This is a genomic window from Paracoccus sp. Z118 (assembly GCF_019061185.1).
Taxonomy (GTDB): Bacteria; Pseudomonadota; Alphaproteobacteria; order Rhodobacterales; family Rhodobacteraceae; genus Paracoccus.
In genome coordinates, this window is record NZ_JAHQZU010000013.1 from 1 (window position 1) to 55,771 (window position 55,771).

A 55,771-nucleotide genomic window follows, 5' to 3' on the forward strand; every position below is an offset into this window, starting at 1 on the left:
AGACCCGATGATCCCGAACGCATGCTCGATCCCATGCAGCTGCAGAACCTTAACAAAAGCTTCCTCAGTCGTCATCTTCATCGAAATATCTCCTTTTACTGGCGCTCGTCGCGATAGTGATAAAGCTGGTAGAGGCCCCATTGGCCGAGCCGCCGGAACGGCGTCTTCCACCCTTCGTGCTTGAGTTCGGTGCCGAAGATCGGCAGGTCCGGCACCTTCTGTCCGGCGACCAGCTGGGCCATCCGGCGGCCCGCCATCGCGGAATACATGACCCCGTTGCCGCCGTAGCCGAGGGCATAGAACGCGCCCGGCAGGTCCTTCAGCCCGGTGATGCGCGGCATCATGTCGTGGCTGACATCGACCCAGCCCCACCAGGAATAGTCGAGCTCGACCCCCCGCAGGACGGGGAACTTGCGCGCCATGCCTTCGCGCAGCGACGCGAGATGGGCCGGGTTGGCGGCATCGCGGCCGGTGATGGCGGCGCGGCTGCCGATCTGCAGACGGTTGTCGGGCAGCAGGCGGTAATAATGCCGCAGCGTGCGGGTGTCGGTCAGCGGCGATAGCGCCTTGGCCCCCACCTCGGCCAGCTCGGCCTCGGTCAGAACGCGCGTCACGATGCTGTTCGACATGATCGGCATGATCCGGTCGCGCAGCCGGGCATGCAGGCCGCGCGGCGCATAGCCCGCCGTCGCCACCGCCACCTTCTTCGCCCGCACCGTGCCGCCGGGGGTGCGCAGGTGATGCACGCCGTTCTTGTAGGTCCAGCCGTCGACCGGGCTGTCCACGTGAACCTTGGCGCCGTGTTCCCGTGCCACCCGGCAATAGCCGAAGGCCAGCTTCGCGGCATGGACGCCGACCCCGTCGGGCTCATACATCGCGCCCTGGGCTTCCTGGTCGCGGACGACCTGCTCATGCACCTCGGCCCGGCTCATCATCCGCGCGCCGTAGCCGAACTTCTCGCGCAGCAGCGCCGCTTCCTTTTCCAGCGGCGGCATCATCGAGGCCTTGTGGGCGAGGTAGAAATGCCCGCCATCCTGCGGCTCGCAGTCGATCGCGTGGTCGCGGATCTGGCCGCGCCAGTAGTCGAAGCCCTCCAGCATCTCGCCATGCAGCCGCTGCGCCACGTCGAGGCCCCAGCGGTCGATCCACTGGCTGCGCTTGAGACGCCCGGCCGAGAACTGCGCCTGCCCGCCATTGCGGGTCGAGCAGCCATAGGCCGTGCCATGCGCTTCCAGCACGACCGTCTCGACGCCGTGATCGCGAGTCAGCGCCATGGCGCAGTTCAGCCCGGTATAGCCCGAGCCGATCACCGCGCATTCGACGTCGAAGTCGCCTGTCACCGGGCCGTCATCGGCGGGCGGCGCGCCGGCCGTGTCGATCCAGTAGGTCGGGGCGTAGTCGCTGCCGCTGCCGAGGCTGGGCGCGGTCAGCGGGTCATAGAGCGGGTCGTAGCTTGCCGCCCCGCGGTGAAGAACCTTCTGCATGGCATCCTCACTTCGCCGGAACGGCCGGCCGCTGCTTGCGGATCGCCTGCTTCTCGACCAGCTTGCCATCCTTGATGCGGAACAGGTCGGCGCCCTGCACCTCGGTCCGGGTGCCGTCGGGGTTGGTGGCGCGGAAGGTCCACTGGCTGACGCCGCGGGTGCCGTCCTCGCTGATGAAATGCGTGTGGTCGGCCCACTGCACGTCGGGCATCGCGGTCCAGACGCCCTCGAACGCCTTGGCGATGGCGTCCCGGCCGGTGATCTCGGTGCCGTATTCGTTGTCGCCGGCGACGGTGTAGAACACGCAGTCATCGGCGAAATGGGTCATCACGCCGTCGATGTCGTGGCGGTTGAAGGCGTCGAAAGTTGCCTTCAGGTCGTCGGCGGTCAGCGTTCTGGTCATCGGTTCGGCCTTTCTGAAGCGTCGGGATAGGGAATGATGAGGGTCGGAATCCGCGAGCGGCGCATCACACGCTTGGCCACGGTCCCAAGGAATGTCTGGGTGAAGCCGTGTTCGTGGCTGCCCATCAGGATCATGTCGGCCTTCAGGCTGACCGACCGTTGCAGGATCACCTCGGCCGGCTGGCCCTCGACGATCTCGATGTTCGCGATCCGGTCGCGGCGGGCGGCCTTGGTCGGGTCGGTCTCGGCCCAGAAGGTCCGCTGGCGTTCGGCCATCACCTCGCGCGCGGTCTCCAGCCGGTTCCGAACGGCGGCGTCGCGCATCCGGGGATCGGTCACATAGGCCTGCAGCGTGATCCGCGCGTCTTCTGACAGCGGCCGCAGCGCGTGCAGCACATGCAGCTTTCCGTCCAGCGCCTCGGCCAGCCGCACCGCGTAGCGCAGGGCGTAGATCGCGCCTTCCGACAGGTCGGTGGCATAGAGCAGGGTCTTGATCGGGTTGATCGGGATCATCGGAACCTCCGGTCAGTAGCCCATGGCCCGCGGGAGCCACAGAGAGATCTCGGGGAAGGCGGCGATCACGGCGATGCCGGTGATCAGCGCCGCGATGAAGGGCAGGGCGCGATAGGCGATCTTCTCGATGTCGATCTTCGAGATGCCCGACGAGATGAACAGGTTCTCGCCCAGCGGCGGGGTCACGAAGCCGACCGACAGCGAGCAGATCATGACGATGCCGAAATGGATCGGGTCGATGCCGACGCTGTAGGCGACGGGCAGCATCACCGGCACCAGGATCATGATCGCCGCCAGCGTTTCCATGAACATCCCGACGATCAGCAGGAAGCTGATCATGATCGCCCAGATCACCGCCTTGTTCTGGGTCAGGGACAGCATCCCGTCGGCCAGATGCGCGGGGATCTGGTTCTCCACCAGGATGCGGCCGAACAGCGTGGCGGTGAACAGCACCAGCAGCACGCGGCCGGTCAGCCATGTGGTCGCTTCCAGCGCCACGAAGATCTCTTTCAGATTGACCTCGCGGTAGATCACGATGCCGATCAGCAGCGTGTAGAAGATGGCGACGATGGCGGCCTCGGTCGGGGTGAAGAACCCGCCATAGATGCCGCCGAGGATGACCAGCGGCGCGAGGATCGACCAGAAGCCGCGATAGAGCGCCATGGCGATCTTTCTTAGCGACAGCGGCTCGGCGCCGCCGTGATAGCCCAGCCGCCTGGCGCGGATGTAGTTCATCAACAGCAGCGATCCGGCCATCAGGAAGCCCGGCAGGAAGCCCGCGATGAACAGCTTGGAGATCGAGACGGTCTGGAACGTGCCGAACTGCTCGACCGCCTCGGGCGGGGCGGCGAAGCCCATGGCCGAAATCCCGAAGATGACCATCGGGATCGACGGCGGAACGACGATGCCGAGCCCGCCCGCCGAAGCCGTCACCGACGCGGCGTAGGAGCGGTCGTAGCCGGCTCGCGCCATGGCCGGGATCATCAGCATGCCGACAGCCGCGGTGGTCGCCGGGCCGGAGCCCGAGATCGCGCCGAAGAACACGCAGGCAAGGATCGTCGCGGCCGAGATGCCGCCGGTGAAGGGACCCGCCAGGCTTTCGGCGACGTTGATGAGCCGCCGCGAGATGCCCGCGGCCTCCATCAGCGCGCCGGCGAGAATGAAGCTCGGCAGGGCCATCAGCGGGAACGATCCGACCGAGGACCAGGCGATCTGGACCATCTTGATCGGGCTGTCGTCCAGATACCAGATCGCGGCCAGCGCCGAGACGCCGAGCGCCACCGAGATCGGCGCCCCGATCACCAGAAGCAGCAGCAGCGATCCGAACAGGACCGGGATGAGCGCGTTCTCCATCAGAATTTCCCCGCGTTCGGCGCTTGCTGCTCGGCCAGTTCCATCTCGATATCGACCTCGTCGGGATCGCGCGGGTCGGTGCCGAGCACCAGCTTCATGTAGTTCACCTGAAGGATGCGGAAGGTCATCAGCACGAAGGCGATGGGCAGCGGGGCCATGACCCATTTCATCTGCCAGCCCAGCGTCTGCGCCTTCACGAACGGCTTGAGCGCGCCGATATACTTGATCGCGTAGTAGATCAGGATGACGTTGAAGATCACCCAGAACAGGTCGCCGAGCGCCTCGACGATCCGGCCCGTCTGGCGCGGCATCATCTTGATGTGGAAGGTCACGCGGTTATGCGCGCCCATCCGCGCCGCGTAGCTTGCCCCGAAATAGGCGAACCACACGAAAAGAATGACCGAGAATTCCTCGATCCAGGTGATCGACGTGCCGAACACCTGACGGGCCACGATCTGCGCGAACAGCAGCGTCACGAAAACCGCCAGCAGCACGCGGCAGATATAGCTTTCGATCATGTCCAGATGACGCCAGAAGGCAGCCATGATCCGGCCTCCGAAAGAGGGTGCTGTGGGAAGGGCGGGCGCCCGAAGGCGCCCGTCGTTGCAGGCTGCGGCCGCTTACTGCGCGGGATCGCGGCCGAGCGTGGTCAGCGCCCGGTCCACCTGTTCCTTGCCGCCGACGCTGTCATAGTATTTCGGCCACACGGTGCTGGTCGCGAGTTCCATGAACTCCTGCTCGCCGTTCGCGGGGTCCGAGATTTCCATCCCGCGCGCGACCAGATCCTCGCGGATCGCCGCTTCCTGATCGCGCAGGAACTGAGCCGAGAACTGCGTGGCCTCTTCGCCCGCGGCGATCACGGCCTGCTGCTGTTCGGGCGTCATCGACTGGTAGAGCTGCTCGGAGATGATGAGCGGCTCGATCGAGAAGATATAACGCAGGTTCGTGATGTAATCCTGAACCTCGTCGAACTTCATCGCGTTGATGGTCATGTAGGGGTTGTCCTGCCCGTCCACGACCTTCTGCTGAAGTGCGGCGAAGGTTTCCGTCCAGGCCATCGGCGTGGGGTTGATGCCCCAGGACTTGTAGGTGTCGATCATGATCTCGTTCTTGGGAACGCGGATCACCAGCCCCTGCAGGTCGGCGACGGTCGTCACCGGCTTTTTCGAGTTGGTCAGCACGCGGAACCCGGAATAGGCCCAGCCGATGATCCGCACGCCGGCGTCCTCGATCGTCTGTTCGACCATTTCCTGGCCGATCTCGCCCTGGGTCAGCTTTTCGGCGTCCTCCAGCGACAGGATGACATAGGGCAGGGTCAGCGTGCCAACCGTAGGCGAGAACGGCGTGATGTTGTTGATCGCGAGGATCGAGAAATCCAGCGTGCCGGTCGCGGCCGCGGTGACGGTGTCCTGCTCGTCGCCGAGCTGGCCGTTCACGAACAGCGTGGCGGTATCCTCGCCGCCCGAGTGCTTTTCCAGCGCGGCGACGAACGCCTTGCCGAGCGCTTCCTGAGTCCCGCCGGCCCCGTCGCCGACGGCGATCCGGTATTCCTTGGCTGCGGCGCCCGCCGCCATCGCGGCCAGCAGCGCCACCGCTGCCACGCCGTTCCGCATGATACGCAAGCTAGTCATAGAGTCTCCTCCCCGAGTGATTCCTTTGGCGTCCGGCTCCTCCCCGAACGCGGCTGCGACATTGCACCGCAAGCCTGCCATAGGATATGTCCAGTTCAGTCTAGGTGTAGGTCCAGTGGCAGCGCGCACGAACACGGCCCCCCGGTCCCAGTCGTCGATACCCGCGGAGGCGATCTTCCTGCGGGGCGAGCCCGACCAGACGCTGCAGGCAAGGCTGATTGCCGGCATCGTGGAGTTCCTGCTGTCGCACCGCATCCCGTCCGGCACGCGGATGCCGGGCACGCGGGCACTGGCGGCGGCGCTGGGGCTGTCGCGGATGACGGTGACGCTGGTCTATCAGGAGCTGGTGGCGCGCGGCTATCTGGACAGCCGCCCCCGCTCGGGCTTCCAGGTCGCGCGCGACATCCCGGCGCTTCGCGTCGGCCTCGGCGGGGCGAACGACGCGGCGCAGGAGGTTCGGTGGGGCGAATGGCTCAAGGGCGGGGTCGAGCGGAAACGGGTGATCCGCAAACCCGCCGACTGGCGGTCCTATCCCTATCCGTTCATCTATGGTCAGGGCGATCCGGGGCTTTTCGACCATGCCGCCTGGCGCGATTGCGCCCGCCGCGCGCTGAGCGCGCGCGAGTTCGCCGAGCTCGCGTTCGACCTGCTGACCCGCGACGATCCGATGCTGATCGACTACATCTGCACCCGCACCCTGCCGCGCCGGGGCATCATGGCCCGTCCCGAGGAGGTGCTGATCACCGTCGGCTCGCAGAACGCGCTGTTCCTGGCGATCGACATTCTCGCGCGGCCCGACAGGCTGGCGGTGCTCGAAGAGCCCGGTTATCCCGATTTCGTCGAGACGCTGCGCCGGTCGGACGCACCCTTGCAATGGGTGCCGGTGGACAGCGATGGCCTCGATCCCGCCAGCCTGCCCAAGGGGACGCGGCTGGTCGTCGCCACCCCCAGCCACAACATCCCCACCGGCGCGACGATGCCGCTGCAAAGGCGGCTGGACCTTCTGGCCCGCGCGGAGACCGAGGATTTCCTGATCGTCGAGGACGACTACGATTTCGAGATGTCCTATCTCGCGCCGCCGCTGCCCGCGCTCAAGTCGCTCGACCGGGAGGGGCGGGTCATCTATCTGGGCAGTTTCTCCAAGTCGCTGTTTCCGGGCCTGCGGATCGGCTATCTGGTCGCCAGCGCGCCGATGATCGCCGCGGCGCGCGAGACGCGGGCGATCATGCTGCGCCATCCGCCGACGCATCTGCAACGGACCACGGCCCATTTCCTCGCGCTCGGCCATTATGACGCGCATGTCGTGCGGCTGCGCGAGGAAATGAAGCGCCGCCGGAACGAGATGATCGACGCGCTGTCCGGGACGGATTTCAGCATCGCCGGAACGGCGCGGGACGGGGGCGCGAGCATCTGGCTCGCCGCGCCCGAGGGCGTGGACAGCGCCATGCTGGCCGACTACGCGCGAAGGGTGGGGGTGCTGATCGAGCCGGGCGCGGTGTTCTTCGAGACGCCGCCGTCCCCCTGCCGGTTCTTCCGCCTCGGCTATGGCTCGATCCCCGTCGATCGGATCCGCCCCGGCCTGCGGCAATTGCAGAGGGCCTGCGACGAGATGCGGGGGTTCCCATCCGGCAGGGAGCGTCGCGGCCGGGCTGATGATCTCGGGTGACGGTGCCGTCAGAGGATTGAGATGGCGGCGCATGCTTTGGTGTTCCATGAGGCGCAAGCACTGGTGCTGACAGGGAACGCTCCCTCCACATCGCCGCAGAACCGCCAACCGGGTTTCCTTGACAGCACCGATGCGGCGGGGTGAGACCCGCCGGCCCGCTGGGCGTCAAAAAGCGCCCCCTATCTGCTAAGGCTCCTTGGCAACGATGACAGGCTGGCGGCCCCCACGGCGTAACTCGCAGCTGAACCCGTTGGCGCAGGCTCAAGCGCCAAGCTACGGCAAGTCACCGAGGCTCGCGGACGCGACTATCTCGGCCGCGCGTTCCTCCGCCAATCCATATCGTTCGCGGGCGTCTTCGGGCGAGATGTAGCCCAGGGCCAGGTCACGCTCGATCTGTCCGCGATCCCGTTCGTCAGCCGCGCCGTAGCCGGCACCGCCCGGAAAGGCCATGATGACCCGGCGGCCGTGCGGGACGAACTGCTTGCCCTTGCCCTTCATGGGCGAGCCGTCGTCCAGCCCGATGGTGGTGGGCGCGCCGGCGCCGCCGCCGCGACGGCCGCGGGCGGGATGATGGACGCGGTCGAACATTGCCTGAATGTCGAACTCATAGCCTTCCCATGCCCCGACCTCGACATGCTGGCCCAGCCCGCCGCGCTGACGCCCGCCGCCGCCGGAATCCGTCCTGAGCTCCTTGCGCCAGATGATGACGGGGCCGACCTGCTCGGTGGCCTCGACCGGCATCGTCATCACGCCCGAGGGGAAGGCTGTCGCGTTCATGCCGTCCAGTGTCGGCCGCGCGCCCGAACCGCCGGAGTTGAACGTCAGCACCTCGGCGCGGACGGGCTCGTCCGGGGCAGGGCCGTCGCTGCGCGGTCTCAGCGAGACCTGGAAGTTGCAGAGGCTGCCCGCCCCTTCGGCGGGAACCACGCCGGGCAGGATCTTGTCGAGCGCGTCGTAGATCGTGTCTGGAACCATGTGGCCGATGATGTGGCGCAGGGCCACCGGGGCCGGCCACAGCGCGTTCACGATGGTATCCTCGGGCGCGACGATGCGGAAAGGCTTCAGGGAGGCCGCGTTGTTCGGAATCTCGGGCGCGATCGCGCATTTGAGCGCATAGCAGGTGTAGGCCTTGGTATAGACCAGCGGCACGTTGATGCCGTTCTTGTCCAGCCCGGAGGTGCCGGCCCAGTCGCAGAGCACCCCGTCCGGCTCGATCGAGATCTTCACGCGCAGGTCCACGGGCTGGCTGTAGCCGTCGATCCGCATATGGCCCTCTGCCTCCTCGCGCGGCAGCGCCGCGATCCTCTCCACGGTGGCCAGGTAGGAATTCGTCAGGATGAAGTCGGAAATGCCGGCGAGATCGGCCAGCCCGAACTCGACCATCATGTCGATCAGGCGGCGATGGCCGATCTCGTTGCAGGTCGCCAGCGCGTAGATGTCACCGATCAGCTGATCGGGCTCGCGGACATTGCCGCGGATGATCCTGACCAGCGTCTCATCGACGGTCCCGCGATCCACGAACTTCGTGATCGGGATGTGCAACCCTTCCTCGTAGATCGAGTTGCCATCGGCGCCGAAGCCGCGCCCGCCGATATCGACGATATGCGCCGTGCAGGCGAAGAAGCCGACCAGCCGCCCCCGGTGGAATGAGGGGCTGACGACGGTGATGTCATGCAGGTGGCCGGTCCCCTCCCACGGGTTGTTGGTGATGTAGACATCGCCTTCGCAGATGTTCTCGGGCCCGATCCGGCGGATGAAATGGCCCACCGCGTCGGCCATGGCGTTGACGTGGCCCGGCGTGCCCGTCACCGCCTGGGCCAGCATCTGACCCTCGTGGTTGTAAACCCCGGCTGAGAGGTCGCCGGCCTCGCGCACCGAGGTCGAGAACGAGGTGCGGATCAGCGCCTGCGCCTGTTCCTCGACGACCGAGATCAGGCGGTTCCACATGACCTGATTGCCGATCCGGGACGTCCCGGCCTGCGCGGGTGCCGCATCTTCTTCGGGCAGGGTATCCGAGGGCGTCAGATTCAGACGGATATCGATGCAGCCGTCATTGAGGGTGAGGGCCGCGCCGCTGGCCGGCAGCACCACGGTCGTCTCGTCCTCGGTGATGACCCCCGGCCCGCTGACCTCGCTGCCCGCAGGCAATGCGGCACGGCTGTAGGTGCCCGCCTCGACACGCTGGCCGAGCGCGCCGTCGAGCAGGGAACGGCTGCCATCGGCGGGCGCCGGGCTGGTCCCGTGCAGCGGTTCCACCCCGCTGACGGCGCTTTGCGGTGTGTGGGCGTTGACGGACCAGACGGTGATCTCGGCCTCCAGCCCCTTCACGGTGCGGCCGAACAGGCCGGCATACTGGTCCTCGAAGCGCTTCAGGATGGTGGCGGGGTCGGCGGCGCGCGCCTCCTCGGGCGTCAGCGTCACGGGGATTTCCCAGCCCTGACCCGCGTAACGCATATAGACCTTGTATTCGGCAAGGATGTCGCCGTCCCAGCCACAGGACCGCACGACCTGCGTTGCCTCGTTTTCCATCTCCTCGAACAGCCGGGCGACCCGTGCCCCGTCGAAGTGGGCCAGCCGCATGAACAGGGTCCGGTTGGCCTCGAAGCTGAACGGCGCCCGCAGGAAGCCGATGGCCGAGCCCACGCCCGCGCCGGGCGGCACGAGGCAGCGGGTGATGCCGAGCTTCTCGCACAGGCGGCCGGCATGAAGCGGCGCCGCGCCGCCAAAGGCGATCATCGTGTATTCGGACAGGTCCTCGCCGTTTTCCACCGCGTGGACGCGGGCGGCGTTCGCCATGTTCTCGTCCACGACCTCGGCCACGCCCCAGGCGCTTTCCAGCGCGTCCATGCCAAGCTTGCCGCCGATCTCGGCCTCAAGGGCCTGCGCGGACCGGTCGGGGTAAAGCGGGATGCTGCCAGCGGCGAAGTTCTGCGGGTCGATCTTGCCGAGGATCACGTCGGCATCGGTCACGGCCGGGCGGGCGCCGCCGCGGCCGTAACAGGCCGGGCCGGGTTCGGAGCCCGCGCTTTCGGGGCCGACGCGGATCTGGTTCATCGAATCGACATGAGCGAGGCTGCCGCCGCCCGCGCCGATCTCCACCATGTCGATCACCGGAATCGAGATCGGCATGCCGGAGCCCTTCTTGAAGCGATAGGTCCGGGCGACCTCGAACACGCGAGCCGTCTTTGGGGTGAAATCCTTGATGAGGCAGATCTTCGCCGTGGTGCCGCCCATGTCGAAGGACAGCACCTTCTTCAGCCCGTGCCGCGCGGCGATATCAGCGGCGAACACCGCCCCGCCTGCCGGGCCGGATTCAACCAGCCGCACCGGAAACTCGGACGCGCTTTCCAGCGAGATGATGCCGCCGCCGGAATGCATCAGGAAAATCGGGCAGCCAACGCCCTCGTCCGCGAGCCGCCCCTTGAGCCGGATGAGATAGCTCTTCATCAGCGGCTTGATATAGGCGTTGGCGATGGTCGTGTTGAAGCGCTCGTATTCGCGCATCTGCGGCGAGACTTCGGACGAGAGCGAGATCATCACCCCCGGCAACCGCTCGGCCAGAACGTCGTGGATCAGCCGCTCATGCGCGTCGTTCACATAGGAATGAAGGAGGCCGACCGCGACGCTCTCGTAGCCGGCCTCGCGCAGTTGGTCCGCCAGCGCCTCGACGTCCGCGCGCTGCAACGGCAGCAGGACACGTCCGCGCGCGTCCATCCGCTCCCGCAACGTATAGCGGCGGTTGCGGGGCAGCAGCGGCTCCGGCAGCGTCAGGTTCAGGTCATACTGCTCGAAACGGCTCTCGGTGCGCATCTCGATGACGTCGCGGAACCCTTCGGTGGTGATGAGGGCGGTCTTCGCGCCCCGCCGCTCGATCAGGGCGTTGGTGGCAAGGGTCGTGCCGTGGATCACCTGGCCGATCGCCGAAGGCTCGATCCCGGCCTTGGCGCAGACCTGACGCATCCCCTCGACGATCGCGTCTTCGGGTGCCGCATAGGTGGTCAGCACCTTGGTGGAATATCTCTGACCCGCCTGCTCAAGCACCACATCCGTGAAGGTTCCGCCGATATCGACGCCCAGACGGGCCTTTGGGATGGACATGATCTCTCGTCTCCGATGGGTTCGCGGCAGAGCTTATGAACCGACCCTCCTGCGGTCGAATCATTATATTCAATGTCTCCCGATACAGGATCGTTATCGGCGCGCCGACGGCGGGCGCCCGGATGGCGTCACCCGTGGCGCGCGGCCCTTTCCATCGCCAGCTCCGCCGAGCGGCTAAGCAAGGGGTTCTCGGGCGTATTGGCGTAGGAGGCGGTGAAGCCAAGCGGGCTGGGTTTCCAGCCGTAGGGAAGCTCCACCAGAGCCTCTTCCGCGAGCGGCTTCTCCACGATCGTGCGGGGCAGGGGGGCGATCCCCATCCCGTCCAGCGTCATCTGCAAGCAGACCGGCAGGCTGCTGACCGGCACGATCCTGACCGGCTTTTCCCACAGCGTGCGGAAATGTGCGCTCAGCTCGACAAACTGGCGCGTGGTGCGCGCCTGACTCAGGATCGGGTGCGACGCCAGCATCCCAAGGTCGCCGCTGGCGTCCGCCAGCTTCGGCGACGCCGTCCAGACATAGGGGACCGATCCAAGTCCCAGATTGCTGATGTTGAAATTGGATATGGGGCCGTTCAGCAGGCACAGATCGAGCGTCCGGGCCACCAGATCCTCGCGCAGGTTGAAGGTGAGATCGACCTTCAGCTCGACATCCACGTTCGGAAATGCCTGCCGCAGATCGAGAAGATAGTCCCTGAGCCACGTCTGCGCGATAAGCTCCGACACGCCAAGCCGCAGGATGTCGATCTGCCGGTCGGCGCTCGCCCATTGCTGGGAAAGCTCCTCTGCCGCCAGCAGCACCCGCTCGGCCTGCCCCAGCAGGGCGTGGCCCCGTGGCGTCAGCGTCACTGCGCCGCTGTTGCGGTTGAACAGCCGGTCGCCAAGCACGGCTTCGAGTTGCGAGATGCGGACGGAGACGTTGGGCTGGGTCGTGTTCAGGCGCTCGGCCGTCGCGCGGAAACTGCCGAGCCGGGCCACCCAGACGAAGGTTTCCAGCTGTTTCAGGGACCAGTTCGACATTGTCCTTCCTTTTCCCGGCTGAAGGCGGCGGGGCGGGTGTTACCATCCATGCGCCGGAACCATAAGGAAAATTGATCGCAGCCGCTGAAAAAATTCATTTGGTCATCGCGGAAGTTGCGTCGCAGACTGCCCGAGCCTTGATCGGGCATCGGCCCGGTTCCGGCTTGGGGAGCCTGCGCGGAGCGCCTTCCGCAGCAGAACAGGATTTGGGGGAACGATGAAGCGCAGAACTCTGATTGCAGCCGCCGCCCTGTCAATGGGCGTGGGTCTGGCCGGGCCGGTCCTGGCGCAGACGACGTGGACCATGGCCTCCGGCTACCCGGAAAGCAGCTTCTTCACCCAGAACATCCGCCAGATGATCGAAGAAATCGACGAGAAGACCGGCGGCGAGCTGAAGATCGACCTGCGCTCCGCCGACAGCCTGATCAAGCTCGACGCGATCAAGCGCGCCGTCCAGTCCGGCCAGATCCAGATGGGGGAAATCCGTCTGGGCGTCTATGGCAACGAGGCGGCAATGTACAACCTGGACAACATTCCGGGCGTGGCGACGGATTACGAACAGGCGGCCAGACTGGCCGAAGCCCAGCAGCCATTCTTCGAGTCGATGTTTGCCGATAACGGGATGCGCGTCATCACCTATGTCCCGTGGCCGGGTCAGGGCTTCTACACGAGCGAGCCGGTCACGGGGCTGGACGACCTGCAAGGGCAGAAGCTGCGGATCTATTCCAGACAGACCCAGATCATGGGCGAGAAGCTGGGCATGGAGGCGCTGATCCTGCCCTTCGCAGAGGTGCCGCAGGCCTTCTCGACCGGCATGATCGAATCCCTCTGGACGAGCGCCCAGACCGGCGTGGACGTTCAGATATGGGATTACGTCAAGCACTTCACCTACACCGGCACGATGCATAACAAGAATGCAATCATCGTCAACGAGCGCGCGTTCCGCCAACTCGACCCTGAGGTGCAGCAGGTGGTGCTCGAGGCTGGCGAGGCCGCGACGCAGCGCGGCTTCGAGATGTCGCAGGCTGCTGGCGACGAGCGTGCGGCCATGCTTGAAAGTCACGGCATGACGATCGCCCAGGCCCCGCAGGATGTTCTGGACGCCATTGCGGCTGCGGGCGAGGACATGGTGGCGGACTGGCTGAACTCGGCCACGGCAGAGGAGAAGGCGGTTTACGAGACCTACCAGCAGGGCCTCAACTGATCGGCTGTGGCGCGTGCCAGTCCTACATGCAACACAGCCGACGGGGTGACCGGTGATCCGCAGGGTTCTCGACATATTCTATGATGTGTGCGGCTATCTGGCCGCGGCCTTCATGGTCGGCATCGCGCTGGCGATTGTGGCGCAGATCATCGGGCGCTTGCGCGGGGTCACGCTCGACGCGACCGAGGCGGCGGGCCTCTGCCTCGCCGCATCGACCTTCTTCGGGCTGGCTCATACCTTCCGCCGGGGCGGGCATGTCCGCATCAACCTGCTCGTGGACCGCTTGCCCGAGGCCTGGCGGCGGAAGGTTGAGATATTCAACTGCCTGCTTGGGACGGTGGTCGTGTCGTTCCTTGCGTGGCATGTCGCCGGGCTGGCGTTGCAGTCCTACCAGTTCAACGATGTCAGCCCCGGTCTGCTCGCCATGCCGTTCTGGATCCCGCAGGCCGGCGCCGCGCTGGGCGTGACCGCGCTGGCGGTCGCCTTCATCGACGAGCTGTTCTGGCTGATCTCCGGGGGCCAGCCACGCTATGCGCCGGCCGACGAGATCGAGCTCGACCGTCCGGTTGCATAAGGACAGATGATGGACACGATCGTTCTCGCGTCGCTGGTTCTCGGCATATTGCTGCTTCTGCTTCTGGCAAGCGGGGTCTGGGTCGCGCTGTCGCTTCTCACCCTCGGCATGGTGCTTCTGGGGTTCTTCACCTCGGTTCCCATGGGCTCGCTGATCGCCTCGACGCTATGGGATTCCAGCTGGAGCTGGGCGCTCACCTCACTGCCGCTGTTCATCTGGATGGGCGAGATCCTGTTCCGCTCGAAACTGTCCTCCGACATGTTTCAGGGCCTTGCGCCTTGGGTGTCGCGGTTTCCGGGCCGGCTGCTGCACGTCAACGTGCTGGGCTGCGGCATCATGGCGGCCGTCGCCGGTTCCTCGGCCGTCACCTGCGCCACCATCGGGCGCATCAGCGTGCCGGAACTGCAAGGCAGGGGTTATCCGCTGAACCTGACGATCGGCACGCTCGCCGGCTCGGGCACGCTCGGGCTGCTGATCCCGCCGTCGATCATCATGATCGTCTATGGCGTGACCGCCGAGGTTTCCATCGCCCGGCTGTTCATCGCGGGCGTGCTGCCGGGCCTCCTGCTGATGCTGCTGTTCATGGGCTACACCGGGCTGTGGAGCCTGCTGAACCGGGACAAGATGCCGCCATCCGACCCGGCCGTGCCCTTCCTCGAACGGATCTACGCCTCGCGGCGGCTGATCCCCGTGGTGCTGCTGATCGCGCTCGTCGTCGGCTCGATCTACGGCGGCATTGCCACGCCGACCGAGGCGGCAACCATCGGCGTGATCGGCGCGCTCGCCCTCGCGGCCGTGACCGGCAGCCTGACCTGGGACAACTTCATGGAGGGGCTGATGGCGGCCATGCGCACCTCCTGCATGATTTCCTTCATCATCGCCTGCGCCGCCTGCCTCACCGTCGCGGTCGCCTTCGTCGATATCCCGCGCTCGCTGGCGAGCTGGGTCGATGCGATGGAGCTGTCGCCCTATGCCCTGCTGGCGGTGCTGGGGGTCTTCATGCTCATTCTCGGCTGCTTCTTGGAAGGTATCTCGATCATCGTGCTGACCTCATCGGTGATGCTGCCGATGGTTCAGGCCGCAGGCATCGACCTGCTGTGGTTCGGCATCTTCGTCGTGGTCCTGATCGAAGCGGCGCAGATTACGCCGCCCGTGGGTTTCAACCTGTTCGTCCTGCAAAGCATCACGGGCAAGGACATTCTGGCAGTGACCCGCGCGGCGATCCCGTTTTTCCTGATCCTGATCCTGCTGCTCGTGCTCATCACCGCATTTCCGCAGCTGGTGACCGGGCTGCCGCAGATGATGTCCAACTGATCGAGGATTCTTCCGGCACCTACCCCGCCCCTGTCGGTCCATCCACCCGGCAGCTTTCGCCGGTCACGGCCGAGTGCTGGGCGGCGGCGCCCATTGCGACCGCCCACCAGCCATCCTCCAGCGTCACCTCGACCGGGCCGTTCCGCGCCATGGCGCGCGCGAAGCGCTGGTGCTGATAGAAGGTCGAGCCGTTGTGATCGCCCGCGTCCAGCAGCACCGGGTCGATGGGGATCGGAATGGCGCGGGGACCCTTGGGAAAGCGCGGCGAGACGATCACCTGCGCCAGGGGCGGCGGGCCGAGGTCGTCGGGCCAGAAACGGGCGGGGCCGGGGACGAGGCACTCGATCTTGCCGGCGGGGCCTACGGCGCTGATCTCCTCCTGATAGCGCGAGCCTTCGGCGAACATGCACAATTCGAGCATCGCACGCGCGCCCGAGGCGAAATCGACGATGACATAGGCGTTGTCCCAGACATCCGCAGGCTCGCCGCCATAGATCTCGCCCTGGTGGTTCACCGCCTGACCGCCCGAGGCCATGACGCGCACCGGGTCGGATTTCAGGATCAGCCGCATCAGGTCGAAGAAGTGGCAGCATTTCTCGACCAGCGTCCCGCCGGTGCGCCGGTTCAGCCGGTTCCATGCGCCGACCTTCTTGAGGAAGGGGAAGCGGTGCTCGCGGATGGTCAGCATACGGACCCCGCCGGTCGCCGCGTCCGCTTCCGCGACCAGCCGCGCCACCGGCGGCATGTAGCGGTATTCCATCGCCACCCAGACGGGGGCCGGATACCGCTCGCGGAAGGCCGCGATGCGGTGCGTGTCGGCGGGCGAGATGAACAGCGGCTTTTCCACCAGCACCGGCAGCGGGCGGATCGCGGCCAGCGTTTCCAGCTGCGACAAGTGCAGATCGTTCGGGCTGGCGATCAGGATGCAGTTGATGGCGGGGATCGCCAGCAGCGCCTCGATCGACTCGACCATCGCGGCGCCGGGGGCGAACTGGGCGGCGAGGCGGCGCATCTGCCCGTCCGGTTCGAAGATCGCCACCACCTCGCTGCCGGGCAGCAGCGCGATGTTGCGCAGATGCTCCTGCCCCATCATGCCGCAGCCGATCACGCCGTAACGCGGAGTTTCCTGCATCATCCCTTCGGTTCCTGCTTCAGCCGCGCGACATAGCGGGCCACGTTGTGATCGAACCATGTCTGCGACACCTCCGCCCGGCGGCCGTCCGCGTCGTAAGCGATGCGGAGGATGTGCGGGACCGGCTCGCCCGGCGGCCGTCCGAAGCCCGGCGGCGACCATTCGGGCACGTGGCCGAGGCCGACCCGATCCTCGGCGCGGGTGATCGCAAGACCGAGTTGTTCGCGGTAGAACAGATAAAGGCTCTCAGACAGCGCCTCGGGCGCGACGGTTTCGGCGTAGCCCGCGTCCAGCCAGATTTCCTCGACCGCGGCGGGGCGGCCGCCGAGGAAACGCAGGCGCCTGATCCGGTGGGCGTGATCCGAGGCGCCGAAGGCGGGCAGGTTCGCCGGCTTGGGCAGGCGGTCCAGCGACAGCAGCCGCGCGGTGGGCAGGCCGCCGCCTTCGACCAGTTCAAGCCGGAACATGGCGTAGATGCTGCGCGGATCGGCCAGCGCCCGGACGTAGTTGCCCGAGCCCTGCACACGTTGCAGCAGCCCCCGATCCTCGACCTCGGCCAGCGCCTTGCGCAGCGTGCCGATCGCGACGCCGAGCTGCGCGGCCATCTCGCGCTCGGGCGGCAGTCTTTCGCCATCGGTCAGCCGACCGGCCGCGATGTCGCGGACCAGAAGCTCGGCGATCTGAAGAAACCGGGGAAGGCTGCCGCTGGGTCTTGGCATGGAACGGAGGGCCGGGATTGATGCACTATTGATCCATATCAAATCCGGGTGCTATTCAAGTGGAAACTGCATGTCAGCGAAGGAGCGTCCGATGTCCGTGGTTCCGGTGCGATCGCAGGATCTGGACAGCGCCGAGGTGTCGTGGTTCGCGGCGCTCTGCTCGGACGACTATGCCCTGCTCGGGGTGCCCGACGGCGCGCTGCGGTCCAGCTTCGCGCATTGCTCGGACATCGCGCGGACCGCGGAATCCCTCGGCTTCCGCAACATCCTCTGCCCGTCATCCTATCAGGTCGGACAGGACACGCTGAGCTTCGTCGCCGCCTGCGCCCCGCTGACAAACCGGATGAACTTCCTCGCCGCGATCCGCTGCGGCGAGATGCAGCCGATCATGCTGGCCCGCACCGTGGCCACGCTGGACCACATGCTCAAGGGGCGGCTGACATTGAACGTGATCTCGTCCGACTTTCCGGGCGAGAAGGCCGACAGCGCCTTCCGCTACAAACGCAGTCACGAGGTGGTGGAAATCCTGCGCCAGGCCTGGACTCGCGAGACGATCGACTTCGACGGCGAGGTCTACCGGTTCAGCGGCGTGCCCACCGATCCGGCGAAGCCCTACCAACAGAACGGCGGGCCGCTGCTCTATTTCGGCGGCTACTCGCCCGACGCGCTGGAGCTGTGCGGGGCGCAATGCGACGTCTATCTGATGTGGCCCGAGCCCAAGGAGGCGCTGGCCCAGCGGATGCGCGCCGTGCACGAACGCGCCGCCGCGCATGGCCGGGTGCTGGATTACGGGCTGCGGGTCCACGTGATCGTGCGCGACACCGAAGCCGAGGCGCGGGAGTATGCCGAACATCTCGTCTCGGCGCTCGACGATGAATACGGGCGGTTGATCCGTGAGCGGGCGCATGATTCCATCTCGCTCGGCGTGGCGCATCAGGCGCGGGCGCGGGAACTGGCCGACGAGTTCGGCTATGTCGAGCCGCATCTGTGGACCGGGATCGGCCGCGCCCGCTCCGGCTGCGGGGCGGCGATCGTGGGGTCCACCGATCAGGTGCTGTCGGAGCTTGAGGAATATCGCAAAATGGGTATCCGCGCCTTCATCCTGTCCGGCTATCCGCATCTGGAGGAGGCCCGGCATTTCGGAACCAAGGTGCTGCCGCAGCTCAAGACCTGCTCGCTGCCGCATGAATATGGCCGGGTGCCGTTCGACACGCCGCCCACACCGCTCGGGAACGGGGAGAGGCGCTGATGGAACGGGTCACGATCACGGGCGATCTGACGTTTTCGCGGCTCGTCTATGGGCTGTGGCGGCTGGCGGACGATGCCGACACCTCGCCCGCGCATGTGGCGGCGAAGATCAAGGCGTGTCTGGCGCAGGGCATCACCACGATGGACCACGCCGACATCTATGGCGACTATGCGGGCGAGAAGATCTTCGGCGACGCGCTGCGGCAGGCGCCGGAACTGCGGGGCCGCATCGAGATCGTCACGAAATGCGACATCGTGGCCCCCGCCGGGCGCTATTCGGGCGCGAAGGTCAAGCATTACGACACCTCGCGCGCGCATATCCACGCGGCGGTGGACCAGTCGCTGACCGATCTGGGGATCGAACGGATCGACCTGCTGCTGATCCACCGTCCCGACCCGCTGATGGACCCTGCCGAGACCGGGCGGGCGCTGGACGATCTGGTGGCCTCGGGCAAGGTGCGGGCGGTGGGGGTGTCGAACTTCCGCCCGTGGGATGTCTCGCTGCTGCAATCGGCGATGTCGCAGCGGCTGGTCGTGAACCAGATCGAACTGAGCCTGAAGGCGCATCAGAGCTTCACCAACGGCGATCTGGCCTATCTTCAGGAACATGCGATCCTGCCGATGGCGTGGTCGCCGCTGGGGGGCGGGGTCTTGCTGGCGGACGAGGGGCCGGCCCTGACGCAGGCGCTGGCGCGGATCGGGCGCGAACAGGGCGTCGAGCCCTCGGCCGTCGCCATCGCCTGGCTGCTGCGCCACCCGGCCCGCATCCTGCCCGTCCTCGGCACGAACCGCCTCGAACGGATCGCCCGCCTTGCGGAAGCGGCTCGGGTCGGGATCGACCGGCAGACGTGGTTCGAACTTTACGCGCTGGCGCTTGGCCGCGAGGTGGCCTGACGGGCAGCGTTGCCGCTTGCCAGAGGGCAGCGGCACCAACATGATGCACGGAAATGCGGGCGAGTGCCCCACGTCCCAGGGAGGGGAAGAATGACCACTCGGATGAAGGCGGCGCTGGCCGCGACCACGGCGCTGGCCCTGTCGGCCGGTCTCGCCCCGGCCTTCGCGCAGGACACGGCGCTGCGGGTCTTCGTCGGCGCGCAGCAGCGGCCCGACCTGATGGAGCAGCTGTTCGACATGTATGAGCAGCAGAACCCCGGCGTCTCGGTCGAACTGGAAACCGGCGGCGCCACGTCCGAGCTGCAGAGCAACTACCTGTCCACGGTGCTGTCCGCCAAGGACTCCGCCATCGACATCATGCTGATCGACGTGGTGAACCCGGCCCAATACCGCGCCGCCGGCTGGCTGGAGCCGCTGAACGACCATATCGACGGCGATGTGGAGACGTTCGTCTCGCAATATCTGCCCGCCTACGCGCAGGCCGACGTGATCGAGGGCGAGCTGGTCGCGCTGCCCGCCTTCGCCGATGCGATGATGCTGTTCTACCGCACCGACCTGTTCGAGGCTGCGGGGATCACGCCGCCGACGACGTGGAAGGGCGTGCAGGAAGCCGCCGCCGCGATCAAGGGCACCGAGGGGAACGCCGATATCCAAGGCCTGTCCTTCCAGGCCAAGGCGATCGAGGGCACCGTCTGCACCTTCCTCATCCCCTATTGGAGCCAAGGCGGCGAGGTGGAAGCGGGCAGCCCCGAGCCGCTGAACGCCGAATATGCCGTGAACAGCCTGAATATCTGGCGCGAGATGGTGGCGACCGGCACCTCCAAGGCGAACATCGCCGAGGTCGGCACCGACGACACCCGCAAGGAGTTCCAGGCGGGCGACGTCGCCATGGCGGTGCTGTGGCCCTATGGCTGGGCGCATTTCCAGGGCCCGGAATCCGAGGTGGCCGGCAAGGTCGGCGTGGCGACGCTGCCCACGGTCGAGGGCGGCGACAGCGTCACCTGCCTCGGCGGCTGGCAATGGGCGGTTTCGGCCTTTTCGGAGAACAAGGAGGCGGCAGCGGGCCTGATCCAGTTTCTCGCCGGTCCCGAGGCGTCGCGCTTCCTCGCCGTCGAGGGTTCCATGCTGCCCACCCGGTCCGAGCTTTACAGCGACCCCGCCGTGCTGGAGGCGAACGCCTGGTTCGAGCAGGCGCTGCCGGTGATGGAAACGGCGCGGGCGCGGCCGGCGACGCCCAACTATCCCCGCGTTTCCGACGCGATCCGCACGCGCGTCAACGCAGTGATGGCCGGGGCCGAGGAGCCCGAGGCCGCCGTGCAGGCGCTGCAGGGCGATCTCGCCCGCGCCCTCCGCTGACGAACCGGCCGCGGGGGCGCTTCCCGCGGCCTCACCCGCCTTCGGGGCGCAAGGCTAACCGGGAGGCGCTTCTGGCTACGGTCACTCTCAGGAGGCTCGGCAAGAGCTACGGGTCGGTCCGGGCCGTCAAGGACATCGACTGCGCGATCGAGGACGGGCAGTTCGTCGTCCTCGTCGGGCCGTCCGGCTGCGGCAAGTCCACCACGCTGCGGATGATCGCGGGGCTCGAATCCATCTCGTCCGGCGAGGTGCTGATCGGCGGGCGGGTGGTGAATGACCTGCCCCCGCGCGAACGCGACGTGGCGATGGTATTTCAGGACTACGCGCTCTACCCCCACAAGACCGTCTTCGAGAACATGGCCTTCAGCCTGCGCGTGCGCGGCGCCCGCAAGGACGAGATCCGCCCGCGGGTGCAGGAAGCCGCCGCCATGCTGGGGATCGACGCGCTGCTGGACCGCCGCCCCGCCCAGCTTTCCGGCGGCCAGCGGCAGCGCGTGGCGATGGGCCGCGCCATCGTCCGCCGCCCGCAGGTGTTCCTGTTCGACGAGCCGCTGTCCAATCTGGACGCCAAGCTGCGCGGGCAGGTCCGGGCCGAGATCAAGAAGCTGCATCAGGCTCTCGGCACCACCACCGTCTATGTCACCCACGATCAGGTCGAGGCGATGACGATGGCCGACCGCATCGTCATCATGCGCGACGGCGTGATCGAGCAGGACGGCACGCCCGAGCAGGTCTACAACCAGCCCGCCAGCACCTTCGTCGGCGGCTTCATCGGCGCCCCGGCTATGAACTTCCTGACCGTGACGCTGGATGGCGGCGCGGCCCGGCTCGGCCCGCAGGCGCTGCCGCTCTGCCCCCGCAACGCGGCCATCGCGGCGCGGCATCAGGGCGCCGCGATCCTCGGCATCCGGCCCGAGCATTTCCGCCCCGAGCCCGGCCCGCACCCCTTGGCCGGGACCGTCCAGATCGTCGAGCCGCTGGGGTCCGACACGCTGCTGCATATCGGGACCGAGGGCGGCACCGTCACGGCCCGGCTTCCGCCGGACACTCGCGCCTCGGCCGGTCAGCGCATCCAGCTGGGCGTGGATATCGCCAAGGCGCATCTGTTCGACGCCGCCACCGGCCGGGTGCTGGCCTGATGGCGGAGCGAAGGGCAGGGGCCCCGCGCGGCGTCCGCAGCCGCATCCTCGACCCCGGCGACACGGCGCTGGCGGCGGTGCTGCTGCTGCCCGCGGCGCTGCTGCTGTCGCTGGTCGTCCTTTACCCCGTCGGCAAGCTGGTCTGGACCAGCTTCACCGACCTGTCGCTGACCTCGGGCGCGCCCGCCGCGTTCGTCGGCATCCGCAACTTCCGCTGGATGCTGGAGGACGCGACCTTCCGGCAGTCGCTGTGGAACACGATCCTCATCACGCTGGTCACGGTGCCGGGGGCGTTGGTCGCGGGCCTCGGCCTTGCGATGCTCGCCAACCTGCCGTTCCGGGTGAAATGGCCGGTGCGGCTGTCGCTGCTGATCCCCTGGGCGCTGCCCTTGTCCTTCGCAGGGCTGATCTTCGCGTGGTTCTTCCATTCCGAATACGGCGTCGTGAACGACATCCTGCGCCGGCTGGGATTTGAGGGCGTGATCTGGTTCAACTCGCCGCGCTGGGCGATGGTCGCGGTCTGCATCACGATCATCTGGAAGACCGCCTCCTTCGTGGCGCTGATCCTGCTGGCGGGCCTTCAGACGATCCCGCGCTCGCTTTACGAGGCGGCGGACGTGGACGGGGCCGGGCGCTGGCGGCAGTTCGTGGAGATCACCCTGCCGCTGCTGCGTCCCGCCATCGCGGTGGCGCTGATCTTCCGCACGATCACCGCGCTGCAGACCTTCGACGTGCCGTTCATGATGACGCGCGGGGGGCCGGGATCGTCCACCACGACGCTGGCGATGTATATCCACCAGAACACCGTGTCGTTTCTGGACCTCGGCTACGGGTCGGCGCTGGCGGTGGTGCTGTTCCTGATCTCGATGCTGTTCACCGCGCTTTACCTGCGCATGATCCGGGCGAGGGGCTGAGATGTCCGACCGCTCGCCCCGCGTCCCGCCGCTGCGCGCCATCGCGGCGCTGGTGCTGCTGGTCAACGGGCTGTTCCCGGCGATCTGGATCCTGCTGACCTCGCTGAAGAGCGAGCCTGAGCTGTCCCGGACCCCGATCACCTATCTGCCCGAAGACCCGACCTTCCAGAACTACGTCACCGCGTTTTCCGACCAGCCGCTGCATCTGTTCCTGTTCAACTCGTTCGCGGTGGCCACGCTGTCCACCATCTCGACGCTGTTCGTGTCCACGCTGGCGGCCTATGCGCTGGCGCGGCTGAACCTGCGGTTCCGGGGCGTCATCCTGATGGCGATCATCGGCGTCTCGACCTTTCCGCTGGTCACGCTGCTGGTCCCGCTGTTCGAGATCATGCGCGGCCTCGGTCTGCTGAACACATGGGCCGCGCTCATCATTCCCTACACCGTCCTCAGCCTGCCGGTCTGCACGCTGGTCCTCGCCGCCTTCTTCGAAAGCGTGCCGCGCGATCTGGAGAACGCGGCGATGATCGACGGCTGCACGCGCGTCGGCGCGCTGTTCCGGGTGATTGTGCCGCTGTCCGCACCGGGCGTCTTCACCGCCGCGATCCTCGCCTTCGTCAACGCCTGGGACGAGTTCCTGCTGGCGCTCTCGTTCAACTCGAACCCGGCGCTGCGGACGCTGCCGGTCGGCATCCAGCTTTATCAGGGCGAGTTCACCTTTCCCTGGCCCGTCATCTCGGCCGCGCTGGTCGTCGGCATCGTCCCGCTGGCGATCCTGATCGTGCTGTTTCAGGAGCGGGTCGTGTCGGGGCTGATGACCGGCGGGGTGAAGGGGTGAGTTCCGGCCTGAGCGAGCCGGTCGAGGTGCAGGCGCTCGTCCTGCTCCTCCTTGCCGCTGGAAAAAAGGCGCCCGTCCCGCTACCCTGAACCCGGCACGTGCCAGTCGCTCGGGGGATGAAAATGACCCTAAAGCCACGCTCGGACCTCGGCACGCATGAGGTCGAGAACCAGCCGGAGGCGGCGGGGGATCGCGATCTCTGGGGCGACGATCCGGTCCTGCGGCAACTGGTTTCCGCGAGCGCCGTCGAGGCCGATCTGCTTGCCAGCTACAGCCAAAACCTGGGCCGGCAGGAGATGCGGGCGGCGGCGCGCGATGCCAACCGCTTCACGCCGGAACTGCGGATCTTCGACAATGGCGGCCGCAGGCTGGACGAGGTCGATTTTCACCCGGCCTGGCACCGGTTCATGCAGATGTCGGTCGCCGCCGGCTATCACTCCATCGCGTGGGAGGGGCGCGCGGGCGGGCATCTCACCCATGCCTGCATGGTCTATCTCGCCAGTCAGGTCGAGCCGGGACATTGCTGCCCGCTGACCATGACCTATGCGGCGGTCCCGGTCCTGCGAAGGGCCGAGGGTCTGGAATACTGGCAATCCGCGCTGATGTCCCGGCACTATGATCCCTCGGTCCGGCCGGTCGCGGACAAGCGGGGGGCCACCCTCGGCATGGCGATGACCGAGAAGCAGGGCGGCTCGGACGTGCGCGCCAACACCACCCGGGCCCGGCCGGACGGCGAGGCGTGGCGGCTGACCGGGCATAAATGGTTCTGCTCGGCGCCGATGTCGGACGGATTCCTGACGCTGGCGCAGGCCGACGGTGGGCTGACCTGCTTTCTGGTGCCCCGCTGGCTGGAGGGAGAGCGCAACGGCATCCGCATCCAGCGGCTCAAGGACAAGCTCGGCAACCGCTCGAACGCCTCGGCCGAGATCGAGTATCGGGACGCGCTGGCCTATCGGATCGGCGGGGCCGGCGAGGGCGTGCGCACCATCGTCGAGATGGTCCATCACACGCGGCTGGATACTGCGATGGCGCCCGCCGGGCTGATGCGCGCGGCGCTGCGCGAGGCGCATCACTGGGTCAGCCACCGCGCGGCCTTCCAGCGGCGGCTGATCGACCAGCCGCTGATGCGGGCGGTGCTGGCCGACATCGCGCTGGACTGGGTAGGAGCGCTGGCGCTGGGGCTGCATGTCGCGGAAGCCTTCGACGGCGGCTCGGCCGAGGACCGGGCCTTCGCCCGCATCGGCGTCGCGCTGGCAAAGTATCTGGCGAACAAGCTGTGCCCGGTCGTCGTCTGCGAGGCGATGGAGGCGATGGGCGGCATGGGCTACATCGAGGATACCGGGCTGCCGATGCTCTACCGCGAGGCGCCGCTCAACGGCATCTGGGAGGGCTCGGCCAACGTCATCTGCCTCGACGCGCTGCGGACCCTCGGCCGGGACCCCCTGAGCGCGGAGATGCTGGAGCGGGAACTGGCCGCCGCGCGGGGTCTGCATCCGCGTTACGACCGGGCGCTGGAGGATCATGCGGCCCGCTGGCGGCGGCAGGTGGCCGAGGATGAGGCCCGCCGGTTCGTGGAGCAGGCGGGCCTTCTGCTGACCGCATCCGTGCTGCTGCGGCGGGGGAACGCCGGGATCGCAAGCGCATTCGTGGAAACGCGCCTGTCCGCAGATCGGAGCCGCATCAGCGGAGCGATTGGCAGGGAAGCGGCGGATTCCGTTCTGGCGGCGTGTTTTCCGGGTTAGCCGCGCTTGCGCTGCGGCCGTTCAGGCAAGGCCGGATCGAGGTCCGGTCCGGCGTCCTCACCGGATACGCGCCAGCGCCTCCACCAGCAGCCGGCGCAGGGCAGCGTCGGTCTTGAAGCCGGCATGCGCCGTGACGGTGACGTTGAGCAGCGAGAGCAGCGGGTGATCCGGCGCCAGCGGCTCCTCGTCGAAGACGTCGAGGGCGGCGTGGCCGAGGCGACCGGCGGCCAGCGCGGCGATCAGGGGGGGCGTGTCGATGAGCCCCGCGCGCGCCGTATTGACCAGCACCGCATCCGGCCGCATCCGCCCGAGCGCTTCGGCACCGATCAGTCCGGTCGTTTCCGGGGTCAGCGCCAGATGCAGGCTGACGACGTCGGCGGAGTCGATCAGACCCTCCAACGGGACCATCGGGCAGGGCGCATCCGCGAGCGGCGAGCGGTTCCAGCCGATCACCCGGAATCCCAGTCCCGCAGCAAGCTCGGCCGTCGCCCGGCCGATTCCGCCCATGCCGACGACGCCGAAGGTCAGGTCCTGAAACTCGCGGCCGGCGAGCGGCTTCCACTGGCCGGCCCGGATGTTGCGGTCCATCAGTGCGATCTGGCGCAGCGCACTCAGCGCCAGCGCGATGGCGTGCTGACCGACGGCCCGGTCGCCATAACCGCGGATCGTCTCGACCGCGATGCCGCGAGCCTCGGCCGCCGCGAGGTCGATATAGGAGGATGCGCCGGTGCCCAGAAAGATGATCCGCCGCAACAGCGGCGCGGCGGCCAGATCGGTGGCGGTCATGTAGGTATGCCCGTTCCAGACGGTCCCGGCACCGGCGATCAGATCGCGCAGACGGCCCGCATCGGGATCGCCCTCGTGGACGACCATGCCGGCGGGGCAGTCGAGATCCCGCAGCAGGCGCACGCTCTGCGCCGTCGCATCCACATAGACCAGCTTGCCCATGGTCACTCCATCGGATGGATGACGCGGTGCAGGAAGTCCTGGGTGCGGGGATGCTGCGGGTTGCGCAGCACCTCCTGCGGCGGCCCCTGCTCGACGATGACGCCGCCTTCCAGGAACAGGACGCGGTCGGCGACGGCGCGGGCGAACTCCATCTCATGCGTGACGACGACCATCGTCATGCCCTCGGCGGCGACGTCGCGCATCACGGTCAGCACCTCGCCCACCAGTTCGGGGTCGAGCGCCGAGGTCGGCTCGTCGAACAGGATCGCCTTGGGCTGCATCGCCAGCGCCCGCGCGATTGCCACGCGCTGCTGCTGTCCGCCCGACAGCTTGGCCGGATAGACGTCCAGCTTGGCTCCCAGCCCGACCTTGTCCAGCAGCGCCGCCGCCTCGTCGCGCGCCTGGGCGCGGGGCGTCTTCTTGACGAAGACCGGCCCCTCCATCACGTTTTCCAGCGCCGTCCGGTGCGGGAACAGGTTGAACCGCTGGAACACCATCGACACCTGCGTGCGGATGTCGGTGATCGAGCGTTCCGCCGGATCGACCTTCGCCCCCTCGATCAGGATCGCGCCGCGCTGATAGCTTTCCAGCCCGTTGATGCAGCGCAGGATCGTGGACTTGCCAGAGCCGGACGGGCCGATGATGCAGACCACCTCGCCCTTGTTCACCTCGAACGAAACGCCCTTGATGACCTCCAGCGTGCCGAAGGATTTGTGGATGTCGTGAACCTGGATCATGCCTGCGAATACCTCTTCTCCAGGTGCCGGGTGAGGAAGGTCAGCGGCAGGCTGAGCGCGAGATAGATCAGCGCGACCAGCGTGAAGACCGTCATGTTGTCGAATGTCGAGGCCGCGATCAGCTGCCCCTGCCGCGTCAGCTCGGCCACGGTAATGGTCGAGACGAGCGAGGAATCCTTCAGGATCATGATGATCGTGTTGCCGAAGGGCGGCATGACGATGCGGATCGCCTGCGGCAGGATCACCCGCCGCATGACCAGCTGGTCGGTCATGCCGATGGAATGCGCCGCCTCGATCTGGCCCTTGTCGATGGCCTCGATCCCGGCGCGGAAGTTTTCCGCCTGATAGGCCGAATAGGCGATGCCCAGCCCGATGATCCCGGCCTGCATGGCGGTCAGGTTGATCCCGATCTCGGGCATGACGAAATAGATGTAGAACAGCTGCACGATGATCGGGATGCCGCGGATGATCGTCACGAACCCGCGGCTGATCGCCACCAGCACCGGGTTGCGGGTCCAGGCCATGACCGCCCAGACGAAGCCCAGGAATGTGCTGAGAAGGACCGAGAAGAACGTGACGACCAGCGTCAGCCAGACCCCCTCCATCAGCAGCGGCAGATAATCGGCGGCCCGTTCCCAGAAACCCATGATCGAATGTCCCGTTCAGCGCGCAGGAAAGCGGGACGGCGGCAGCCCGCCGCCCCGGACAGGTCTTACTCGATGCCCCACTCGGCGATGATCTCGTCCAGCCTGCCGCTTTCCTTGATCTTGGCGATGCCGGAGTTCATCCGCTCAAGCAGTTCGGGTTCGTTCTGGCGCACGGCGATGGCGACGTTGCCGACGATGGTGCTTTCGTATTCCGGCACCAGCCGCACATCCGCCGCGCCCTGCGACAGCTGATAGGCGACGATCGGGCGGTCGCCGAAGCCCGCGTCGATCCGGCCCAGCGACACGTCGCGCATGATGTCGGCGATGGTGTCGTAAACCTTGACCTCCTTCAGCCCGCCATGGGCCTGCAGCGGCGCGACATAGGCGGTGCCGACCTGCGCGCCGACGACCTTGCCTTCCAGATCGTCGAGCGAGGTGTAGGCGGTGGTGTCGTCCTTGGGAACGAACAGCCCCTCGCCATAGGAATAGACCGGATCGGTGAAGGCGACGACCTTTGCGCGCTCCTCGGTCGCATACATGGCGGCGGCGATCACGTCGATCTTGCCCGAGGTCAGCGACGGGATCAGCGCGCTCCACTGCGTCGCCTCGATGTCGGTGGTGAAGCCTTCCTGCTCGCCGATCGCGTTGATGATGTCCACCATCACGCCGTCGATCTCGTTCGTCTGGACGTCGAGGAAGGTGAACGGCACCCCCGACGGCGTCGAGCCGACCTTGTAGGTGTCCTGCGCCAGCGCCGCCCCGGCAAGGGCCCCGCTGGCAACCAGCGCCAGAACGGCGCTGCGCATCATCCGAGTCGTCTTGTTCATGGTTATCCTCCCCAACCGGAATGGATTCATCGGCATTGAAACTTCTTCCCGGTTGTTTCAGTCTGGCGAAACACGCACCGGGTTGTCAACGCATGTTCCGCCTATGAGCCAGTCCGTCAAAACCCTGCCGCCCGACCCGGCAGACCGTGACGATCTTGGCGCGCGGCTGCGGCGGCGGCGCAAGGTCCGCGGCCTCTCGCTGAAGGAGGTGGCCAGCCGGGCCGAGGTCTCGATCGGGCTGGTGAGCCAGGTGGAGCGGGGGCTGACCATGCCGTCCGTCCGCTCGCTCGGCGCGATCTGCGGCGCGCTGGAAATGCCGGTCGGCTGGCTGTTCGACCGGGCCGATGCCGAGGGCGAAAGCGATCTCGTGGTGCGCCAGCATCAGCGGCGGGTGCTGGACCTCGGCGCCAAGGGGATGGTCAAGGAGCTGATGACCCCGGACAGCTGCACCGGCATCCAGATGATGCGGCTGGTGATCCGGCCCGGCGGCTCGACCGGCGACACCCCCTACAACCACCCCACCGGCGCGAAATGCGGCACCGTGCTGTCGGGCCAGCTGGTGATGGAGGTCGATGGCGACACCCACCACCTGAACGCCGGCGACAGCTTCGCCTTCGAGGCGTCGCGCATGATCCGCTTCTGGTGCGGCGGCAGCGAGACCGCCGAGGTCCTGTGGATCGTGACGCCAGCCGTCTATTGAAAACCCGCGCAGTGGAGGAGCGCAACGGATGATCGAGAACGAAGAGGACGTGATCGCCAACTCGCTGTGGACGGCGACCGCCAATCCCGCGCCGGACTGCCCGCCGCTGCGGGGCAAGGCCGAATGCGACGTCGCGGTGATCGGCGCGGGCTATACGGGTCTTTCAGCCGCCCTCCATCTTGCGGAACGCGGGCAGCGCGTGATCGTGCTGGAAACCCACTCGCCCGGCTGGGGCGCGTCGGGGCGGAATGGCGGGCAGGTCAATCCGGGGCTCAAGGAAGACCCCGACACCATCGAGGCGCGGTTCGGACCCGATGTCGGCGGGCGCATGGTCGCGATGTCGGGCGGCGCGGGGCAGTTCGTCTTCGACCTGATCGCGCGGCTGGGGATAGACTGTGACGCCCGCCAGTCCGGGTGGCTCCAGCCCGTCCACAACGACAAGGCCGATGCGGTCGTGCGCCGGCGGGTCGAGCAATGGACCCGGCGGGGCGCCGCGCTGCGGATGCTGGACCGCGAGACGACCGCCGCGCTGCTGGGCACCGACATCTATCGCGGGGCGATGATCGACGAGCGCGGCGGGAACCTGCATCCGCTGAACTATGCGCTGGGTCTCGCCGATGCCGCGATCCGGGCCGGGGCGGTGATCCACGGCGGCAGCCGCGTGACCGCGCATGAGGCGCAAGGCGGCGAGCATCTGCTGCGCACGTCAGGCGGCGAGGTCCGGGCGCGCAAGGTGCTGGTCTGCACGAACGGTTACAGCTCGGCCGTCGTCCCGCCGATGGACCGGACGGTGGTGCCGATCCGCTCGGTGCAGGTCGCCACCGATATCCTGCCGCCCGAGATCGCGGCCCGCATCCTGCCGCAGGGGCACTCGGCCTCGGACGCGCGGCGGCTGCTGCTGTATTTCCGCAAGGACGCGGCCGGGCGCTTCGTCATGGGCGGGCGCGGCAACTATTCGGCCGGCGCGACCCGCCGCCAGATGCAGGTGCTGCAGGATGCCTCGGTCAAGCTCTACCCCGATCTGCGCGAGGTTCCCTGGCGCTACGCCTGGGGTGGCTTCGTCGCCATGACGGCGGACCATTATCCCCATCTGAACCGCGTTGCGCCCGGCGTGGTGGCGGCGATGGGCTATAACGGCCGCGGCGTCGCGGTGGCGTCCGCGATGGGCAAGGTGCTCGCGGACTGGGCCACCGGCACGCCCCAGGGGGCGCTGGACTACCCCGTGAGCCCGCCGCGCCCCATTCCGTTCCACTTCATGCGCAAGCCCGCGGTGATCGCCACCGTGGCATGGTCGCGCTTGCAGGACCGGCTCGGGCGATAGAGGGGGCGGCCGCCGCTTCGCCCGCGCCAGCGGAACCGGGCCTCTACACCACCTGCCGCCCACTGACCGTGCCCGACGAAAGCGCCGCCTCCACGAGGCCCGGCACCATCGCCCAGTCGTTGAACGCCGCGTCGGCCGCGCCAGCGTCGAGCGCAGCATCGGCATAGCCGCCGAGGAAAAGCAGGACCGGATGCCCGGCCCCGCGCGCCGCACCGATATCGGCGGCGCTGTCGCCGATCATCACCGCCGGCCCTCCGCCGAGCCGTGCCACGACCTCGCGCAGGACGCCGGGATCGGGCTTGCGGCCGAACGGCGTGTCGCCCCCCAGCACGGCGGCGAAGCGCGGCGTCAGGTTCAGGCGGTCGAGAAGCGCCTCGGTCAGCCCCTGCGGCTTGTTGGTGCACACGCCCAGCCGGTGCCCGCGCGCGGCGAAAAGCTCCAGCGTCTCCACCACGCCGGGATAAGGGGTGGTCCGCTCGCAGATGCCCTCGCCGTAGCAGCGCATGTAGCCGTCGTGCCAGTCATCGAAGCTGTCCTCGGCCGCGCCCACCGCCACCATCGCGCGGCGCACCAGCGTCGGAACGCCATGGCCGACGAAGCCGCGCACCTGGCCCAGGGTCAGCGCCGGCCTCCCCCGCTCGGCCAGCACACGGTTCAGCGCGGCGTGCATGTCCGGCGCGCTGTCCACCAGCGTCCCGTCGAGATCGAAAATGACCGCCGTCATGCCGGGCACCGCAGCAGGCCGGCGAGGTCCGAAAGCCGCACCCGCGACAGGTCCGCCACCAGCAGATCGGCGGCCGACAGATCCTCATGCGCGGTATAGGCCCCCGCCGCGACGACGCAGGCCAGCCCCGCGCCCTGCGCCGAGCGCAGCCCGTTCAGCGAATCCTCGAAGGCGACCGCATCCGCAGGCGTCAGCCCCAGCCGGTCGAGCGCCAGCCGATACACGTCCGGCGCGGGCTTCTTGGCGGCCACCTCGTCCCCCGCCGCGATCACGTCGAACACCGCGCCGGCAGGCTGGCCGAACAGCGCGAGGCTCAGCGCCTCGACATTCGGGCGCGAGGTGGTGGTCGCCACCGCGATCCCGAGCCCCGCTTCCCGCGCGGCGTCGATCAGGTCGCGGATGCCGGGCCGCGCCTCGATCGCGCCGGCCGCCATGAGCGCCGTGTAACGGGCGGTCTTGTCGGCATGCAGCGCGGGAATGTCCAACGCGCCGACCAGCCCGTCATCGGCGATGAAACGGGCGATCCGCTCTTTCCCGCCGGTGGTGGCAAGCAGGGTGCGGTAGCGGTCGCGGTCCCAGACCCAGGGTAGCCCGGCCGCCGCGAAGGCCTCATTGAAGGCGCGGCGGTGCAGCTCCTCGGTCTCGGCGAGCGTCCCGTCCACGTCGAAGATCAGCGCCCTCATGCCGGCACCCGTCCGAACGCGGCCTCGCGGATCGCCTGCATGTTCCGGCCGTAGACCTCGGGCATATCGGCCGAGCCGCCGCGGAACACGGCCGATCCTGCCACCAGCACGTCGGCCCCGGCCCGGACCACCAGCGGCGCGGTGGCGGGATCGACGCCGCCATCGACCTGGATGTGGATGGGGCGGTCGCCGATCATGGCGCGCAGCCTCTCGATCTTGGCAACCTGGCTGTGGATGAATTTCTGCCCGCCGAAGCCGGGGTTCACGCTCATGACCAGCACCATGTCGCAGAGATCCAGCACATGCTCGACCGAATCGGCCGGGGTGCCGGGGTTCAGCGCGACGCCCGCCATCCTGCCGGTGGCGCGGATCGCCTGAAGGGTGCGGTGGATATGCGGCCCCGCCTCGACATGGGCGGTGATCATGTCGGCCCCGGCCTCGGCGTAAGCCTCGATGAAGGGATCGACCGGGGCGATCATCAGGTGAACGTCCATGAAGGTGGTGACGTGCTTGCGGAACGCCTTCACCGCCGGCGGGCCGAAGGTGAGGTTCGGGACGAAATGGCCGTCCATCACATCGACATGGACCCAGTCGGCGCCCTGATCCTCGATCGCGCGGATCTCGCGGCCGAAATCGGCGAAATCGGCGGAGAGGATCGACGGCGCGATCCGAAGGCGGCGGTCGAAGGTCATGGTGCCGCCCCCGCCCGCTCATGCGCCAGCCCGCCCTGAAAGACGCGGCTCGCGCGGATGTCCTCGGCCTCGATGGTCGAAAGCTGGTCCGCCGTCAGCGGCCCCAGATCGGCCGAGAACAACCGGTTCGCCTGCCGCAGCCGGGCGCGGTCCAGCGCGTTGCGGATCGACCGCGCATTGGCGAAATGCGGCTGGCCGCGGCGGGCGGTCACGTATTCGTCCATCGCCGCCTCGGCCTCCGGCGTCAGCCGATAGCCCTGCGCGTCCAGCATGTGCCCTGCGATCCGGCCCAGCTCATCGTCGGTATAATCGGGAAACTCGATATGATGCGCGATGCGCGAGCGGAAGCCGGGATTCGAGCGGAAGAAGCTCTCCATCCGGTCGGCATAACCGGCCAGGATCACCACCAGATCGTCGCGGTTGTTCTCCATCACCTGCAGCAGGATCTCGATCGCCTCCTGCCCGTAATCGCGCTCGTTGTCGGGGCGATAGAGGTAATAGGCCTCGTCGATGAACAGCACGCCCCCCATCGCCTTCTTCAGCACCTCCTTGGTCTTGGGGGCGGTATGGCCGATATACTGGCCCACCAGATCGTCGCGCGTGACGCTGACCAGATGACCCTTGCGGACATAGCCGAGGCGATGCAGCAGCCCCGCCATCTTCAGGGCGACGGTGGTCTTGCCGGTGCCGGGGTTGCCGGTGAAGCTCATGTGCAGTGTGGGGGTCTCGTGCCCCAGCCCGAGGCTGGCGCGGGCGCGTTCCACCAGCAGCAGCGCGGCCGTCTCGCGGATGCGGCTCTTGACCGGGGCCAGGCCGATCAGCTCGCGGTCAAGCTCGTCCAGCACCTCGCGGACGCCCGAGTCCTCGAACTCGGCCCGCAGATCGACCGTCAGCGGCGTCGCGTCATCCATCCCTGCCTCCATCTTCTGTCCCGAAATATCCCGCGGGGGTCCGGGGGCGCGAAGCCCCCGGCCTTTCGATCAGCGCACGACCTCGTGCGTGTAGCGGATGGCCCGCCCGTCCACCTCGGTCCGGCGCATGACGATCTGCGGCTCGATCTCGGGACGGTTGACGATGAAGCTCATCGTCACTGTCTCCAGCCCGCGCGTGCTGTCGAAGGCGTTCATGCGGATATACTTCTCCCCATGCGCCTTGCGGCAATCGTCAAGCTCCATCATCACGCCCTTGGCGTCCTTCAGGTCGAACATCGGGTTTCCCCACATCTCCCAGAAGGTGTTCCGCGGATGCGGCTCGTCGGTGTATTCGATCCCGACCGCCCAGTCGCGGGACAGACAGTATTCGACCTGCGCGGTGATCTGCTCGTCCGTCAGATCCGGCAGGAAGCTGAAGCAACCCTGAGTGATACGCATGTTTCCCGCCCTCCTCAGGCGACGCCGGGGGTCGGAACGAAGTCCGACGTGTCGGTCGAGGTGTAGTTGAAGGTGATGTTGCCCCAGACATCGAGGGCGGCTTCCAGCGGCTTGCACCATTTGGCGGCGGCGCGCAGGATCTCGGGCCCTTCGGTGGCGATGTCGCGGCCTTCGTTGCGGGCCAGCACCATCGCCTCCAGGGCGACGCGGTTGGCGGTCGCGCCCGCCTGGATGCCCATCGGATGGCCGATGGTGCCGCCGCCGAACTGCAGCACCACATCGTCGCCGAACAGGTCGATCAGCTGGTGCATCTGCCCGGCATGGATGCCGCCCGAGGCGACCGGCATCATCTTCTTCAGGTCGCCCCAGTCCTGTTCGAAGAACAGCCCGCGCGGCAGGTCCACCGGATTATGCGTCTCGCGGCAGACGTTGTAGAAGCCCTGCACGGTCATCGGATCGCCCTCCAGCTTGCCGACCGCGGTGCCCGCGTGGATGTGGTCCACCCCCGCCAGACGCATCCATTTCGCGATCACGCGGAAGCTGATGCCGTGGTTCTTCTGGCGGGTATAGGTGCCGTGGCCTGCGCGGTGCAGATGCAGGATCATGTCGTTCTGGCGGCACCATTCGCTCATCGACTGGATCGCGGTGTAGCCGATCACCAGGTCGATCATCACGATCACCGAGCCGAGCTGCTTGGCGAACTCTGCCCGGCGATACATCTCCTCCATCGTGCCGGCGGTGATGTTGAGGTAGTGTCCCTTGACCTCGCCGGTCTTGGCGGTCGCGAGGTTCACGGCCTCCATCACGTAGAGAAACCGGTCGCGCCAATGCATGAAGGGCTGCGAGTTGATGTTCTCGTCGTCCTTCATGAAGTCGAGCCCGCCCTTCAGCCCCTCATAGACCACGCGGCCGTAGTTCTTGCCCGACAGGCCCAGCTTGGGCTTGGTCGTGGCCCCCAGCAGCGGGCGGCCGAACTTGTCCAGCCGCTCGCGCTCCACGACGATGCCGGTGGGCGGACCCTTGTAGGTCTTCACATAGGCGACGGGGAAGCGCATGTCCTCCAGCCGGGCCGCCAGCAGCGGCTTGAAGCTGAAGACGTTGCCGATGATGGATGCCGTCAGGTTGGCGATCGAGCCTTCCTCGAACAGGATCAGGTCGTAGGCGACGTAGCAGAAATACTGCCCCGGCTGGCCCGGCACGGGTTCCACCTTGTAGGCCTTGGCGCGATACTGGTCGCAGGCGGTCAGGCGATCGGTCCAGACCACCGTCCAGGTCGCGGTCGAGCTTTCGCCCGCCACCGCCGCCGCCGCCTCGATCGGGTCCACGCCCTCCTGCGGGGTGATGCGGAACAGCGCGAGGATGTCGGTGTCCTTGGGCTCGTAATCGCCGTCCCAGTAGCCCATCTGCGCGTATTTCAGCACGCCCGCGGCATAGCGTTTCTTCTTGTCGGTGATTTCGGTCTTGCTCATCTCGTTCATGTCAGATGCCTCCTCATGCTGCCTTTGCGGCGGTGACCGCCGGGTTCAGCGCCCCCGACGCATAGCGTTTCGCCATCTCGTCCATCGGGACGGTCCTGATCCTGCCGGCGTTGCCCGCAGTGCCGAAGCGCTCGAACCGGTCGCGGCACAGGGCCGTCAGCTCCTTCATCGCCGGGATCATGAACTTGCGCGGGTCGAACTCCTCCGGCTTCTCGCGGGCGACCTTGCGGAACTGGCCCGCCATCGCCATGCGGCAGTCGGTGTCGATGTTGACCTTGCGGACGCCGTGGCGGATGCCGCGCTCGATCTCCTCGACCGGGACGCCCCAGGTCTGGGGCATCTGGCCGCCATTCTCGTTGATGAGGTCCTGAAGATGCTGCGGGACCGAGGATGAGCCGTGCATCACCAGATGCGTCTGGGGCAGGCGCGCGTGGATCGCCTCGATCACATGCATGGCGAGGATCTCGCCGTCCGGCTTGCGGGTGAACTTGTAGGCACCGTGGCTGGTGCCGCAGGCGATCGCCAGCGCGTCAACGCCGGTGCGCATGACGAAATCCACCGCCTGATCGGGGTCGGTCAGAAGCTGGCTGTGGTCCAGCTTGCCCTCGGCGCCCGAGCCGTCCTCGGCCGCCGCCTCGCCGGTTTCCAGCGAGCCGAGGATGCCAAGCTCGCCCTCGACCGAAGCGCCGACCGCATGCGCGGCCTCCGCCACCTTCGCCGTCACCGCGACGTTGTAGTCGTAATCGGCGGGCGTCTTCATGTCCTCGCGCAGCGAGCCGTCCATCATCACGCTGGTGAAGCCGTGGCGGATTGCGCTCATGCAGGTGGAAAGGTTGTTGCCGTGGTCCTGATGCAGGCAGATCGGGATGCCTGGGTTCATCTCGGCCAGCGCCTCGACCATGCGGCGCAGCATGATGTCGCCGGCATAGCTGCGCGCGCCGCGGCTGGCCTGAAGGATCACCGGGGCGTCGGTGGCTCGCGCGGCCTCCATGATCGCGAGGCCCTGTTCCATGTTGTTGATGTTGAAGGCGGGCACGCCGTAGCCGCGTTCGGCGGCGTGGTCGAGAAGCTGTCGCAGCGTGATGAGGGCCATCGGTTACTCCCTGATGAGGTTGCGGGCGGCGGCGGCCACGGCCTCGGCCGTGATGCCGAAGTGGCGGTAAAGGTCGGGGGCAGGGGCGGATGCGCCGAAGCCGGTCATGCCGACGAAGCGGTCGGTCGTGCGCAGGATCGGCCCGTCCCAGCCCTGCCGGATCGCGGCCTCGACGCCGATGCGCGGGGCATCGCCCAGCACGGCGGCGCGGTAGCCGTCCGGCTGGGCGGCGAACTGCTCGAAGCTGGGCGCGCTGACCACGGCGGCGGCGATGCCCTCGGCCGCCAGCGCATCGGCTGCGGCCAGCGCGATCTCGACCTCCGAACCGGTGGCGATCAGGGTCACCTGACGGTCGCGCGGGTGGCGGAGGAGATAGGCCCCGCGCGCCGTCAGGTTCTCGGTCGCGTCCTCGCGGACGCAGGGCAGGTTCTGGCGCGACAGCACCAGCATGACGGGCCGGTCGGTCGCGGTCATCGCGATCTCCCAGCCTTCCGCGGTCTCCACCGCGTCGGCGGGGCGGATCACGGTCAGGTTCGGGATGGCCCGCAGGCTCGCCAGATGCTCAACCGGCTGGTGCGTGGGTCCGTCCTCGCCCAGGCCGATGCTGTCATGGGTCATCACATAGGTGACGGGCACCCCCATCAGCGCCGACAGCCGGATCGCCGGGCGGGCATAATCCGCGAAGGCCAGGAACGTGCCGCCATAGGGGCGGAAGCCGCCATGCAGCGCGATACCGTTCATCGCGGCGGCCATGCCATGCTCGCGGATGCCGTAGTGGAGGTAGCGCCCGCCGAAGTCGTCCCGCGCCATCGGCCGCATGTCGCGCGTCTTCGTCAGGTTCGAGCCGGTCAGGTCGGCCGAGCCACCGATGGTGTCAGGCAGCGCGGCGTTGACCACCGCCAGCGCCATTTCCGACGCCTTGCGGGTCGCAACCCTGGGCCGGTCGGCGATCAGCTTCGCCTTGTAGCCGACCATTGCCTCGGTCAGCGCGTCGAGGCCACCACGGGCTTGCGCCGCCTCGAAGGCTTGCCGCTGAGGGTGCGAGCCCTTCCGGGACTTCCACGCCCGCCGCGCCTCGGCCCCGCGCCGGGCGATGGCCCGCCACTGGTCGTAAGCGGCGGGCGCGATCACGAACGGCTCGTGCGGCCAGTCCAGATGCAGGCGCGCGGCCGCGATCTCGTCGGCCCCGAGCGGCGCGCCGTGGCAGTCGGCCCCGCCCTGCTTGTTCGGCGCGCCCCAGCCGATCACCGACCGGCAGGCGACCAGCGAGGGGCGCGGGTCGCTCCGCGCCGCCTCGATGGCGGCGGCGATCTCCGCCGGCTCATGCGCGTCGCAGGCCACCGTATGCCAGCCCGAGGCTGCGAACCGCGCCATCTGGTCGGTCGAGGTGGACAGGTCGGTCGAGCCGTCGATGGTGATGCGGTTGTCGTCCCACAGCACGATGAGGCGGCCGAGGCCGAGATGCCCGGCCATGTCGATCGCCTCGTGGCTGACGCCTTCCATCAGGCAGCCGTCGCCGGCGATGACGTAAGTCCAGTGATCCACCAGATCGTCGCCCCAGCGGGCATTCGCCATGCGTTCCGCCAGCGCCATGCCGACCGCCGTGGCGATCCCCTGACCCAGCGGCCCGGTCGTCACCTCGATCCCGTCCGCATGGCCGTATTCGGGGTGCCCGGCCGTGCGCGCGCCAAGCTGGCGGAAACGGCGCAACTCCTCCACCGGCATGTCGGCGTAGCCGAGCAGGTGGTTGATGGCGTAAAGCAGCATCGACCCATGCCCCGCCGACAGCACGAAGCGGTCGCGGTCGGGCCATTTCGGATCGGCCGGGTCGATCTTCACGAAGCGGTCGAACAGCACCGCCGCCACGTCCGCCATGCCCATCGGCATTCCCGGATGGCCCGAATTCGCCGCCTGCACCGCATCCATCGTCAGCGCCCGGATGGCGTTCGCCATGGCGCGCTCGGCCATGTTGCAGGTCTGCACGCTCGTCTGCACGTTCATCGCATCACGCCTTTCTCGAAATATCGACCAGCCGCAGGATCAGCGGCGTCAGGATCAGCTGCATGGCGAGGTCGAGCTTGCCGCCGGGAATGACGATCGAGTTCGCGCGGCTCATCCACGCCCCCTGGATCATCGAGGTGAGGTAAGGGAAATCGATCCCGCGCGGGTTGCGGAAGCGGATCACGACAAGGCTCTCGTCCGCCGTGGGAATCCAGCGGGCGATGAACGGGTTCGAGGTGTCCACCACCGGCACCCGCTGGAAGTTGATGTCGGTCTCGGTGAACTGCGGCGTGATGCAGTGCACATAGGCGTGCATCCGGCGCAGGATCACGTCGGTCACGGCCTCGGTCGAATAGCCGCGATGGGAACGGTCGCGATGGATCTTCTGGATCCATTCCAGGTTGATGACCGGCACCACGCCGATCTTGAGGTCGGCCAATGCGGCAAGGTTCACCCGGTCGTTGACGACCGCGCCGTGCAGCCCTTCGTAGAACAGCAGGTCCGAGCCGGGATCGAGGGCGCGCCAGGGCGTGAACTCGCCCTGCGGCACGCCCCAGCGCTCGGCCTCGGTGTCGTCGTGGACGTAGTTGCGCGTCTCGCCGGTTCCGGTTCCGGCGTAGCTGCGGAACACCTCCTCCAGCTTCTCAAGCTCGTTCGCGTCGAAGCTGAAATGGCTGAAGCTGTGATCGCCGGCGGCGGTGCGCCGTTCCAACTCGGCCCGCATGTCGGCGCGGTTGAAGCGGTGGAAGGCGTCGCCTTCGATGGAAACCGCCTTGATCCCCTCGCGCCGGAAGATCTGCTCGAAGGTATGCTTGACGGTCGAGGTGCCGGCCCCCGAGCTGCCGATGACGGATATGATGGGGTGTTTCCTGCTCATCGGTCAGATCCTGAAAAGGCCGCGCTTGGCGAAAAGGGCAGAGGTCTCGGTGGCGTCGAGATCGTGATAGGTGGCGACCCGCGCGACCTTCTCGCGCGAGCCGAACACGAAGGGGGTGCGCTGGTGCAGGCTGGTCGGCACCAGATCAAGGATACGGTCGCAGCCATCGGTGGCCGCCCCGCCCGCGGCCTCGATCAGCCAGGCGATCGGCGCGCATTCATAGACAAGACGCAGCCGCCCTTGGGCGTATTGCGGCCGCCCGTCGCGCGGGTAGAGGAAGACGCCGCCCCGGACCATGATCCGGTGCGCCTCGGCCACCAGCGAGGCAATCCAGCGCATGTTGAAGTTCTGCGCCCGCGGCCCGTCCGCGCCGGCCACCATGTCGTCGATGTAGGCGCGGATCGGCGCGGGCCAGTGGCGATAGTTCGAGGCGTTGATCGCGTATTCGACCGAGGCGTCGGGAATCCGGCAGTCGCGCTTCAGGACCGCGACCGCGCCGGTCGCCGGGTCGAGGACGGCCTTGCGGACCCCTTCGGCCGTGGCGCTGACCATCAGGCATTGCGGCCCGTAGATGATGTAGCCTGCCGCCAGCAGCTCGCGCCCCGGCCGCAGGAAGCTGGCCGCCGCGCTGTCCGCCGCCGGATAGATGCCGAAGATCGTGCCGATGGAGACGTTCGTCTCGATGTTCGACGAGCCGTCGAGCGGGTCTATGGCGAGGCCGAGCGAGCCCGCAGGGTTCAGGGCGATCACGTCCTCCTGCTCCTCGCTGGCGTAGAAACGGACGGGCGATCCGATCATGGCGGTGCGAAAGGCCTCGTCGGCGATGAGGTCCAGCGCCTTCTGGCTGTCGCCGTCGGCGTTGGTGCCGACGACGCCGCTCAGCTTCCCGTCGAGGCCGCCGCGCGCGATGCGCCGGGCGATCCCGGCGCCGACGATGGCGATCCGGTCCAGCGTTTCCGCTATCTCCAGCGAAAGCGCCTGGTCGGGCTGTGTTCGCGTCGCGTGTTCCAGCATGTCGGTTCCTCTTCCCTTGAGCGGAGGGTTGACCGAAGCTGGATTAAGTTAAATGTAAAAATCTCTAATCCGTCTTAAGATAGGTTGAATGATCCGCCTCGACGCCCTCACGCTGAAGCAGCTGCGCGCCATGGCCGCGATCGCCGACAGCCGCTCGCTCACCGGCGCCGCAGCCCAGCTGGGGCTGACGATTCCGGCCGTTCACGCACAGCTTGCGGGGCTGGAAACGGCGCTCGGCGGCAGCGCCTTCGACCGGGCGGAGGGCTTCGCGCCCTCAGACGAAGGTATGATCCTGCTGGCGGCCGCGCGGCGGATCGAGGTCGCCCTGGGCCGCGCCAGCGCCGAGATCGAGGCGCTGCGGCGGGGCGAGATGGGGCGGGTCACGCTCGGGGTGGTCTCGACCGGCAAGTATTTCGCGCCGTCGCTGGTGCGGGCGCTGATGGACGCCGTGCCGGGGGCCGGGATCGCGCTGAAGATCGGCAACCGCGAATCCACCATCGAGGGGCTGGCATCCGGCGCTCTGGATCTGGCGATCATGGGCCGCCCGCCCCGCGAGCCGGTGGTCGAGGCGGTTCCGCTGGGCCCGCACCCGCACGGCATCGTCCTGCCGCGCGGCCACCGGCTTGACGGGCGGCGCGAGATCACCGCCGAGGATCTGGCGGACGAGACCTTCATCTGCCGCGAGGCGGGCTCGGGCACGCGCATTCTGATGACCCGCTATCTCGACCGGATCGGCGAGGGGGCCGAGTATCAGACGGTCGAGATGGACAGCAACGAGACGATCAAGCAGGCCGTCATCGCGGGTCTGGGAATCGCGTTCCTGTCGCTGCACACCGCGGTCGAGGAACTGCGCAGCGGCCGGTTGCGCCTGCTGAACGCGCCGGGGCTGCCGATCCAGCGGACATGGTACCTGGTGAACCTGCAGCGCGACCGGCCGTCCCCGCTCGCGCAGCGGCTGGCGGGCGAGATCGCGGCGCGAGCGAGCGATCTGCTGGCGCATCTGGAGAGCGATCTCGCGACCGCTGGCGGGCCGTTGGAGTCCGGCTGAGCCGGAGGATGCAGCGGTCAGGAGCGGCGGCACCGGTTTCGCTTGCGCGCCGCGCCCCAGCGCCCCGCTTCCTAACGGAAGCCCTCACAAGACAGCCGCGCCGTCTGCAAACCACGGTGGAAATCCTTGCAACGGTCGTCGTCAGCGAGGGCATCTCGTCGCGCATCGCAAGGGGATCACCTGAACGGAAAGACCCCGCCTACCTGCGCGGTTTCACATAGATCTCGAACCGGTGGCTCACGATGTCGAAGCCGTGCTCGCGGGCGATCTTCTGCTGCATCCGCTCGATCTCTTCCGAGTGGAACTCGATCACCTCGCCGGTCTCCACGTTGATGAAGTGGTCGTGATGCGTCTCGGGCGCGGTCTCGTAGCGGGTGCGGCCATCGGCGAAGCTGTGGCGTTCGATCAGCCCGTGTTCGGCGAGGATGTTCATCGTCCGATAGACAGTGGCGATGTTGATGCCCGGCTCGATGGCGACGACGCGGCGGTGCAGCTCCTCGACATCCGGGTGATCCTCGGACGCGCCCAGCACCCGCAGGATCACCTGCCGGGGGCGGGTCAGCCGCAGGCCGAGTTCGCGGCAACGGTCCATCAGGCTGCGGTTGTCGTCGTCGGTCATGGTCGGCTCGGCTCATCTGGACGCAGGTTCGGGGCGGGCGGTCCCGGCGACTTGCCCGGGTAGCATAACCGGAACGGCCCGTCACGGGACAGGCGGGCGCGCATCGCGCCGATCGCGCCGAGTTGCGAGCGGATTGCAGTTGAATGTCGGCCATTGCCTGCTATGTGTAAATGCGAATCAATTGCATCTATGGGGGCCCCATGCTTTCCGCGACACGCCGCCACCTGCTCGCCGCCGCGGGGGCCGCCGTTCTCGCGGCGGGCCTCTCTGCGCCCGCGCTGGCGCAGGAGGGGCGGCTGACCGTCATCGCCACCACCGGCATGATCGCCGATGCGGTCGCGCAGATCGGCGGCGAGCGGACCCGGGTGCAGGCGCTGATGGGGCCGGGGGTGGACCCGCACGGCTATCGCCAGACCCGGTCCGACATCGCGGCGATGACCTCGGCCGACGCGGTGTTCTGGCACGGCCTGCATCTGGAGGCGCAGCTTGAGGATCTGTTCCACGAGCTGTCCACCCAGCAGACCGTCGTCGCGCTGGCCGAGACGCTGCCACCCGAAACCCTGCTGGGATGGGAGGGTTACGAGGGCCGCCACGATCCCCATGTCTGGATGGACCCGGCGCGCTGGACCCGCGTGGTCGCGGCCGCGCGGGACGCGCTGGTCGGGCTCGACCCCGCCGGGGCCGACATCTTCCGCGCCAATGCCGACGCGCATCTGGCCGACATCAAGGCGCTGGGCGGCTATTCGGCGCAGGTGCTGGGAAGCGTGCCGCAGGACGCCCGCGTCCTCGTCACCGCGCATGACGCCTTCAGCTATTTCGGCGACGCCTATGGCTTCGAGGTGCTGGGCATTCAGGGCATGTCCACCGAATCCGAGGCGGGGCTTGCCCAGATCGAATATCTGGTGGGCGTGCTGGTGGATCGCGGGATCGGGGCGATCTTCGTGGAATCCTCGGTGTCTGACCGCAACGTCCGTGCGCTGATCGAGGGGGCGCAGGCGCGGGGCCATGAGGTCGTGATCGGCGGCGAGCTTTACTCGGACGCGATGGGCGAGCCCGGCAGCTATGAGGGAACGTATATCGGCATGATCGACCACAACGTGACCACGATCACCCGCGCCCTTGGCGGTGAGGCGCCGCCCGGCGGGATGAACGGCCGGCTGGGGCAGGGCGGATGAACGCCCCCGTTCTCATGGCCGAAGCCGGGCGCAGGCTCGGCGCGGATCATCCCGAAAGCCCGCTGGCGATCGCCGGGCTGACCGTGGCCTATGGCGGCAAGCCGGTGGTCGTCTCGGTCGATCTGGTGACGCCGCCGGGCGCGATGCTGGCGGTGATCGGGCCGAACGGGGCGGGCAAATCCACGCTGCTCAAGGCGGCGCTGGGGATCGTGCCGCGCGTCTCGGGCGAGGTGACGGCGTTCGGCCAGCCCCTGCGCGAGGCCCGCCGCCGCATCGCCTATGTCCCGCAGCGCGCGTCGGTGGACTGGGAGTTTCCGGCGACCGTGCTGGACGTGGTGATGATGGGGCTTTACCGCGAGATCGGCCTTCTGCGCTTCGCGGGCAAGCGGCACCGCGAGCGGGCGGCGGAGTGCCTGCGCCGGGTCGGGATGCAGGATTTCGCGGATCGCCAGATCGGCCAGCTTTCCGGCGGCCAGCAGCAGCGGGTGTTCCTGGCCCGCGCGCTGGCGCAGGGCGCGGGGCTCTATGTGATGGACGAGCCTTTCGCCGGGGTGGACGCCGCGACCGAACGGGCCATCGTCGAGGTGCTGAAGGACCTGAACCGGGCCGGCAGGACGATCCTCTGCGTCCATCACGACCTCTCCACGGTAAAGGACTACTTCACCCATGTCCTCATCATGAACGTCCGCAGGATCGCGGACGGGCCGGTCGCCGCCGCCTTCACGCCGGAAAACCTGCAGGCGGCCTATGGCGGCAGGCTCGCCCCCGCGCAGATCGGCGGGATCGCGGCGGAGTAGGGCATGGACGGCTTCCTTTCCGCGCTGCTGCTTCAGGCCGGTTACAACACCGCGCTGGTGACGGTCGGCTCGGCCCTGCTGGGCGCGAGCGCCGGGGCCATCGGCGGCTTCGTGCTGCTGCGCAAGCGCTCGCTGGTGTCGGATGCGATCAGCCACGCCACCCTGCCGGGGCTGGCGCTGGCCTTCATCGCCATGGCCGCGCTGGGGGGCGACGGGCGCTGGCTGCCGGGGCTGATGATCGGGGCTGCGCTGTCGGCGGCGCTGGGGCTGCTGGCGCTGGACTGGCTGGCCTCGCGCACTCGGCTGCCCGAGGATGCGGCCATCGGCGCGGTGCTGTCGGTCTTCTTCGGCGCCGGAGTGGTGCTGATGACCGTCATCCAGACTCTGCCGATGGGGCGGCAGGCGGGGATCGCCGGCTATCTGCTCGGCTCCACCGCCGGGATGCTGCGGTCCGAGGCGGAGATCATCGCCCTGACCTCGGCGCTGGTCGGGCTTGCCATCTTCGTCCTGCGGCGGCCCTTCACGCTGGTCTGCTTCGACCCGGAATATGCGCTGGTGCGCGGCGTCAACATCCGGGCGGCGGACCTTGCGATGATGGCCCTGCTGCTCGCCGTGACGGTGATCGGGCTGAAGGTCGCCGGGCTGGTGCTGATCGTCGCGCTGACGATCATCCCTCCGGTCGCCGCCCGCTTCTGGACCGACCGGCCCGGCGCGATGGTGGTGATCGCTGCGGCGCTTGGCGCGGCGGCCGCATGGCTGGGCGCGGTGCTGTCCTCGCTGGCGCGCGGCCTGCCCACCGGGGCGCTGATCGTGCTGATCGCGTTCGCGCTGTTCCTGGCCTCGCTGCTGCTGTCGCCGCGGCGCGGGCTCGTGGCGAAGGCCCTTCAGCGCCACCGCTTCCGGGGGCTGGTGCAGGAGCGGCAGGGCCTGCTGGCGCTGGCGCGGGGCGCGCCGATCTACGATGGCGCGACGCTCCGCCGCCTGAAGGCGCGGGGCCATGTCGGCGCGGAGGGCGCGACGACGCCCAAAGGCCGCGCCGCCGCAGAGGCCGCGATGCGCGACGAGGCCCGCTGGAGCCTCTATCGCCGCCTGCACCCCGACGAGTCCGTCTCCACCCCCGGCGGCCTGCGCCCGCTGGCCGAGATCCTGCCCGCCGACATCATCGGCGAGCTCGACAGCCGACTGGCGGTGCGTGGGGTGCAGCCATGACCGACAGCTTCGTCCAGCTTTCGCTGACGCCGATCCTGATCGGGGTGCTGGCCTCCTGCGCCTGCGCTTTGCCGGGCAACTTCCTCGTCCTGCGGCGGCAGAGCCTGATGGGCGACGCGATCAGCCATGTCGCGTTTCCCGGCATCGTCGCCGCCTTCCTGCTGACCGGGACGCTGGCCGCCTGGCCGATGCTGATCGGCGCGGCCGGCGCGGCGATCGTCGCCGTCGGCCTGATCGAGCTGATCCGGCGTCTGGGCAATATCGATCCGGGCGCGGCGATGGGCGTGGTCTTCACCACGATGTTCGCCGCCGGTGTCCTGCTGCTGGAACAGACCGGCGCGCGCAACGTCCATCTGGACGTGGAACACGCGCTTTACGGCAATCTCGAAAGCCTCATCTGGCTCAAGGGCACCTCATGGGCGGCGCTGACCGACCCCGAGGCGCTCGCCGCCCTGCCGCCGCAGCTTGGCCGGCTGGCGCTGGTGCTGCTGGCGGTCGCGGCGTTCACGGCGGCCTTCTGGAAGGAGCTGCTGATCGGCACGTTCGATCCGACCTTCGCCGCCAGCGTGGGTGCAAGGCCCGGCCTCGTCAGCGCCGGGCTGGTGGTGACGGTGGCGGTCGCGGCGGTGGCGGCTTTCGACGCGGTGGGGTCGATCATCGTGATCGCCATGTTCATCTGCCCCGCCGCCTCGGCGCGGATGATGACCGACCGGATGGGGCCGCAGATCGGCTGGAGCCTGGTCTTCGCCGCCCTCGCCGCCGTCATGGGCTTCGTGCTGGCGGCTTACGGCCCGCTCTGGCTGGGCGGGCGGCACTCGCTTTCGGCGGCGGGCATGATCGCGGCGGTGTCGGGCGCGATCCTTGCGGGGGCGGCGTTATGCGGGCCCCGGCGCAAGGGGACCCGCGCAGCGGCTTAGCGCGCCGCGACCCGGCGTTTCGGGGCGGGCGCGGGGCGCGGGGCCGACCGCTCGGCGGCCTCCTTGCGCAGCCGGGCCGTCCTCAGCCGCTCGACCTGCTGCTCGCGTGCGGCGGTTTCCGCATCGATGATCTCGCGCGCGATGCGGTCCGTGACCTCCGCGCGGGTTTCGGGCCGGGCCGCCTGGAGCTGTGTGCTTGTGAAACTCATGAGAAACTCCTTTCACTGACGCGCAGCGGCGGCCCGCAACGGATGGCCGCGACTGCGAAGGGGCGTTCCGCCGTCATCCAGCGTCGAATACCTGCTGAACGGCAGAGCCCCGTGGATTGCGCATGTCACGGCGCTGCGGAAGGAAAGCCCCCTCCCGCAGCGCCGGGAACGTGATGGTGCCTGCTACATATAGGAAAAGTTTAGAAAAATTTCAAGCCGCCCCACCTGGCGCCGCCCCGCGCCGCCCGACGGTGAGCCGCATGGCCGCGATCCCCGCCAGGATGATGAGCGTCGAGCCGATCAGCATCCACATGTCCGGCCGCTCGCCGAACACCGCCATGCCGGCGATCATGGCGAAGACCAGCCGGGTGTAACGGAACGGCGTCACCGCCCCCACCTCGCCGGTGCGCATGGCGATGGTCAGGGACGTGTAGGCAAGGATTCCGGCGACCGAGGCCGCCGCCAGCCCGAGCCAGGTCGCGGCGTCCGGGCCGACCGGCGCGGGGCCGAAAGGCAGCGCGATCAGCCCCGCGACGATCAGCATCGCGAAGCCCAGCACGCCGAGCTGGCGGAACGACAGCTCGGCCGGTGCCGCGCGGGTGGCCAGATCGCGGCCCGCAAAGCCCAGCATGCCGATCACGGCCAGCAGCGACAGCGGCCCGAACCCCTCGGCCCCTGGGCGCAGGATCATCAGCACGCCCGCAAAACCCACCGCCACCGCCAGCCAGCGCCGGGGGCCGATCCGCTCGTCGAACACCACCACCGCGCCCGCCATCACCACCAGCGGCGTCGCCTGAAGGATCGCCGAGGCGGTGGAAAGGGGCGTCAGCGCGATCGCCAGCATGAAGAACAGCCGTCCGACCACTTCGGCAAGCGAGCGCAGGATCATCGCCCGCCGCAGCATCGCGCGGCTGAGCGGCGTCTCGCCGGCCAGCATTGCCCAGATGGAGAAGGCGGTCACCCCGAAAACCCCGAAGGTCATCAGCACCTGCCCGACGGGCAGGCTGGCGGCGGCGATCTTCAGCAGCGCGTCCTCGACCGCGAAACCGGCCATGGCAAGGCACATGAAGGCGGCGCCGCGCCGGTTCCAGGCCGCGCCCAGGCGGGAATGTGGCAAGCTCATGGCAACCTCGTCCAGAATGGCTCGGCCACCTCTCCTGCATCCGCGGGGCGGACGCAATCGCCTGCGCCGATGCTTCAGCGGGGGTCTTTCGGGGCGGCGTTTCGTCCGGGGCTGGGGCCACACCCCATGCGGCGCAGCGCCGCACCCGCAGACGGCGCTTGACTTTAAAGGGGGCTGGGCAAGTCTGATGGCACAGGGATCAGCCTTGACCGCTGAGGAGGGACAAGAATGGTGACGATGACAGACCGCATCGCAGCCGATCCGAATTACGAAAAACTGCGATCTCGACGACTTCGATTCGGCTGGACCCTGACGATCGCCATGCTGGTGGTCTATTACGGGTTCATCCTGCTCATTGCTTTCAGAAAGGACCTGCTCGCCACGCCGATCGGCAATGGCGTGACGACCTGGGGCATTCCCATCGGCTTCGGGGTCATCGTCTTCACCATCGTCATCACGGGGGTCTATGTCCTGCGCGCGAACCGCGAATACGACGAACTGACCGAAGCCGTGAAGCGCGAGGCCCTGAAATGACCCCCCCCATGAGCCTTGGCCGGTTCGCCGTATTGTCGTTGCTGCTGTTCGTGCCCAGCCTCGTGCTGGCCGCCCCCGCGCTGGAGGGCGAGATCGTGCAGCAGGCGACCAACTGGACCGCGATCACCATGTTCGCGGTGTTTGTCGTGATGACGCTGTTCATCACCAAATGGGCCGCCGGACGCACCAAGTCGGCGGCCGATTTCTACACGGCGGGCGGGGGCATCACCGGCTTCCAGAACGGCCTTGCCATCGCCGGTGACTACATGTCGGCGGCCTCGTTCCTGGGGATTTCGGCGGCGGTGATGACCAGCGGCTTCGACGGGCTGATCTATTCGATCGGCTTCCTCGTGGGCTGGCCGATCCTCACCTTCCTGATGGCCGAACGGCTGCGCAACCTCGGCAAGTTCACCTTCGCCGACGTCGCCGCCTTCCGCTTCGAGCAGACGCCGGTGCGCGTCTTCGCCGCCTCCAGCACGCTGGTGGTGGTGGCCTTCTACCTGATCGCGCAGATGGTCGGGGCCGGGCAGCTGATCAAGCTGCTGTTCGGACTGGAATACTGGATCGCCGTGGTGATCGTCGGCGCGCTGATGATGATCTATGTCCTGTTCGGCGGCATGACGGCGACCACCTGGGTGCAGATCATCAAGGCCTGCCTGCTGCTGGGCGGCGCCTCGTTCATGGCGCTGATGGTGATGTGGCAGTTCGGCTTCAGCTTCGAGCGGCTGTTCGCCCGGTCGGTCGAGATCAAGGCCGAGATCGCCGGGGCGGCAGGCCAGCCACCGGACGAGGCGGCGGCGACGGGCCGATCCATCATGGGGCCGGGGAACTTCATCCACGATCCGGTCAGCGCGATTTCCTTCGGCATGGCGCTGATGTTCGGCACGGCGGGCCTTCCGCATATCCTGATGCGCTTCTTCACGGTGCCGAGCGCGAAAGAGGCGCGCAAGTCGGTGATGTGGGCGACGGTGTGGATCGGCTATTTCTACCTGCTGACCTTCATCATCGGCTTCGGCGCGATCACCTTCGTGCTGACCAATCCCGGCTTCCTCGACCCCGAGGGCGGGCTGATCGGCGGCAACAACATGGCGGCCGTCCATCTGGCGAACGCGGTCGGCGGCAACATCTTCCTGGGCTTCATGTCGGCGGTGGCCTTCGCGACCATCCTCGCGGTGGTGGCGGGGCTCACGCTGTCGGGCGCCTCGGCGGTGTCGCATGACCTTTACTCGACGGTCATCAAGAAGGGGCAGGCCGACAACGCCGCGGAACTGCGCGTGTCGAGGATCACCACGCTGGCGCTCGGCGTGGTGGCGATCATCCTCGGCATCGTGTTCGAGAAGCAGAACATCGCCTTCATGGTCTCGCTCGCCTTCGCGATCGCGGCCTCGGCGAACTTCCCGGTTCTGTTCCTGTCGCTGCTGTGGAAGGGGATGACCACCCGCGGGGCCGTCGTGGGCGGCTTCCTCGGGCTTGTCTCGTCGGTGCTGCTGACGATCCTCTCGCCCTCGGTGTGGGAGGCGACCTTCGGCAATCCCGCCGGCTCGGCGCTGTTCCCCTACACCTCGCCGGCCCTGTTCTCGATGACGCTCGCGTTCCTCGGGATCTGGCTGTTCTCGATCACCGACAACAGCCGCCGAGCGCAGATCGACCGCGCCGGCTACAAGGCGCAGCAGGTCCGGTCCGAGACCGGCATCGGCGCCGCCGCCGCCTCGGCGCATTGAGCCGGGGCGCCGACCTGACCAAAGCGGCCGGGCCTTCGGGTCCGGCCGCAGACATGACCGGGCAGGGGGCCGATCACACCCGCCGCGAACTGCTGTCGCTGATGGCGACCCCGGTGGGCGAGGCGTTCCTGCGCAAGCCCTTCTTCGTGGACGGCGGCACGGATCTGGTGACGCTCTGCCGCGACCTCTCCGAACGCGGCCTGACCGAGGCGCTGGTGCGCGACGGCGGCCGCATCGGCATCTTCACCACCACCGACCTGCGCGACGCCCTGCTGCGTCCGGTTCCGCCCGCCGAACTGCCGGTGCGCGAGGTCACCACCTTCCAGACCGTGTCGGTTTCCACGGGCGACGATCTTTACGACGCGATGATCCTGATGCTGCGCCACCGCGTCCGCCGGCTGGTGGTGCGCGAGGGGGACGAGGTCGTCGGTGTGCTGACCCAGCTCGACCTGATGGGGTTCGTCGCCAACCATTCTCAGCTCATCGCGCTGCAGGCGGCGCAGGCGACCGATCTTGCCGAGCTGAAGGCGGCGGCGGGGCAGATCAACGACCTGATCCGCGCCCTGCACGAGGACGGCGTCCGGGTCGAGGTCATCACCGGGCTGGTGGGCGAATTGAACCGGCGGGTTTTCCAGCGGCTGTGGGCACTGCTCGCGCCCGAGCCGCTGCGCGAGAACAGCTGCCTGATCGTCATGGGCAGCGAGGGGCGGGGCGAGCAGATCATCAAGACCGATCAGGATAACGGCCTGATCCTGCGCGACGGCTTCCCGGCGGATGGGGTCGCGGAGGTCGCCGACGCCTTCACCGCCGCGCTGGTGGAGTTCGGCTATCCCCTCTGCCCCGGCGGCATCATGATGAGCCGACCGCTGTGGCGGCAGCCGGTCTCGGGCTTCCGCCGGACGCTGGCGGGGTGGATCTATGGCGACGATCCCGAGGGGCCGATGAACCTGGCGATCTTCCTCGACGCGGCGCCGGTGGCGGGGGATGCGAGCCTGCTGGCCGAGGTGCGCGGCCATGTCGATGAGCTGCTGTCCAGGGGCGACGCCTTCCACGCCCGCTTCGCCAGCACCGTGCGCAGCTTCGGTCAGGACGGAAGCTGGTGGTCGCGCCTGCCGGGCCTCGGCGGGCGGGCGGAGGCCGAGGTGGACCTCAAGAAGCTGGGCATCTTTCCCATCGTTCAGGGGGTGCGGGCGCTGGCGCTGCAATACCGCGTGCCGGAGCTGAACACCGCGGAGCGGCTGCGGAAACTGGCGGCGGCCCGGCGGATCGAGGAGGATCTGGCCCGCGACCTGACCGACGCGCTGCGGTTCCTGATCGGGCTGAAGCTGTCCGGCAACCTGCGCCAGATGGCCGAGGGGCGCACCGCGGATAACCTGATCCGGCTGGGCGAGCTTGGCACGCTGGACCGGCAGGCGCTGAAGGATTCGCTCGCCATCGTCCGCCGCTTCAAGCAATGGCTGGCGCGGCATTACCGGCTGGACACGCTGTGAACCGGCACCCCGATGGCGGCGGACCCCGGCGCGGCCCGCTGCTGGCGCTTTTCTGCGCGGCGCTGGTGCTGTTCAACTTCCCCATGCTGACGGTCTTCGACCGGGACGCCACGGTCTTCGGGCTGCCGCTGCTGGGGGTCGCGCTGTTCGCGATCTGGGCCGGGCTGATCGGGCTGCTCGCCTGGATCAGCGAGCGCCGCCCCGAGCGCCGCAGCGGGCGAAGACACCGCAAAGACCTGTCCTGAACGCCGAGGGGTCCGAGCCATGGTCGCAGCGCCCGTCGTCCTCGCCATCTCGCTCGGCTATCTGCTGCTGCTGTTCGCGGTCGCGGCGCATGGCGACCGGCGCGGGGCGCAGGGCCGGTCGGTCATCGGCAACCCGTGGGTCTATGCGCTGTCATGGGCTGTCTATTCCAGCGCCTGGACCTATTTCGGCAGCGTCGGCAGGGCGGCGGCGGGCGGGATCTGGTTCCTGCCGGTCTATCTCGGCCCGATGCTGGCGATGCTGCTGGCGTGGATCGTGCTGCGCAAGATGGTCCGCATCGCCCAGACCTACCGCATCACCTCGATCGCCGACTTCATCGCCAGCCGCTACGGCAAGAGCCCGCTGCTGGCCGCCGCCGTCACCCTCATCACCGTGGTCGGCATCCTTCCCTATATCGCGTTGCAGGTGAAGGCGGTGTCGGCGGGTTACGACCTGCTGGTCCACGGCGCGGATCAGCCCGCCCCGCCGAGGGCGACGTGGTGGCAGAACGGGACCCTTGCCGTGACGCTGGCGCTGGCGGCCTTCACCATCGTCTTCGGCACCCGCCATCTCGACAGCGCCGAGCGGCACGAGGGCATGGTCGCCGCCATCGCCTTCGAATCGCTGGTCAAGCTGGGCGCGTTCCTCGCCGTGGGGGTGTTCGTCACATGGGGCATGTTCGACGGCCCCGCCGACATCTGGGCGCGGGCGCAGGCCTTCCCCGAATTGCAGTCGCTGCTGCGGCTCGGCGGCGGCGAGGGGGCGGGCGCGTTCGGCCACACGCAGTGGTTCGCGATGACCATCCTGTCGATGTTCTCGGTCCTGCTGCTGCCGCGCCAGTTCCAGATGATGGTGGTGGAATGCGTGGACGAGCGTCACATCCGCCGCGCGGCGTGGGTGTTTTCGGCCTATCTGCTGCTCATCAACATCTTCGTGCTGCCGCTGGCGATCGGCGGGCTGGTCCATTTCGGCCCCGGCGGCGGCATGGACCCCGAAACCTTCGTGCTGTCGCTGCCGATGGCCGAGGGCGCGACCGCGCTGGCGCTGGTGGCCTATATCGGCGGCATGTCGGCCGCGACCGGCATGCTGATCGTCGAGACGGTCGCCGTCTCGACCATGGTCTGCAACGATCTGGTGATGCCCACGCTGCTGCGCCTGCCCGGCTTCGGGGCGCGGGCGGGGGGCGACGTGACGCGGCTGCTGCTGAACATCCGCCGCGCCGCGATCGTCGCCGTGCTGCTGCTGGGCTACGCCTATTACCGCATCGCCGGGGATGCCTATGCGCTGGTGTCCATCGGCCTCATCAGCTTTGCCGCCGTGACGCAGTTCGCGCCCGCGCTGCTGGGCGGCATCTACTGGCGCGGGGGCACCGCCGCCGGGGCGCTCGCGGGGCTGCTGGGGGGCTTTGCCGTCTGGGCCTATACGCTGATGCTGCCGTCGATGGCGAAGTCCGGCTGGCTGCCGGCGGGTTTTCTGGACGGTCCCTTCCCGCTGCTCGCGCCCGAGGCGCTGCTGGGGATGACCGGCCTCGACAATCTCACCCATTCCCTGTTCTGGAGCCTGCTGGTCAATGTCGGCCTCTATGTCGGCCTGTCGCTTTCGCGCGCGCCCTCGGCCCGCGAGGCGACGCAGGCGCTGCTGTTCGTGGACGTGTTCGAGCGCGGCGGCGGGGCGGCGGAGCCCGCGCCGATCTTCTGGCGCGGCCGGGCGCGGCTGGAGGATCTGGTGGGGCTGGCGACCCGCCTGCTGGGTCCGCTGCGGGCGCAGCAACTGTTTCAGGAACACGCCGCGGAAACCGGCGCGGCCAGCGTGGAGGCGATCACCGCCGACGCCCGGCTGGTGGACCGGGTGGAGCGTCAGCTTGCCGGCGCGGTCGGCAGCGCCTCGGCCCGCGTCCTCGTCGCCTCGGTCGTGCAGGAGGAGCCGCTGGGCATCGCCGACGTGATCGAGATCCTCGACGAAGCCTCGCAGCTGCGCGTCTATGCCCGCGCGCTGGAGGAGAAGTCGCTGTCGCTGGAGGCGGCGACCGCCGAGCTGCGCGCCGCCAACGAGGCGCTGAAAAGCCTCGACCACATGAAGGACGACTTCATGTCCTCGGTCACGCACGAGCTTCGCACGCCCCTGACCTCGATCCGGGCGCTGACCGAACTGATGCTGGACACGCCCGACATGGAGGAGGCGCAGCGCGAGGAGTTCCTGCGGATCGTCGTGGGCGAAAGCGAGCGGCTGAGCCGGCTGGTCAACCAGGTCCTCGACATGGCGAAGATGGAATCGGGTCACGCGGAATGGCGCATCGCCGATGTGGACATGCGCGCGCTGGTGTCGGACGCCGTTCGCCTGACCGCCGGGATGTTCGACGAGCGCGGGGCGCAGGTGCTCATGGACCTGCCCGCGACGGTGCCGGTGATCCGGGCCGATCCCGACCGGCTGACGCAGGTGCTGCTGAACCTGCTGACCAACGCCGCCAAGTTCGTCCCGCAGGAGGGCGGGCGGGCCGAGGTGGTCCTGCGCGCCGGGACGGGCGATCTGGCGGTGATGGTCCGCGACAACGGCCCCGGCATCCCGCCGGATCAGCGGGCGGCGGTGTTCGAACGCTTCCGCCAGGTCGGCGACGCCGCCACGCGCCCGCCCGGCACCGGCCTCGGGCTTCCGATCAGCCGCCGGATCGTGGAGCATTTCGGCGGAGAGATGTGGGTTGAAACGGCACCGGGGGGCGGCGCATGCTTCGCTTTCCGGCTGCCGCTCGACCCGGAGGAGGGGGCCGGAGGAGGGGGAAAGAGATGGGCATCAAGGTGCTGATCGCCGATGACGAGCCCAATATCGTGGTCTCGCTGGAGTTCATGCTGAAGCGCGAGGGCTACGAGGTGATCGTGGCCCGCGACGGCAACGAGGCGCTGGAGGCGATCCGGCGCGAGCGGCCGAACCTCGTGCTGCTGGACGGGATGATGCCCGGCCTGTCAGGTTTCGGCGTGTGCGAGGCGGTGCGCGCCGACCTCTCGCTCGGCGGGACGCGCATCCTGATGCTGACCGCCAAGGGGCGCGAGGCGGACGTGGCGCGGGGCGTCGGGGCGGGGGCGGATGCCTATGTCATCAAGCCGTTCTCGACCCGCGATCTGATGCAGCAGGTCCGGGACATGCTCGCGTGAAGCCGGACCGGCGGCTTCTGGTCGCCGTGCTGGCGCCCGGCCTCGCGCTGGCGCTGTGGCTGGGGCTGGGCGTCCTGCTGCTGGGCGCCACGCTCGGGCCTGCGCAGCGGGCGGCGGTGAGGCAGGCCATCGGCCCGCTGCTGCCCTCGCACGGGGTGCTGGCGGTGGGCTGGTGGTTGGCCGGGGCGGCACTGGCCGCATGGGCGGCGCACCGCCTTTACCGCGCCAACGTGGTCGCCCCGGCGCGGCTCGCGAATGCCGCGCGGGTGCTGGCCGGGGATGCTTCGGCGCCCGAGCTTCCCGTTCAGGGCGGCAGCGCCATGCGCGGCATCGCCAGCGCGGTCAACAGCCTCGCCGCGCAGCGCGGGACTCTGACGGCCGAGATGGCCCGGCTGGTGGACGAGGCGAGCCGCAGCGTGGCCGAGCAGCGCGACCAGCTTGCCGCGCTGATGAGCGAGCTGGATCACGCGGTGGTGGTCTGCAATCCCGACGGGCGCATCCTGCTTTACAACGGGCGGATGCGGGATCTGTCGCGGCGGCTGTCGCCCCACGGCGCGGAGGTGATCGGCCTTGGCCGCTCGATCCACGCCCTGATCGACCGCGCCCCCATCGACCACGCGCTGGAAACGGTGGAACGCCGCATCGCCCGCGGGGGCGATCCTTCGGCCGCCGCCGCCAAGTTCGTCACCGCGACCGAGGCGGGGCATCTGCTGCAGGTCAGCCTCGCGCCGGTGCGCCCGGCGGCTGCGGAGGGTGCCGCCGCCGTGACGGGCTTCGTCCTTCTGGCCGACGACATCACCGGCGAACAGGCGGCGCGGGCGCGGCGCGACGCCGAGCTTCTGCGGCTGACCGAAAGCACCCGCGCCTCGGTCGCGAGCCTTCAGGCAGCGCTGGAGATGCTCGACCTGCCCGACCTCGGCCTCGAGGACCGCGAGCGGTTCCTGTCCGTGCTGCGGGACGAGGTGGCGGCGATGGGCGCCCGGCTGGACGATCTGGCGGAGAGTTCGCTGCTGGACGTGATGACCCGCTGGCCCTTGCAGGAGATGCTGGGCGCCGATCTCACCGCCGCCGCGCAGCGCCGGATCGTGGCCGCGACGGGTCAGCCGGTCGCCGCGCATGATGCCGCGGGCGAGTTGTGGCTGAACGTGGACAGCTTCGGCCTGATCCAGGCGCTGACCTTCCTTGCGTTGCGGG

General features: G+C 68.3%; 52 protein-coding genes and 1 pseudogene (1 of these 53 cut by a window edge). 25 read left to right on the plus strand and 28 right to left on the minus strand.

Annotated elements, in window-relative coordinates:
• Window positions 1–95 precede the first annotated feature (95 nt).
• The 6 genes from KTN05_RS11855 to KTN05_RS11880 all read right to left on the minus strand — a co-directional run bounded on the left by KTN05_RS11855 (window position 96) and on the right by KTN05_RS11880 (window position 5,383).
• Window positions 96–1,484 (minus strand): FAD-binding oxidoreductase, encoded by a 1,389-nt coding sequence (locus KTN05_RS11855; RefSeq protein WP_217329624.1) that lies wholly within the window; start codon window positions 1,482–1,484, stop codon window positions 96–98.
• A gap of 7 nt (window positions 1,485–1,491) precedes the next feature.
• Window positions 1,492–1,887, minus strand: a complete 396-nt coding sequence (locus tag KTN05_RS11860; protein WP_217329625.1) for a nuclear transport factor 2 family protein — start codon at window positions 1,885–1,887, stop codon at window positions 1,492–1,494.
• Window positions 1,884–2,399: a universal stress protein gene (locus KTN05_RS11865; protein ID WP_217329626.1), complete on the minus strand. Its 516-nt coding sequence runs from the start codon at window positions 2,397–2,399 to the stop codon at window positions 1,884–1,886. Before KTN05_RS11865 ends, KTN05_RS11860 begins: the two co-directional genes overlap by 4 nt.
• Window positions 2,400–2,411: 12 nt before the next feature.
• Window positions 2,412–3,752 (minus strand): TRAP transporter large permease, encoded by a 1,341-nt coding sequence (locus KTN05_RS11870; RefSeq protein WP_217329627.1) that lies wholly within the window; start codon window positions 3,750–3,752, stop codon window positions 2,412–2,414.
• Complete coding sequence (locus tag KTN05_RS11875) at window positions 3,752–4,297, minus strand: TRAP transporter small permease (RefSeq protein ID WP_217329628.1); 546 nt, start codon at window positions 4,295–4,297, stop codon at window positions 3,752–3,754. The genes KTN05_RS11870 and KTN05_RS11875 overlap by 1 nt, the downstream gene beginning before the upstream one ends.
• Window positions 4,298–4,372: 75 nt before the next feature.
• On the minus strand, window positions 4,373–5,383 hold the full coding sequence (locus tag KTN05_RS11880; RefSeq protein WP_217329629.1) for a TRAP transporter substrate-binding protein: 1,011 nt from the start codon (window positions 5,381–5,383) through the stop codon (window positions 4,373–4,375).
• A gap of 115 nt (window positions 5,384–5,498) precedes the next feature.
• Between KTN05_RS11880 and KTN05_RS11885 the strand changes: the two genes are divergently transcribed.
• Window positions 5,499–7,049 carry a PLP-dependent aminotransferase family protein gene (locus KTN05_RS11885; RefSeq protein WP_371823351.1) on the plus strand — a complete coding sequence of 517 codons (1,551 nt, stop codon included), beginning with the start codon at window positions 5,499–5,501 and terminating at the stop codon, window positions 7,047–7,049.
• A gap of 273 nt (window positions 7,050–7,322) precedes the next feature.
• Here the strand turns inward: KTN05_RS11885 and KTN05_RS11890 are convergent, their stop codons facing one another.
• The 3 genes and pseudogenes from KTN05_RS11890 to KTN05_RS11900 all read right to left on the minus strand — a co-directional run bounded on the left by KTN05_RS11890 (window position 7,323) and on the right by KTN05_RS11900 (window position 12,163).
• Window positions 7,323–8,996 (minus strand): hydantoinase B/oxoprolinase family protein, encoded by a 1,674-nt coding sequence (locus tag KTN05_RS11890; protein WP_217329687.1) that lies wholly within the window; start codon window positions 8,994–8,996, stop codon window positions 7,323–7,325.
• Between the two features lie 87 nt (window positions 8,997–9,083).
• Window positions 9,084–11,147: pseudogene (locus KTN05_RS11895) on the minus strand (hydantoinase/oxoprolinase family protein); the annotation flags it as partial.
• A 128-nt stretch (window positions 11,148–11,275) separates the two neighbouring features.
• The gene (locus KTN05_RS11900) at window positions 11,276–12,163 is read right to left on the minus strand and encodes a LysR family transcriptional regulator (RefSeq protein WP_217329631.1); all 888 of its coding nucleotides are present in this window, start codon (window positions 12,161–12,163) and stop codon (window positions 11,276–11,278) included.
• A gap of 217 nt (window positions 12,164–12,380) precedes the next feature.
• On the opposite strand from KTN05_RS11900, the gene KTN05_RS11905 reads away from it, so the two are divergent.
• Genes KTN05_RS11905 through KTN05_RS11915 form a run of 3 tightly spaced genes read left to right on the plus strand, consistent with a single transcriptional unit; the run spans window position 12,381 to window position 15,255 of the window.
• Window positions 12,381–13,367 (plus strand): TRAP transporter substrate-binding protein, encoded by a 987-nt coding sequence (locus KTN05_RS11905; protein WP_217329632.1) that lies wholly within the window; start codon window positions 12,381–12,383, stop codon window positions 13,365–13,367.
• Between the two features lie 52 nt (window positions 13,368–13,419).
• On the plus strand, window positions 13,420–13,941 hold the full coding sequence (locus KTN05_RS11910; protein WP_217329633.1) for a TRAP transporter small permease: 522 nt from the start codon (window positions 13,420–13,422) through the stop codon (window positions 13,939–13,941).
• A gap of 9 nt (window positions 13,942–13,950) precedes the next feature.
• Window positions 13,951–15,255, plus strand: a complete 1,305-nt coding sequence (locus tag KTN05_RS11915; protein WP_217329634.1) for a TRAP transporter large permease — start codon at window positions 13,951–13,953, stop codon at window positions 15,253–15,255.
• Between the two features lie 19 nt (window positions 15,256–15,274).
• On the opposite strand, the gene KTN05_RS11920 is transcribed toward KTN05_RS11915, so the two are convergent.
• Entirely contained in the window at window positions 15,275–16,387 is a 1,113-nt protein-coding gene (locus KTN05_RS11920; protein WP_217329688.1) for a Gfo/Idh/MocA family protein, read from the minus strand.
• Window positions 16,387–17,106, minus strand: a complete 720-nt coding sequence (locus tag KTN05_RS11925; protein WP_217329635.1) for a GntR family transcriptional regulator — start codon at window positions 17,104–17,106, stop codon at window positions 16,387–16,389. The genes KTN05_RS11920 and KTN05_RS11925 overlap by 1 nt, the downstream gene beginning before the upstream one ends.
• Window positions 17,107–17,197: 91 nt before the next feature.
• Between KTN05_RS11925 and KTN05_RS11930 the strand changes: the two genes are divergently transcribed.
• The 7 genes from KTN05_RS11930 to KTN05_RS11960 all read left to right on the plus strand — a co-directional run bounded on the left by KTN05_RS11930 (window position 17,198) and on the right by KTN05_RS11960 (window position 25,234).
• Window positions 17,198–18,355, plus strand: coding sequence for an LLM class flavin-dependent oxidoreductase (locus KTN05_RS11930; protein ID WP_217329636.1), 1,158 nt, complete (start codon window positions 17,198–17,200; stop codon window positions 18,353–18,355).
• Entirely contained in the window at window positions 18,355–19,248 is an 894-nt protein-coding gene (locus KTN05_RS11935; protein ID WP_217329637.1) for an aldo/keto reductase family oxidoreductase, read from the plus strand. The genes KTN05_RS11930 and KTN05_RS11935 overlap by 1 nt, the downstream gene beginning before the upstream one ends.
• Before the next feature lie 90 nt (window positions 19,249–19,338).
• Window positions 19,339–20,604 (plus strand): ABC transporter substrate-binding protein, encoded by a 1,266-nt coding sequence (locus KTN05_RS11940; RefSeq protein ID WP_217329638.1) that lies wholly within the window; start codon window positions 19,339–19,341, stop codon window positions 20,602–20,604.
• A gap of 71 nt (window positions 20,605–20,675) precedes the next feature.
• Window positions 20,676–21,743 (plus strand): ABC transporter ATP-binding protein, encoded by a 1,068-nt coding sequence (locus tag KTN05_RS11945; protein WP_217329689.1) that lies wholly within the window; start codon window positions 20,676–20,678, stop codon window positions 21,741–21,743.
• Window positions 21,743–22,657 carry a carbohydrate ABC transporter permease gene (locus KTN05_RS11950; RefSeq protein ID WP_217329639.1) on the plus strand — a complete coding sequence of 305 codons (915 nt, stop codon included), beginning with the start codon at window positions 21,743–21,745 and terminating at the stop codon, window positions 22,655–22,657. Before KTN05_RS11945 ends, KTN05_RS11950 begins: the two co-directional genes overlap by 1 nt.
• Before the next feature lies 1 nt (window position 22,658).
• The gene (locus KTN05_RS11955; protein WP_217329640.1) at window positions 22,659–23,492 is read left to right on the plus strand and encodes a carbohydrate ABC transporter permease; all 834 of its coding nucleotides are present in this window, start codon (window positions 22,659–22,661) and stop codon (window positions 23,490–23,492) included.
• 122 nt (window positions 23,493–23,614) lie between these two features.
• Complete coding sequence (locus tag KTN05_RS11960; protein WP_217329690.1) at window positions 23,615–25,234, plus strand: acyl-CoA dehydrogenase family protein; 1,620 nt, start codon at window positions 23,615–23,617, stop codon at window positions 25,232–25,234.
• 57 nt (window positions 25,235–25,291) lie between these two features.
• Here the strand turns inward: KTN05_RS11960 and KTN05_RS11965 are convergent, their stop codons facing one another.
• From KTN05_RS11965 to KTN05_RS11980, 4 genes are all read right to left on the minus strand, one after another.
• On the minus strand, window positions 25,292–26,182 hold the full coding sequence (locus KTN05_RS11965) for a 2-hydroxyacid dehydrogenase (protein WP_217329641.1): 891 nt from the start codon (window positions 26,180–26,182) through the stop codon (window positions 25,292–25,294).
• A 2-nt stretch (window positions 26,183–26,184) separates the two neighbouring features.
• Window positions 26,185–26,919 carry an amino acid ABC transporter ATP-binding protein gene (locus tag KTN05_RS11970; protein WP_217329642.1) on the minus strand — a complete coding sequence of 245 codons (735 nt, stop codon included), beginning with the start codon at window positions 26,917–26,919 and terminating at the stop codon, window positions 26,185–26,187.
• On the minus strand, window positions 26,916–27,566 hold the full coding sequence (locus KTN05_RS11975) for an amino acid ABC transporter permease (RefSeq protein ID WP_254368166.1): 651 nt from the start codon (window positions 27,564–27,566) through the stop codon (window positions 26,916–26,918). The genes KTN05_RS11970 and KTN05_RS11975 overlap by 4 nt, the downstream gene beginning before the upstream one ends.
• A 65-nt stretch (window positions 27,567–27,631) precedes the next feature.
• Window positions 27,632–28,393: an ABC transporter substrate-binding protein gene (locus KTN05_RS11980; RefSeq protein ID WP_254368167.1), complete on the minus strand. Its 762-nt coding sequence runs from the start codon at window positions 28,391–28,393 to the stop codon at window positions 27,632–27,634.
• Window positions 28,394–28,496: 103 nt separating this feature from the next.
• Here KTN05_RS11980 and KTN05_RS11985 point away from each other — a divergent pair, with 103 nt between their 5' ends.
• Window positions 28,497–29,093 (plus strand): cupin domain-containing protein, encoded by a 597-nt coding sequence (locus tag KTN05_RS11985; RefSeq protein WP_217329643.1) that lies wholly within the window; start codon window positions 28,497–28,499, stop codon window positions 29,091–29,093.
• 28 nt (window positions 29,094–29,121) lie between these two features.
• Window positions 29,122–30,414, plus strand: a complete 1,293-nt coding sequence (locus KTN05_RS11990) for an FAD-binding oxidoreductase (RefSeq protein ID WP_217329644.1) — start codon at window positions 29,122–29,124, stop codon at window positions 30,412–30,414.
• Window positions 30,415–30,457: 43 nt separating this feature from the next.
• On the opposite strand, the gene gph is transcribed toward KTN05_RS11990, so the two are convergent.
• The 10 genes from gph to KTN05_RS12040 all read right to left on the minus strand — a co-directional run bounded on the left by gph (window position 30,458) and on the right by KTN05_RS12040 (window position 40,346).
• Window positions 30,458–31,138 carry a phosphoglycolate phosphatase gene (gene gph / locus KTN05_RS11995; RefSeq protein ID WP_217329645.1) on the minus strand — a complete coding sequence of 227 codons (681 nt, stop codon included), beginning with the start codon at window positions 31,136–31,138 and terminating at the stop codon, window positions 30,458–30,460.
• Entirely contained in the window at window positions 31,135–31,821 is a 687-nt protein-coding gene (locus KTN05_RS12000) for an HAD-IA family hydrolase (RefSeq protein ID WP_217329646.1), read from the minus strand. Before KTN05_RS12000 ends, gph begins: the two co-directional genes overlap by 4 nt.
• Window positions 31,818–32,513 (minus strand): ribulose-phosphate 3-epimerase, encoded by a 696-nt coding sequence (gene rpe, locus KTN05_RS12005; RefSeq protein WP_217329647.1) that lies wholly within the window; start codon window positions 32,511–32,513, stop codon window positions 31,818–31,820. Before rpe ends, KTN05_RS12000 begins: the two co-directional genes overlap by 4 nt.
• Window positions 32,510–33,424 carry a CbbX protein gene (gene cbbX, locus KTN05_RS12010; protein WP_217329648.1) on the minus strand — a complete coding sequence of 305 codons (915 nt, stop codon included), beginning with the start codon at window positions 33,422–33,424 and terminating at the stop codon, window positions 32,510–32,512. Before cbbX ends, rpe begins: the two co-directional genes overlap by 4 nt.
• 69 nt (window positions 33,425–33,493) lie before the next feature.
• Window positions 33,494–33,883 carry a ribulose bisphosphate carboxylase small subunit gene (locus tag KTN05_RS12015; RefSeq protein ID WP_217329649.1) on the minus strand — a complete coding sequence of 130 codons (390 nt, stop codon included), beginning with the start codon at window positions 33,881–33,883 and terminating at the stop codon, window positions 33,494–33,496.
• Between the two features lie 14 nt (window positions 33,884–33,897).
• Complete coding sequence (locus tag KTN05_RS12020; protein ID WP_371823354.1) at window positions 33,898–35,352, minus strand: form I ribulose bisphosphate carboxylase large subunit; 1,455 nt, start codon at window positions 35,350–35,352, stop codon at window positions 33,898–33,900.
• Window positions 35,353–35,374: 22 nt separating this feature from the next.
• Entirely contained in the window at window positions 35,375–36,454 is a 1,080-nt protein-coding gene (gene fba, locus KTN05_RS12025; protein WP_217329651.1) for a class II fructose-bisphosphate aldolase, read from the minus strand.
• Between the two features lie 3 nt (window positions 36,455–36,457).
• Complete coding sequence (tkt, locus tag KTN05_RS12030) at window positions 36,458–38,455, minus strand: transketolase (RefSeq protein WP_217329652.1); 1,998 nt, start codon at window positions 38,453–38,455, stop codon at window positions 36,458–36,460.
• A gap of 4 nt (window positions 38,456–38,459) precedes the next feature.
• Window positions 38,460–39,332, minus strand: coding sequence for a phosphoribulokinase (locus tag KTN05_RS12035; protein ID WP_217329653.1), 873 nt, complete (start codon window positions 39,330–39,332; stop codon window positions 38,460–38,462).
• Window positions 39,333–39,335: 3 nt separating this feature from the next.
• Complete coding sequence (locus KTN05_RS12040; protein ID WP_217329654.1) at window positions 39,336–40,346, minus strand: class 1 fructose-bisphosphatase; 1,011 nt, start codon at window positions 40,344–40,346, stop codon at window positions 39,336–39,338.
• Between the two features lie 88 nt (window positions 40,347–40,434).
• On the opposite strand from KTN05_RS12040, the gene KTN05_RS12045 reads away from it, so the two are divergent.
• Window positions 40,435–41,394 carry a LysR family transcriptional regulator gene (locus KTN05_RS12045; RefSeq protein ID WP_217329655.1) on the plus strand — a complete coding sequence of 320 codons (960 nt, stop codon included), beginning with the start codon at window positions 40,435–40,437 and terminating at the stop codon, window positions 41,392–41,394.
• A gap of 199 nt (window positions 41,395–41,593) precedes the next feature.
• Here the strand turns inward: KTN05_RS12045 and KTN05_RS12050 are convergent, their stop codons facing one another.
• Entirely contained in the window at window positions 41,594–42,013 is a 420-nt protein-coding gene (locus tag KTN05_RS12050; RefSeq protein WP_217329656.1) for a Fur family transcriptional regulator, read from the minus strand.
• Between the two features lie 200 nt (window positions 42,014–42,213).
• On the opposite strand from KTN05_RS12050, the gene KTN05_RS12055 reads away from it, so the two are divergent.
• From KTN05_RS12055 to KTN05_RS12070, 4 genes are read left to right on the plus strand one after another with little or no spacing between them, the layout of a single operon-like run.
• Complete coding sequence (locus tag KTN05_RS12055) at window positions 42,214–43,188, plus strand: metal ABC transporter solute-binding protein, Zn/Mn family (protein ID WP_217329657.1); 975 nt, start codon at window positions 42,214–42,216, stop codon at window positions 43,186–43,188.
• Window positions 43,185–43,985: a metal ABC transporter ATP-binding protein gene (locus KTN05_RS12060; RefSeq protein WP_305799906.1), complete on the plus strand. Its 801-nt coding sequence runs from the start codon at window positions 43,185–43,187 to the stop codon at window positions 43,983–43,985. The genes KTN05_RS12055 and KTN05_RS12060 overlap by 4 nt, the downstream gene beginning before the upstream one ends.
• A 3-nt stretch (window positions 43,986–43,988) precedes the next feature.
• On the plus strand, window positions 43,989–45,194 hold the full coding sequence (locus tag KTN05_RS12065) for a metal ABC transporter permease (protein WP_217329658.1): 1,206 nt from the start codon (window positions 43,989–43,991) through the stop codon (window positions 45,192–45,194).
• Window positions 45,191–46,111, plus strand: coding sequence for a metal ABC transporter permease (locus KTN05_RS12070; RefSeq protein WP_217329659.1), 921 nt, complete (start codon window positions 45,191–45,193; stop codon window positions 46,109–46,111). Before KTN05_RS12065 ends, KTN05_RS12070 begins: the two co-directional genes overlap by 4 nt.
• On the opposite strand, the gene KTN05_RS12075 is transcribed toward KTN05_RS12070, so the two are convergent.
• Both KTN05_RS12075 and KTN05_RS12080 read right to left on the minus strand, forming a co-directional pair.
• Window positions 46,108–46,320 (minus strand): hypothetical protein, encoded by a 213-nt coding sequence (locus KTN05_RS12075; protein WP_217329660.1) that lies wholly within the window; start codon window positions 46,318–46,320, stop codon window positions 46,108–46,110. The genes KTN05_RS12070 and KTN05_RS12075 overlap by 4 nt on opposite strands.
• 211 nt (window positions 46,321–46,531) lie before the next feature.
• Complete coding sequence (locus KTN05_RS12080) at window positions 46,532–47,437, minus strand: DMT family transporter (RefSeq protein WP_371823352.1); 906 nt, start codon at window positions 47,435–47,437, stop codon at window positions 46,532–46,534.
• 234 nt (window positions 47,438–47,671) lie between these two features.
• On the opposite strand from KTN05_RS12080, the gene KTN05_RS12085 reads away from it, so the two are divergent.
• The 7 genes in view from KTN05_RS12085 to KTN05_RS12115 are tightly spaced (at most 53 nt apart) and all read left to right on the plus strand, a layout consistent with a single transcriptional unit that may run on beyond the window.
• On the plus strand, window positions 47,672–47,977 hold the full coding sequence (locus tag KTN05_RS12085) for a DUF485 domain-containing protein (RefSeq protein WP_254368168.1): 306 nt from the start codon (window positions 47,672–47,674) through the stop codon (window positions 47,975–47,977).
• A complete protein-coding gene (locus KTN05_RS12090; protein ID WP_217329662.1) occupies window positions 47,974–49,698 on the plus strand; it encodes a cation acetate symporter in 1,725 nt (574 codons plus the stop codon). Before KTN05_RS12085 ends, KTN05_RS12090 begins: the two co-directional genes overlap by 4 nt.
• A gap of 53 nt (window positions 49,699–49,751) precedes the next feature.
• A complete protein-coding gene (locus KTN05_RS12095) occupies window positions 49,752–51,188 on the plus strand; it encodes a DUF294 nucleotidyltransferase-like domain-containing protein (RefSeq protein WP_217329663.1) in 1,437 nt (478 codons plus the stop codon).
• Entirely contained in the window at window positions 51,185–51,433 is a 249-nt protein-coding gene (locus tag KTN05_RS12100; RefSeq protein WP_371823353.1) for a hypothetical protein, read from the plus strand. Before KTN05_RS12095 ends, KTN05_RS12100 begins: the two co-directional genes overlap by 4 nt.
• Before the next feature lie 19 nt (window positions 51,434–51,452).
• A complete protein-coding gene (locus KTN05_RS12105; RefSeq protein ID WP_217329664.1) occupies window positions 51,453–54,230 on the plus strand; it encodes a sensor histidine kinase in 2,778 nt (925 codons plus the stop codon).
• Window positions 54,212–54,577, plus strand: a complete 366-nt coding sequence (locus KTN05_RS12110) for a response regulator transcription factor (RefSeq protein ID WP_217329665.1) — start codon at window positions 54,212–54,214, stop codon at window positions 54,575–54,577. The genes KTN05_RS12105 and KTN05_RS12110 overlap by 19 nt, the downstream gene beginning before the upstream one ends.
• Window positions 54,574–55,771, plus strand: the 5' portion of a protein-coding gene (locus KTN05_RS12115) for an exonuclease domain-containing protein (RefSeq protein ID WP_217329666.1). 965 nt of this gene lie beyond the right edge of the window; the window shows 1,198 of its 2,163 coding nt (coding positions 1–1,198); its start codon is at window positions 54,574–54,576; its stop codon lies off the right edge, out of view. The genes KTN05_RS12110 and KTN05_RS12115 overlap by 4 nt, the downstream gene beginning before the upstream one ends.

Excerpts from the sequence above, each read along its gene's own strand:
- KTN05_RS12020 (WP_371823354.1), bottom strand. The coding sequence starts at position 35,352 with ATGAGCAAGACCGAAATCACCGACAAGAAGAAACGCTATGCCGCGGGC.
- KTN05_RS11975 (WP_254368166.1), bottom strand. The coding sequence starts at position 27,566 with ATGGGTTTCTGGGAACGGGCCGCCGATTATCTGCCGCTGCTGATGGAG.
- KTN05_RS12085 (WP_254368168.1), top strand. The coding sequence starts at position 47,672 with ATGGTGACGATGACAGACCGCATCGCAGCCGATCCGAATTACGAAAAA.
- cbbX (WP_217329648.1), bottom strand. The coding sequence starts at position 33,424 with ATGGATGACGCGACGCCGCTGACGGTCGATCTGCGGGCCGAGTTCGAG.
- KTN05_RS11920 (WP_217329688.1), bottom strand. The coding sequence starts at position 16,387 with ATGCAGGAAACTCCGCGTTACGGCGTGATCGGCTGCGGCATGATGGGG.
- KTN05_RS11915 (WP_217329634.1), top strand. The coding sequence starts at position 13,951 with ATGGACACGATCGTTCTCGCGTCGCTGGTTCTCGGCATATTGCTGCTT.
- KTN05_RS12095 (WP_217329663.1), top strand. The coding sequence starts at position 49,752 with ATGACCGGGCAGGGGGCCGATCACACCCGCCGCGAACTGCTGTCGCTG.
- KTN05_RS11990 (WP_217329644.1), top strand. The coding sequence starts at position 29,122 with ATGATCGAGAACGAAGAGGACGTGATCGCCAACTCGCTGTGGACGGCG.
- KTN05_RS11865 (WP_217329626.1), bottom strand. The coding sequence starts at position 2,399 with ATGATCCCGATCAACCCGATCAAGACCCTGCTCTATGCCACCGACCTG.
- KTN05_RS12000 (WP_217329646.1), bottom strand. The coding sequence starts at position 31,821 with ATGAGGGCGCTGATCTTCGACGTGGACGGGACGCTCGCCGAGACCGAG.
- KTN05_RS12090 (WP_217329662.1), top strand. The coding sequence starts at position 47,974 with ATGACCCCCCCCATGAGCCTTGGCCGGTTCGCCGTATTGTCGTTGCTG.
- KTN05_RS11890 (WP_217329687.1), bottom strand. The coding sequence starts at position 8,996 with ATGTGGAACCGCCTGATCTCGGTCGTCGAGGAACAGGCGCAGGCGCTG.
- rpe (WP_217329647.1), bottom strand. The coding sequence starts at position 32,513 with ATGACCTTCGACCGCCGCCTTCGGATCGCGCCGTCGATCCTCTCCGCC.
- KTN05_RS12035 (WP_217329653.1), bottom strand. The coding sequence starts at position 39,332 with ATGAGCAGGAAACACCCCATCATATCCGTCATCGGCAGCTCGGGGGCC.
- KTN05_RS11935 (WP_217329637.1), top strand. The coding sequence starts at position 18,355 with ATGGAACGGGTCACGATCACGGGCGATCTGACGTTTTCGCGGCTCGTC.
- fba (WP_217329651.1), bottom strand. The coding sequence starts at position 36,454 with ATGGCCCTCATCACGCTGCGACAGCTTCTCGACCACGCCGCCGAACGC.
- KTN05_RS11940 (WP_217329638.1), top strand. The coding sequence starts at position 19,339 with ATGACCACTCGGATGAAGGCGGCGCTGGCCGCGACCACGGCGCTGGCC.
- KTN05_RS11875 (WP_217329628.1), bottom strand. The coding sequence starts at position 4,297 with ATGGCTGCCTTCTGGCGTCATCTGGACATGATCGAAAGCTATATCTGC.
- gph (WP_217329645.1), bottom strand. The coding sequence starts at position 31,138 with ATGACGGCGGTCATTTTCGATCTCGACGGGACGCTGGTGGACAGCGCG.
- KTN05_RS11965 (WP_217329641.1), bottom strand. The coding sequence starts at position 26,182 with ATGGGCAAGCTGGTCTATGTGGATGCGACGGCGCAGAGCGTGCGCCTG.
- KTN05_RS11955 (WP_217329640.1), top strand. The coding sequence starts at position 22,659 with ATGTCCGACCGCTCGCCCCGCGTCCCGCCGCTGCGCGCCATCGCGGCG.
- KTN05_RS12075 (WP_217329660.1), bottom strand. The coding sequence starts at position 46,320 with ATGAGTTTCACAAGCACACAGCTCCAGGCGGCCCGGCCCGAAACCCGC.
- KTN05_RS12045 (WP_217329655.1), top strand. The coding sequence starts at position 40,435 with ATGATCCGCCTCGACGCCCTCACGCTGAAGCAGCTGCGCGCCATGGCC.
- tkt (WP_217329652.1), bottom strand. The coding sequence starts at position 38,455 with ATGAACGTGCAGACGAGCGTGCAGACCTGCAACATGGCCGAGCGCGCC.
- KTN05_RS12070 (WP_217329659.1), top strand. The coding sequence starts at position 45,191 with ATGACCGACAGCTTCGTCCAGCTTTCGCTGACGCCGATCCTGATCGGG.
- KTN05_RS11930 (WP_217329636.1), top strand. The coding sequence starts at position 17,198 with ATGTCCGTGGTTCCGGTGCGATCGCAGGATCTGGACAGCGCCGAGGTG.
- KTN05_RS11950 (WP_217329639.1), top strand. The coding sequence starts at position 21,743 with ATGGCGGAGCGAAGGGCAGGGGCCCCGCGCGGCGTCCGCAGCCGCATC.
- KTN05_RS11855 (WP_217329624.1), bottom strand. The coding sequence starts at position 1,484 with ATGCAGAAGGTTCTTCACCGCGGGGCGGCAAGCTACGACCCGCTCTAT.
- KTN05_RS11860 (WP_217329625.1), bottom strand. The coding sequence starts at position 1,887 with ATGACCAGAACGCTGACCGCCGACGACCTGAAGGCAACTTTCGACGCC.
- KTN05_RS11870 (WP_217329627.1), bottom strand. The coding sequence starts at position 3,752 with ATGGAGAACGCGCTCATCCCGGTCCTGTTCGGATCGCTGCTGCTGCTT.
- KTN05_RS11970 (WP_217329642.1), bottom strand. The coding sequence starts at position 26,919 with ATGATCCAGGTTCACGACATCCACAAATCCTTCGGCACGCTGGAGGTC.
- KTN05_RS11900 (WP_217329631.1), bottom strand. The coding sequence starts at position 12,163 with ATGTCGAACTGGTCCCTGAAACAGCTGGAAACCTTCGTCTGGGTGGCC.
- KTN05_RS12065 (WP_217329658.1), top strand. The coding sequence starts at position 43,989 with ATGGACGGCTTCCTTTCCGCGCTGCTGCTTCAGGCCGGTTACAACACC.
- KTN05_RS12050 (WP_217329656.1), bottom strand. The coding sequence starts at position 42,013 with ATGACCGACGACGACAACCGCAGCCTGATGGACCGTTGCCGCGAACTC.
- KTN05_RS11880 (WP_217329629.1), bottom strand. The coding sequence starts at position 5,383 with ATGACTAGCTTGCGTATCATGCGGAACGGCGTGGCAGCGGTGGCGCTG.
- KTN05_RS11960 (WP_217329690.1), top strand. The coding sequence starts at position 23,615 with ATGACCCTAAAGCCACGCTCGGACCTCGGCACGCATGAGGTCGAGAAC.
- KTN05_RS12105 (WP_217329664.1), top strand. The coding sequence starts at position 51,453 with ATGGTCGCAGCGCCCGTCGTCCTCGCCATCTCGCTCGGCTATCTGCTG.
- KTN05_RS11985 (WP_217329643.1), top strand. The coding sequence starts at position 28,497 with ATGAGCCAGTCCGTCAAAACCCTGCCGCCCGACCCGGCAGACCGTGAC.
- KTN05_RS11905 (WP_217329632.1), top strand. The coding sequence starts at position 12,381 with ATGAAGCGCAGAACTCTGATTGCAGCCGCCGCCCTGTCAATGGGCGTG.
- KTN05_RS11980 (WP_254368167.1), bottom strand. The coding sequence starts at position 28,393 with ATGAACAAGACGACTCGGATGATGCGCAGCGCCGTTCTGGCGCTGGTT.
- KTN05_RS12055 (WP_217329657.1), top strand. The coding sequence starts at position 42,214 with ATGCTTTCCGCGACACGCCGCCACCTGCTCGCCGCCGCGGGGGCCGCC.
- KTN05_RS12015 (WP_217329649.1), bottom strand. The coding sequence starts at position 33,883 with ATGCGTATCACTCAGGGTTGCTTCAGCTTCCTGCCGGATCTGACGGAC.
- KTN05_RS12110 (WP_217329665.1), top strand. The coding sequence starts at position 54,212 with ATGGGCATCAAGGTGCTGATCGCCGATGACGAGCCCAATATCGTGGTC.
- KTN05_RS11925 (WP_217329635.1), bottom strand. The coding sequence starts at position 17,106 with ATGCCAAGACCCAGCGGCAGCCTTCCCCGGTTTCTTCAGATCGCCGAG.
- KTN05_RS12060 (WP_305799906.1), top strand. The coding sequence starts at position 43,185 with ATGAACGCCCCCGTTCTCATGGCCGAAGCCGGGCGCAGGCTCGGCGCG.
- KTN05_RS12040 (WP_217329654.1), bottom strand. The coding sequence starts at position 40,346 with ATGCTGGAACACGCGACGCGAACACAGCCCGACCAGGCGCTTTCGCTG.